At 48.6% G+C, this 55,293-nt stretch carries 62 protein-coding genes and 1 tRNA gene (1 of these 63 cut by a window edge); 48 read left to right on the top strand and 15 right to left on the bottom strand.

Annotation, left to right across the window (positions count from 1 at the left end):
* Positions 1–293 precede the first annotated feature (293 nt).
* The 3 genes from ACJJIY_RS18180 (at position 294) to ACJJIY_RS18170 (ending at position 1,794) form a co-directional block, all read left to right on the top strand.
* Positions 294–650, top strand: a complete 357-nt coding sequence (locus tag ACJJIY_RS18180; RefSeq protein ID WP_444896929.1) for an energy transducer TonB — start codon at positions 294–296, stop codon at positions 648–650.
* 158 nt (positions 651–808) lie between these two features.
* Positions 809–1,063: a hypothetical protein gene (locus ACJJIY_RS18175; RefSeq protein WP_444896930.1), complete on the top strand. Its 255-nt coding sequence runs from the start codon at positions 809–811 to the stop codon at positions 1,061–1,063.
* A 485-nt stretch (positions 1,064–1,548) separates the two neighbouring features.
* The gene (locus ACJJIY_RS18170) at positions 1,549–1,794 is read left to right on the top strand and encodes a hypothetical protein (RefSeq protein ID WP_445358541.1); all 246 of its coding nucleotides are present in this window, start codon (positions 1,549–1,551) and stop codon (positions 1,792–1,794) included.
* A 384-nt stretch (positions 1,795–2,178) separates the two neighbouring features.
* Here the strand turns inward: ACJJIY_RS18170 and ACJJIY_RS18165 are convergent, their stop codons facing one another.
* Complete coding sequence (locus tag ACJJIY_RS18165; protein WP_444894991.1) at positions 2,179–3,120, bottom strand: IS110 family RNA-guided transposase; 942 nt, start codon at positions 3,118–3,120, stop codon at positions 2,179–2,181.
* Positions 3,121–3,798: 678 nt separating this feature from the next.
* Here ACJJIY_RS18165 and ACJJIY_RS18160 point away from each other — a divergent pair.
* From ACJJIY_RS18160 to ACJJIY_RS18110, 11 genes are all read left to right on the top strand, one after another.
* Positions 3,799–4,218, top strand: a complete 420-nt coding sequence (locus ACJJIY_RS18160) for a hypothetical protein (RefSeq protein WP_444896942.1) — start codon at positions 3,799–3,801, stop codon at positions 4,216–4,218.
* A 145-nt stretch (positions 4,219–4,363) separates the two neighbouring features.
* Positions 4,364–4,894 carry a hypothetical protein gene (locus tag ACJJIY_RS18155; RefSeq protein WP_444896943.1) on the top strand — a complete coding sequence of 177 codons (531 nt, stop codon included), beginning with the start codon at positions 4,364–4,366 and terminating at the stop codon, positions 4,892–4,894.
* A 156-nt stretch (positions 4,895–5,050) separates the two neighbouring features.
* Positions 5,051–5,800: a hypothetical protein gene (locus ACJJIY_RS18150; RefSeq protein WP_445356228.1), complete on the top strand. Its 750-nt coding sequence runs from the start codon at positions 5,051–5,053 to the stop codon at positions 5,798–5,800.
* Positions 5,801–5,940: 140 nt separating this feature from the next.
* Positions 5,941–6,366, top strand: a complete 426-nt coding sequence (locus ACJJIY_RS18145) for a hypothetical protein (RefSeq protein ID WP_444896945.1) — start codon at positions 5,941–5,943, stop codon at positions 6,364–6,366.
* 81 nt (positions 6,367–6,447) lie between these two features.
* Positions 6,448–6,867: a hypothetical protein gene (locus tag ACJJIY_RS18140; RefSeq protein ID WP_444896946.1), complete on the top strand. Its 420-nt coding sequence runs from the start codon at positions 6,448–6,450 to the stop codon at positions 6,865–6,867.
* A 137-nt stretch (positions 6,868–7,004) separates the two neighbouring features.
* Positions 7,005–7,982, top strand: a complete 978-nt coding sequence (locus ACJJIY_RS18135; protein WP_444896947.1) for a hypothetical protein — start codon at positions 7,005–7,007, stop codon at positions 7,980–7,982.
* A 144-nt stretch (positions 7,983–8,126) separates the two neighbouring features.
* Positions 8,127–8,435, top strand: a complete 309-nt coding sequence (locus ACJJIY_RS18130) for a transposase (protein ID WP_444895975.1) — start codon at positions 8,127–8,129, stop codon at positions 8,433–8,435.
* Positions 8,436–8,563: 128 nt separating this feature from the next.
* Positions 8,564–9,289, top strand: coding sequence for an IS3 family transposase (locus ACJJIY_RS18125; RefSeq protein ID WP_445359681.1), 726 nt, complete (start codon positions 8,564–8,566; stop codon positions 9,287–9,289).
* 143 nt (positions 9,290–9,432) lie between these two features.
* Positions 9,433–9,783, top strand: a complete 351-nt coding sequence (locus tag ACJJIY_RS18120; RefSeq protein ID WP_444896948.1) for a hypothetical protein — start codon at positions 9,433–9,435, stop codon at positions 9,781–9,783.
* 106 nt (positions 9,784–9,889) lie between these two features.
* A complete protein-coding gene (locus tag ACJJIY_RS18115; protein ID WP_444896949.1) occupies positions 9,890–10,459 on the top strand; it encodes an HNH endonuclease in 570 nt (189 codons plus the stop codon).
* Positions 10,460–10,589: 130 nt separating this feature from the next.
* On the top strand, positions 10,590–10,973 hold the full coding sequence (locus tag ACJJIY_RS18110; RefSeq protein WP_445358540.1) for a hypothetical protein: 384 nt from the start codon (positions 10,590–10,592) through the stop codon (positions 10,971–10,973).
* 107 nt (positions 10,974–11,080) lie between these two features.
* On the opposite strand, the gene ACJJIY_RS18105 is transcribed toward ACJJIY_RS18110, so the two are convergent.
* A complete protein-coding gene (locus tag ACJJIY_RS18105; protein WP_445358539.1) occupies positions 11,081–11,302 on the bottom strand; it encodes a hypothetical protein in 222 nt (73 codons plus the stop codon).
* 42 nt (positions 11,303–11,344) lie between these two features.
* Positions 11,345–12,352 (bottom strand): group II intron reverse transcriptase/maturase, encoded by a 1,008-nt coding sequence (ltrA, locus tag ACJJIY_RS18100; protein WP_445358538.1) that lies wholly within the window; start codon positions 12,350–12,352, stop codon positions 11,345–11,347.
* Positions 12,353–13,100: 748 nt separating this feature from the next.
* Here ltrA and ACJJIY_RS18095 point away from each other — a divergent pair.
* The 6 genes from ACJJIY_RS18095 to ACJJIY_RS18070 all read left to right on the top strand — a co-directional run bounded on the left by ACJJIY_RS18095 (position 13,101) and on the right by ACJJIY_RS18070 (position 18,438).
* A complete protein-coding gene (locus ACJJIY_RS18095; RefSeq protein WP_444896910.1) occupies positions 13,101–14,465 on the top strand; it encodes an IS4 family transposase in 1,365 nt (454 codons plus the stop codon).
* Positions 14,466–14,577: 112 nt separating this feature from the next.
* Positions 14,578–14,925 carry a hypothetical protein gene (locus tag ACJJIY_RS18090; protein ID WP_444896950.1) on the top strand — a complete coding sequence of 116 codons (348 nt, stop codon included), beginning with the start codon at positions 14,578–14,580 and terminating at the stop codon, positions 14,923–14,925.
* A gap of 184 nt (positions 14,926–15,109) precedes the next feature.
* Positions 15,110–16,465 carry an IS4 family transposase gene (locus ACJJIY_RS18085; protein ID WP_444896951.1) on the top strand — a complete coding sequence of 452 codons (1,356 nt, stop codon included), beginning with the start codon at positions 15,110–15,112 and terminating at the stop codon, positions 16,463–16,465.
* Positions 16,466–16,511: 46 nt separating this feature from the next.
* Entirely contained in the window at positions 16,512–17,012 is a 501-nt protein-coding gene (locus tag ACJJIY_RS18080) for a hypothetical protein (protein WP_445356232.1), read from the top strand.
* Between the two features lie 780 nt (positions 17,013–17,792).
* The gene (locus ACJJIY_RS18075) at positions 17,793–18,041 is read left to right on the top strand and encodes a hypothetical protein (protein WP_444896954.1); all 249 of its coding nucleotides are present in this window, start codon (positions 17,793–17,795) and stop codon (positions 18,039–18,041) included.
* Between the two features lie 166 nt (positions 18,042–18,207).
* Positions 18,208–18,438 (top strand): hypothetical protein, encoded by a 231-nt coding sequence (locus ACJJIY_RS18070; protein ID WP_444896955.1) that lies wholly within the window; start codon positions 18,208–18,210, stop codon positions 18,436–18,438.
* 105 nt (positions 18,439–18,543) lie between these two features.
* On the opposite strand, the gene ACJJIY_RS18065 is transcribed toward ACJJIY_RS18070, so the two are convergent.
* Positions 18,544–18,828: a helix-turn-helix domain-containing protein gene (locus ACJJIY_RS18065; protein WP_445358537.1), complete on the bottom strand. Its 285-nt coding sequence runs from the start codon at positions 18,826–18,828 to the stop codon at positions 18,544–18,546.
* A gap of 156 nt (positions 18,829–18,984) precedes the next feature.
* Here ACJJIY_RS18065 and ACJJIY_RS18060 point away from each other — a divergent pair, with 156 nt between their 5' ends.
* The 3 genes from ACJJIY_RS18060 (at position 18,985) to ACJJIY_RS18050 (ending at position 20,925) form a co-directional block, all read left to right on the top strand.
* The gene (locus ACJJIY_RS18060; protein WP_445358536.1) at positions 18,985–19,182 is read left to right on the top strand and encodes a hypothetical protein; all 198 of its coding nucleotides are present in this window, start codon (positions 18,985–18,987) and stop codon (positions 19,180–19,182) included.
* A gap of 100 nt (positions 19,183–19,282) precedes the next feature.
* Entirely contained in the window at positions 19,283–19,672 is a 390-nt protein-coding gene (locus tag ACJJIY_RS18055) for a LexA family protein (RefSeq protein WP_444908054.1), read from the top strand.
* A complete protein-coding gene (locus ACJJIY_RS18050) occupies positions 19,672–20,925 on the top strand; it encodes a Y-family DNA polymerase (RefSeq protein WP_445358535.1) in 1,254 nt (417 codons plus the stop codon). Before ACJJIY_RS18055 ends, ACJJIY_RS18050 begins: the two co-directional genes overlap by 1 nt.
* Positions 20,926–21,694: 769 nt before the next feature.
* On the opposite strand, the gene ACJJIY_RS18045 is transcribed toward ACJJIY_RS18050, so the two are convergent.
* The 8 genes from ACJJIY_RS18045 to rne all read right to left on the bottom strand — a co-directional run bounded on the left by ACJJIY_RS18045 (position 21,695) and on the right by rne (position 29,180).
* A complete protein-coding gene (locus tag ACJJIY_RS18045; protein ID WP_444913268.1) occupies positions 21,695–21,910 on the bottom strand; it encodes a hypothetical protein in 216 nt (71 codons plus the stop codon).
* A gap of 97 nt (positions 21,911–22,007) precedes the next feature.
* Positions 22,008–23,225 carry a DUF2971 domain-containing protein gene (locus tag ACJJIY_RS18040; RefSeq protein WP_445358534.1) on the bottom strand — a complete coding sequence of 406 codons (1,218 nt, stop codon included), beginning with the start codon at positions 23,223–23,225 and terminating at the stop codon, positions 22,008–22,010.
* A gap of 535 nt (positions 23,226–23,760) precedes the next feature.
* Positions 23,761–24,048 carry a hypothetical protein gene (locus ACJJIY_RS18035; RefSeq protein WP_445358533.1) on the bottom strand — a complete coding sequence of 96 codons (288 nt, stop codon included), beginning with the start codon at positions 24,046–24,048 and terminating at the stop codon, positions 23,761–23,763.
* A 64-nt stretch (positions 24,049–24,112) separates the two neighbouring features.
* A complete protein-coding gene (locus ACJJIY_RS18030) occupies positions 24,113–24,559 on the bottom strand; it encodes a hypothetical protein (protein WP_444913265.1) in 447 nt (148 codons plus the stop codon).
* Between the two features lie 457 nt (positions 24,560–25,016).
* On the bottom strand, positions 25,017–25,232 hold the full coding sequence (locus tag ACJJIY_RS18025; protein ID WP_282950757.1) for a hypothetical protein: 216 nt from the start codon (positions 25,230–25,232) through the stop codon (positions 25,017–25,019).
* Positions 25,232–25,750 (bottom strand): hypothetical protein, encoded by a 519-nt coding sequence (locus ACJJIY_RS18020; protein ID WP_444913264.1) that lies wholly within the window; start codon positions 25,748–25,750, stop codon positions 25,232–25,234. The genes ACJJIY_RS18025 and ACJJIY_RS18020 overlap by 1 nt, the downstream gene beginning before the upstream one ends.
* Positions 25,751–25,960: 210 nt before the next feature.
* Positions 25,961–26,048 (bottom strand) — tRNA-Ser (locus ACJJIY_RS18015).
* 165 nt (positions 26,049–26,213) lie between these two features.
* Positions 26,214–29,180 (bottom strand): ribonuclease E, encoded by a 2,967-nt coding sequence (gene rne / locus ACJJIY_RS18010; RefSeq protein WP_445358532.1) that lies wholly within the window; start codon positions 29,178–29,180, stop codon positions 26,214–26,216.
* Positions 29,181–29,964: 784 nt separating this feature from the next.
* On the opposite strand from rne, the gene rluC reads away from it, so the two are divergent.
* Together rluC and ACJJIY_RS18000 are read left to right on the top strand one after the other, a co-directional pair.
* The gene (gene rluC, locus ACJJIY_RS18005) at positions 29,965–30,960 is read left to right on the top strand and encodes a 23S rRNA pseudouridine(955/2504/2580) synthase RluC (protein ID WP_445358531.1); all 996 of its coding nucleotides are present in this window, start codon (positions 29,965–29,967) and stop codon (positions 30,958–30,960) included.
* A gap of 14 nt (positions 30,961–30,974) precedes the next feature.
* Positions 30,975–31,616 carry an HAD-IA family hydrolase gene (locus tag ACJJIY_RS18000; RefSeq protein ID WP_445358530.1) on the top strand — a complete coding sequence of 214 codons (642 nt, stop codon included), beginning with the start codon at positions 30,975–30,977 and terminating at the stop codon, positions 31,614–31,616.
* Here the strand turns inward: ACJJIY_RS18000 and ACJJIY_RS17995 are convergent.
* Positions 31,613–32,209, bottom strand: coding sequence for a Maf family protein (locus tag ACJJIY_RS17995; RefSeq protein WP_444914007.1), 597 nt, complete (start codon positions 32,207–32,209; stop codon positions 31,613–31,615). The two genes, ACJJIY_RS18000 and ACJJIY_RS17995, sit on opposite strands and share 4 nt — an antisense overlap.
* Positions 32,210–32,315: 106 nt before the next feature.
* Here ACJJIY_RS17995 and ACJJIY_RS17990 point away from each other — a divergent pair, with 106 nt between their 5' ends.
* The 22 genes from ACJJIY_RS17990 (at position 32,316) to ACJJIY_RS17885 (ending at position 50,633) form a co-directional block, all read left to right on the top strand.
* The gene (locus tag ACJJIY_RS17990; RefSeq protein ID WP_108733565.1) at positions 32,316–32,858 is read left to right on the top strand and encodes a YceD family protein; all 543 of its coding nucleotides are present in this window, start codon (positions 32,316–32,318) and stop codon (positions 32,856–32,858) included.
* A gap of 73 nt (positions 32,859–32,931) precedes the next feature.
* Positions 32,932–33,126, top strand: a complete 195-nt coding sequence (gene rpmF / locus ACJJIY_RS17985; protein WP_108733564.1) for a 50S ribosomal protein L32 — start codon at positions 32,932–32,934, stop codon at positions 33,124–33,126.
* A 3-nt stretch (positions 33,127–33,129) separates the two neighbouring features.
* Positions 33,130–34,188 carry a phosphate acyltransferase PlsX gene (gene plsX, locus ACJJIY_RS17980; protein WP_445356235.1) on the top strand — a complete coding sequence of 353 codons (1,059 nt, stop codon included), beginning with the start codon at positions 33,130–33,132 and terminating at the stop codon, positions 34,186–34,188.
* 50 nt (positions 34,189–34,238) lie between these two features.
* The gene (gene fabD / locus ACJJIY_RS17975) at positions 34,239–35,183 is read left to right on the top strand and encodes an ACP S-malonyltransferase (protein WP_445358529.1); all 945 of its coding nucleotides are present in this window, start codon (positions 34,239–34,241) and stop codon (positions 35,181–35,183) included.
* Positions 35,184–35,239: 56 nt separating this feature from the next.
* Positions 35,240–35,983 carry a 3-oxoacyl-ACP reductase FabG gene (fabG, locus tag ACJJIY_RS17970; RefSeq protein ID WP_282934677.1) on the top strand — a complete coding sequence of 248 codons (744 nt, stop codon included), beginning with the start codon at positions 35,240–35,242 and terminating at the stop codon, positions 35,981–35,983.
* Between the two features lie 225 nt (positions 35,984–36,208).
* The gene (gene acpP / locus ACJJIY_RS17965; protein WP_020415205.1) at positions 36,209–36,445 is read left to right on the top strand and encodes an acyl carrier protein; all 237 of its coding nucleotides are present in this window, start codon (positions 36,209–36,211) and stop codon (positions 36,443–36,445) included.
* Between the two features lie 191 nt (positions 36,446–36,636).
* Positions 36,637–37,878 carry a beta-ketoacyl-ACP synthase II gene (fabF, locus tag ACJJIY_RS17960; protein WP_413662282.1) on the top strand — a complete coding sequence of 414 codons (1,242 nt, stop codon included), beginning with the start codon at positions 36,637–36,639 and terminating at the stop codon, positions 37,876–37,878.
* Between the two features lie 45 nt (positions 37,879–37,923).
* Entirely contained in the window at positions 37,924–38,694 is a 771-nt protein-coding gene (locus tag ACJJIY_RS17955; RefSeq protein ID WP_445358528.1) for an aminotransferase class IV, read from the top strand.
* Between the two features lie 29 nt (positions 38,695–38,723).
* The gene (gene mltG / locus ACJJIY_RS17950; protein ID WP_444928226.1) at positions 38,724–39,755 is read left to right on the top strand and encodes an endolytic transglycosylase MltG; all 1,032 of its coding nucleotides are present in this window, start codon (positions 38,724–38,726) and stop codon (positions 39,753–39,755) included.
* The gene (gene tmk, locus ACJJIY_RS17945; protein WP_282932477.1) at positions 39,755–40,375 is read left to right on the top strand and encodes a dTMP kinase; all 621 of its coding nucleotides are present in this window, start codon (positions 39,755–39,757) and stop codon (positions 40,373–40,375) included. The genes mltG and tmk overlap by 1 nt, the downstream gene beginning before the upstream one ends.
* A 47-nt stretch (positions 40,376–40,422) precedes the next feature.
* A complete protein-coding gene (locus ACJJIY_RS17940; protein WP_445358527.1) occupies positions 40,423–41,448 on the top strand; it encodes a DNA polymerase III subunit delta' in 1,026 nt (341 codons plus the stop codon).
* A gap of 104 nt (positions 41,449–41,552) precedes the next feature.
* Entirely contained in the window at positions 41,553–41,906 is a 354-nt protein-coding gene (locus tag ACJJIY_RS17935; protein ID WP_413662279.1) for a PilZ domain-containing protein, read from the top strand.
* Positions 41,907–41,913: 7 nt separating this feature from the next.
* Positions 41,914–42,690 (top strand): TatD family hydrolase, encoded by a 777-nt coding sequence (locus ACJJIY_RS17930; RefSeq protein WP_444913256.1) that lies wholly within the window; start codon positions 41,914–41,916, stop codon positions 42,688–42,690.
* A 27-nt stretch (positions 42,691–42,717) separates the two neighbouring features.
* Positions 42,718–43,341, top strand: a complete 624-nt coding sequence (locus ACJJIY_RS17925; RefSeq protein WP_445359680.1) for a dUTP diphosphatase — start codon at positions 42,718–42,720, stop codon at positions 43,339–43,341.
* A gap of 133 nt (positions 43,342–43,474) precedes the next feature.
* A complete protein-coding gene (locus ACJJIY_RS17920; RefSeq protein ID WP_282932481.1) occupies positions 43,475–44,455 on the top strand; it encodes a malate dehydrogenase in 981 nt (326 codons plus the stop codon).
* Positions 44,456–44,527: 72 nt separating this feature from the next.
* A complete protein-coding gene (locus tag ACJJIY_RS17915; protein WP_413662277.1) occupies positions 44,528–45,166 on the top strand; it encodes a DUF2244 domain-containing protein in 639 nt (212 codons plus the stop codon).
* Positions 45,167–45,249: 83 nt separating this feature from the next.
* Positions 45,250–45,726, top strand: coding sequence for a thioredoxin-dependent thiol peroxidase (gene bcp / locus ACJJIY_RS17910; RefSeq protein WP_445358526.1), 477 nt, complete (start codon positions 45,250–45,252; stop codon positions 45,724–45,726).
* 416 nt (positions 45,727–46,142) lie between these two features.
* A complete protein-coding gene (locus ACJJIY_RS17905) occupies positions 46,143–46,589 on the top strand; it encodes a helix-turn-helix domain-containing protein (protein ID WP_020415217.1) in 447 nt (148 codons plus the stop codon).
* 111 nt (positions 46,590–46,700) lie between these two features.
* Positions 46,701–47,033 (top strand): preprotein translocase subunit YajC, encoded by a 333-nt coding sequence (yajC, locus tag ACJJIY_RS17900; protein WP_282932486.1) that lies wholly within the window; start codon positions 46,701–46,703, stop codon positions 47,031–47,033.
* A 137-nt stretch (positions 47,034–47,170) separates the two neighbouring features.
* Positions 47,171–47,764 carry an OsmC-related (seleno)protein gene (locus ACJJIY_RS17895; protein WP_444896979.1) on the top strand — a complete coding sequence of 198 codons (594 nt, stop codon included), beginning with the start codon at positions 47,171–47,173 and terminating at the stop codon, positions 47,762–47,764.
* A gap of 63 nt (positions 47,765–47,827) precedes the next feature.
* Positions 47,828–48,865, top strand: coding sequence for a D-cysteine desulfhydrase family protein (locus tag ACJJIY_RS17890; RefSeq protein WP_445358525.1), 1,038 nt, complete (start codon positions 47,828–47,830; stop codon positions 48,863–48,865).
* A gap of 109 nt (positions 48,866–48,974) precedes the next feature.
* Positions 48,975–50,633 carry an alanine/glycine:cation symporter family protein gene (locus ACJJIY_RS17885; protein WP_444896981.1) on the top strand — a complete coding sequence of 553 codons (1,659 nt, stop codon included), beginning with the start codon at positions 48,975–48,977 and terminating at the stop codon, positions 50,631–50,633.
* A 126-nt stretch (positions 50,634–50,759) separates the two neighbouring features.
* Here ACJJIY_RS17885 and ACJJIY_RS17880 read toward each other — a convergent pair whose 3' ends face one another.
* Together ACJJIY_RS17880 and ACJJIY_RS17875 are read right to left on the bottom strand one after the other, a co-directional pair.
* Positions 50,760–52,922, bottom strand: coding sequence for a M4 family metallopeptidase (locus tag ACJJIY_RS17880; protein ID WP_444896982.1), 2,163 nt, complete (start codon positions 52,920–52,922; stop codon positions 50,760–50,762).
* A 421-nt stretch (positions 52,923–53,343) separates the two neighbouring features.
* Entirely contained in the window at positions 53,344–54,678 is a 1,335-nt protein-coding gene (locus ACJJIY_RS17875) for a glutamine synthetase family protein (protein WP_282932490.1), read from the bottom strand.
* Between the two features lie 168 nt (positions 54,679–54,846).
* On the opposite strand from ACJJIY_RS17875, the gene ACJJIY_RS17870 reads away from it, so the two are divergent.
* Positions 54,847–55,293: the 5' portion of an NAD(P)/FAD-dependent oxidoreductase gene (locus tag ACJJIY_RS17870; RefSeq protein WP_444898228.1), read on the top strand. The gene runs 843 nt beyond the window's last position; only the first 447 of its 1,290 coding nucleotides appear in the window; the start codon lies at positions 54,847–54,849; the stop codon falls past the right edge of the window.

Here is a 55,293-nt window from a genome sequence, read left to right as displayed (position 1 = left end):
CGGTTGTTACTGGGCCGTTTTGGCTTATGGGTTTTTCTACAGTTTCACTAATTGCAGGTTGCATTGCCATTAGCAAAGGCCAAGCAGCCAAAAACAACTCTATCGCTCAAAAATATGGCTGGGGTTTAGCGGGCGTGGCGCCTATAGCATTTATATTTACAACCTTAATTGTTGCGGCGCTATTATGAGAGCTGAAACGTTTAACAAGGCGCTGTTGTCACAGCCTTCGGCTGCTGGGACGGCCTGCTGCGCAGTCCGCCCCAAAGCTTAGCGTTAAATTTCTAGGAGTTGCAATGAGATATTTAGTATTTTTCCTATTTGTTATGGTTTTGGCTGGTTGCAAGTCCAATCCTATTATTCCTGCGCCTATTGCGGCTCCGAATCAACAAATTACTCATAAGCCGTTAATTAAAGTCAATCCATACTACCCTAAGGACCTTCTCAGCCGTGGTGTGGAAGGGTGGGTTCTAATGGAAGTAACAGTCTCTGATCAAGGAAAGGTGATTTCATCAAAAGTAATAGATGCGAGTCCCGAATCTGGATTCAATCAAGCTGCACTAAGTGCCGTAAATAAATGGGTATACAAGCCTGGCTCTCTGACCCCAGATAATAAAACCAAAGCTCTAATTGAGTTTTGGATCTCCAGGTAGTCCGAAATTTAACAAAGCCAGGCAGGATGCTCCGGGCCTTTGGGCCCTCTGCGGGACAGCTTACCTTGTGCACTTTTTGCGCAGGTCGCTGCGCTCCCATTTTTGCGCAAAACGCGCACAAGGTAAGCTGCCCCTGCTGGCGGCGTTATGTGTAATCCATGAAAAAGATCTCTAAGTGGTGTGTATGGTTTGGTTGGATATTTATTGCATATCCAGGGTTGGCTTTTATGATCAATTTCTTGCCGGTAGATTTTTGGATAACAATAAGTAATTTCTTTACCGGCGAGGACAGTCACACTTACTATAAAGTTGTGGCTACAGAGGGTGGCCAAAACTATGTATTGTCTACATTAATTTTAGGGACTGGCTTAGTTGTTTTAGGTAAGGTTATTGCCGCTAAATCAAACACATAACAAGCAGTAGCACGAACGCCCGGCAAAAAAGGCCGGGCTGGACGGCCTACACGCCGCTTCGCTCTGTTTCGGCCGCCCGTGTGCTGGGCGTTATTGTGGCGGTCGGTTTTATTGATTTTCCGTGGTAACTGAAGGTTTAGTGCTACTAAATAGCATCCGGTGTTGAGCAATTTTACTGATTGCTATTCAAGCAGTTTCGCTCCTAGAGTGTTCGCTCGGGTGTTGTAAAAAGAGGCAGTCCGGTGCAATTTAGTGGAGTGCCTGTAAGATAGGAATTGGTTGGGGAAAGTGCGGTATTCTTTCCTCGTAAATATTGGGCAGCGGCCAGCCAAACAATGGCTGGCAAAGTGCTAGTAGTCGGTCCCGAGCGCGCCAACCATAACCAGGCTAGGCAAGCTCGCCCACCCCCTACGGGACTGGGCTGGACAGCCTACGCGTTGCTTCGGCTGCCCTTGCTAGCGGCGTTATGTTACTAAGGAGAATCAATGAAAAGTGCCGTCAAAGAGTTTGAAAAGCGTGAGTCAGATGTAGAGCGCAAAGTTGTATTGTTTGGTGTTGCTTTATTGTTAATTTTATTTGCAATAGGGCTGGGTGTGCTAGTTAATCTATTTTTATTAACTCCATCTACAGGTCTTGCGGTCAAGCTGCTAAGTTCTATTGCGGTTCCCACCTGTGTATCCGCCTATGTTTTACATTATTGCTATAGGAATTATTTTGTAGGTTTAAAGTAACCTAGCAAACAAAATCAAAATTGCCCACAAGTGGGCTTGGACATAAATAGCTTGGCTGGCGCTTCGCGCAGTATAGTCAATCTATTTATGCTATTTATTTTAAACGTTATGGCCCTAAAGAATAAATATCTATGAGTGACGATAAAGGATATCAATGCTTTCTATGTGGTGAGCACATCGATAATCAAGGAGGTCTAGATCCATGTGCAGTCGATCTTATCGCTAACATTGATCAACCCACGGACAAGCTAGATCTCCAGCGTTTCTTCTGTCACATTAAGTGCTTCAAAAAAATCAACAAACACGCCCGCATATACAAGCCAAGGTTCGAGGATGCTTCTAGCTAAAAGCCATAACAAGTGACTATGGTTACTCGTCAAGTTTTTAAGCCATACTTTCATCCCAGTAGGTGTTGTTTTTCACCATTGTATTCAGGATCGTAATCTGCTTTCTCATGCAGGCAACCAGAGCAACCTTTTTAGGTTTGCCAGCGTCGACTAATCGCTTATACATGGGCTTTAGTTTGGGATGATGTTGTATGGCCGACATGATGGAAACAAAAAGAACCGTGCGTACGCGATGCCTTCCACCTCGAATATATCGTTTGCCCTGGAAGTTGCCGCTATCACGGTTCATCGGGGCGATACCGACAAGTGCAGCGATTTCTTTACGGTTCAATTGTCCTAGCTCAGGAAGTTCACTCATTAACGTATAGGCCAATACATTTCCGACCCCTTTGGCACTCAACAATAGGTCACGCCTTTGCCGCCACTCGGACACACTGTTAACCAGTTTTTCCAGTTGCTTGTCGATACCTTGTAACTCTTTCTTGATGGTGTTTAGAATGGTCTGGATAGGTTTGTGTACTGATTTCGGCATCCTCTGAAGCCGATTCTTTTGCATTGTACTCATCTCTAAACACTGACTTCTTACAGCCAGTAAGTCACTGATCGCCCTAAGCTTTTCTGGTTTTAGCACCGACAGCCCTGGCTTCATGGCCTCACCAAAATGTGCAATATCCATTGCATCTAGCTTGTCAGTTTTGGCGAGGCGCCCTGCAGATTTAGCGAAGCTCCTTATCTGCGAAGGATTGCAAACAACAATAGGTAATCCGGCTTTGTCGGCGGCGCAAACAAACTCTAACTCGAGCCTTCCCGTAGACTCTATTAATACTCTTTGAGGTTTAAGAGGTTGTAGTTGTTTAATGGCATCTTTAATGCCATTTTTATCATTGGCAACACTAAAGAACTGGCCAGTAGGTCTCACATAAATATCGAGTTGTTTACTGCTGGTATCGATACCGACATTGATCTCTTGAGGTTCCATAAGATAAGCTATCTCCGCCTTGCTATTCGGGCTCGAGGCCCACATGACTATCCGAGTTATGCCTAGTGAGTGCTTATCACGTTCATACTTGTTATCGGTCTTTTACGAACCAGCCAAGCAGCGAACTGTGATAAACAAGGCCTTCGGTGGCCGCCGAAGGTGGGTCTCAATTTACCCGTTAACGAAAAGGATTTTCAACATCAGAATCGGGCAAGAACAACCATACAAGCCGCAGCAATCGCTCCCGTTGGTCGCTGGGACAGCCAAAACGCTGCGCTTATTTGTCTGCCCCTATGCGGGGCGTTATTGTGGCGGTCAATATTTAGATGTTTTGTAGCTGCTGCAAGCATCAATCTCTATCTGAGCACACTTTTCCTGAGAGTTTTCCTGCAAGTTGGTACCGCAGCTCCATTCCAGTGCCTTCGCTTTCAGTCAGTAAGCCCTACAAGCCTGCTAGGCCATCGTTGAGTGCCAATCGGATAGTTATCCGGAGGGGAAAGTATGGTATTTTCTCCTGTAAATTTATCGGGCAGTGGCCAGCCAAAGTTGGCTGGCAGAGAGCAAGTAGGTCGTTCAGTGCGCGCCAGCTATAACTAGGCCAGGCAAGATCGCCCAGCCGGAGGCTGGGCTGGACAGCCTACGCTCCGCTTCGGCTGCCCTTGCTGGCAACGTTAAATTATGAAGCCAAAATTCGCATTTATCGCTGGCATTTTTATGCTTTCTGGCTGTGTGACCACAGTAACCTGGGATGGATTTACTCCCTCAAAGAGCTACCAAATTACTTTTAAAGATCAAGATGCAAATCCTGTTCCCGGAGTAAGTGCTAGTTGCAACGGAAATGGAGTATGGCCAAGTGAGAAAATTGCCCGGGAAATAAATGAAGCCTACGAAAAATCCGACCCAACTGGATTGCTAAAGTTATCGCATAGTGGGTACGAGATGGGTGGGACCTATAAAGAATTCGGGCCACTCACCTGGGGTGGCAATGAGCACTGGAAGGTATATTGCAAATTCATACATCGCGGTTCAATTATCGAGTCCGGAGAGTTGGCCAAGTTCAATCAGCCAGTAGAGGTCAAGGTGCCAAAACTAATTTAACAAAGCTATGCAGCCGACGTCTTACTTTGTGTGCTTTTTGCACGGTCGCTGCGCTCCCATTTTCGTGCAAAAAGTACACAAAGTAAGCCGCATTTGATTGCGGCGTTAGGCAGCAAGATTGAGAAGCTCTAGGAATCAGGAATATATGACGGATCTAAAAATAGGAGATTGGGTTAGAACCATTAAGGCTGGATTATGGCAGATCTATCGTATTGATGAATTCAACTGCATCAACCCAATGACCGAGAAAGTTGAAGACAAGACGCTAGTCTTTATTAAGAGATTTATTAACGACTCAGGTAAGAGATCATTCACTCAAGATGTATACTCACCAGAAGTAATATTCCAGCTGAGCTCTGAAGAACTGAATGAACTCGAAGAGTTTATATCTGAACACCAAGATATATATGACAAGTTCACTTCATTTCAACCAAAGCCCATAAATAGTGTTTATTCAAGAGGTATCAAGATTCCAGAGGATAGAACCTCAGATGAAATCGCCAACTTGATTCCTAAAGACGAATATTTCACGCAAACTGAAATTGTGGATATCGTAGATAATTTAGGTTACGACACCAAATCCTATCCACAATGGACAATTCAGTTTCTATCTGAGGGCACCCAGCTGGTAGATGGATACGTTAGATATAGATTCAACAAGGTATTCGAGTTCTAATGCCTAACAAGTTGCAGCACAACCGCACGCAAGCGTGCTCGGACTGCCAAAACGCTGCGCGTTTCGTCAGCCCGTGTGCAAGGCGTTATAGGGCTTCGGACGTTCCGATTTAACTCTGTAATTGATTTTTCATGATTCTTCAAAGAGATCATAGGTATGAAGGTATATTTGATAGCTTTAATCGCGCTTTTATCCGCGCCATTTACTTTTGCTAGCTCCACGCGCATCACTCTACATGAATCTGCGGACTTGGTATTTGAGAAGCCTTTTGTCGTGACAGTCGAGACTGATGTGCCGCTACATATTGGTTTTACGTCCAAAGAGCTTGACTGTGATGATGCTTGTATTGAGATGGGGCAAGTCGTCGAAGGGGGAATGGATTCACGTGTCGGAACCCAACACGGCATGAATGCACGCTTCGAACCGATTAACGGAAAGATCGTTGTCGCTTTTCATTACTTGAAACCAGGTAAAAAAGCTGTGTCAATATACCGAGAAGAACAAGTTTGTGATTCTCAAGCTTGTTCGCTGTTAAAGCGGCATAACATTGCTTACCCATACGAATTCGATAAAGTGGACCTTAAATGGAAGCAGGTAACTATCAAAACAATATCAAGTATAGAGCCATCCACTGATGGATCTTATACCCGCGTGATAGGGGAGACTGTGTTTGGTGGAAAATTTGATATTAACTTGATCGCTTGGCTGATAGATCACAATAGATTCAGTGGGTCATGTGCTCGTTACATTGAAAAAAGGAAAAACGCCTTTACTGAAACTGGTAAAGGGTATTCTTTTAGTGGTTCGTTTTTATCCCATTCGGCTACTGGTGAAACAACACCAATAATGGTCGATGTTGGGTGTGGTAATTGGGATTACGACGAGAAGAAAGAAAATTTCCTGTAGGAGCTGGGTTTTCGGTGCAATGGTTAACCTTGTATAAAGATCAGTTGCCCTATAACAAGGTTGGGCATGCTCGCCTTCGGCTGGACCTCCAAACCGCTACGCGGTTTTCCGGCCCATGCCAATGGCGTTAAGGGGCAAGAATGCTGCATCCAGACTTCCCAATAGTTGAAGGTCATTATCAAATGACTAGAGAGTGGTCATTGATGCTGCCTGATCAATTTAATCGCAGGGTAGAGGATGACGACCTTATCATTTGGAGGCCGGGTTTTACGATATATGTGGCAGTTTGGGGCAATGATCACAACGTGTCAGCCCAAGATTTATTCGAAGAGCTAAAGGCGGATATCTCTCCGTCGTCATATGACCTTACATCAGAATCAAATAACGATGTATTGTATTTCTCATATCGGCTGGCAGAAGAATCTAATGACGAAAGAGTGGCAGCTTTCTATTGTTACGCGGTGAATGATAATGGTTATGTTCAGATGGCTGTCTATTTTGATACAGAGAAGGACGCTGAAAGTGCCAAGGAAATTTGGAGATCATTGCGTGCTAAAGCCCCTTAACCAGTGCCAGCACGGGACAAAGTTTCCGCTGTCGCTCCAACTTCGCCCATGCGGCAGGAGTTAAGTGTCTAAGGAAGGAAAGTGCAATTCTTCAAGAATTTATTTAAGAAGAAAGAGCCAGCAGAAGCCTTGATTCATATACAAGGGCTGGGGACGCTTGAATGGGACAAGGAGTCAGAATATTGGCTGGGTAAGCAAAGTGGGTACAAATTTAGCGTCTCGTATGATGGTCTCTCTAAGCCTACCGATGAACTTGTCAAATCAGTAATGAGCGCCTTTGCAGAACCAAGCTATATTGATGACACAGTTGTCAAAATTAAGAATTTGGCTAAAGAGAAGTATCCTATAGATAGGCACAAAGAAATTGACTCTTTAGTAGCCAAAGATATCGTATTTCAAAACCAAAACTTCATCCTCATTCAATTCTTTGAGTCCGACGATGAACCTTTTTGGTTTGCCGAAGTGCATGGGGCTGAAATATATGTTGGCTGTGACACATAAAACACTTAACAAACGGCTCAATCCGACCTCCACGGCGTTGCTCGTTTTGTGCTTTAACGCTACGCTAGCACAAAACAATCAACTCCGTTCCGGCGGCTTAGCCGGGCGTTATGCCCCTTTCAAATATCGGAGAAAAAATGGCAAGAGGTGACTACAACACGATCATAAAAAACAAAATCTACATTGAATCAGAAAAAGAGTGGAATATTGAACTCCAGCAATCTGATATGGTTTGGTATGACCTAGTTGTTAATTCTCATGAAATTTTCCCTCTCAAAGAGCTATTCATAGAAAGGTTTAAAAAGCTAAACAAACAGGTAAAAGACAATTTAGAAAAGAGATTTGTCTATTTTATATGCAGCCGAAAGAAAGTTAGGTTCAGCCCTTCAAAAAAACCTAGATACTCGATTACAGGTAAAAAACTCTACTTATACTTAGAGGTTGGAAGAGATAAAAAGCCAGTTAAAATCACCTTGCCAGCCCCAAAGAAAAAATCTGACAAACCTAAAGTTGAAGTAACTGATAAATTTATCACCTTTACAGACAATATTGGTGAAAAATACACCACACCCCTACATGATTTTTTACTTAACAACCAAATAGACATAGGTATAGAGACCATTGTTCATTATGTAGGAAAAACAAAATTGCCTGAGAAAAGACCTCTAAATGGCTCACATACTGGCCTCAACAACATTCTTCACAATATCTCGAATGAAGAAAATGATATTTTTATTTTCTACAATCTGTTCAAGATCATGGTTTCTGCGAATAACAATGAATTCAAAGCAAACTTCATTGTTCCTAACTCAATGACAGATGAAATAAACGTAGAAAAAGAAGGTGACATATTAGAGAAGTCTTTAATTCTTCACTTTGCATCAGAAAACCAACTCAATAACCTAAATAAAGAGCTAGGTGAGCTAAGAAACAATCTTTCTCAAATAGCAAAAGAAAACAACATCAACAAAATAACAATGCGGTATGAAGTAGATGACACCAGTGAATATTATAAATTTGGCTCATCTGCAATAACACCTAAGCACAATCATACGTTCTCCTTCTCCACCATCAACGGAGTCTTGAAAAAGGAAAATCATGACAGTTCATACTAAAGACATAACAAATCAATCAACTACGCACCTTCGGTGCCGGACGCAGCAAAGCTGCGCCGGTTATTGAGGCGTTATGCATAAGACTTACCCACGTTTAGTAGACACCCTGTATAGTTAGGTTTAGGCCTAACACGGAGGTGTATCATGGGTAAGAAAAGAACTCAGGCGTATACGGAGGAGTTCCGCAGAGAAGCAGTTAAGAGAGCGGAAAAGCCTGGAGCAACAACGGCTTCTGTGGCGCGAGAGCTAGGCGTCAGCGCACAGCAGATCTACAACTGGCGTCGTCAATTTAATCGACTGTCTGATAAGCAGTTCAATAGTTTAGACGGTGTCGACTATTCCAAACAGGAAAGCGCTGAAGTTCGCAAACTCAAGAAGGAGCTGCATGAAGCTCGTCAGGAGGTTGAGTTTCTAAAAAAGGCAGCTGCGTACTTTGCGAACCACCAAGAGTAAAGTACGCATTGATACAAGAGCATGTAGGGTCATTCCCGGTTAGCTTGATGTGTCGGTGTTTAGAAGTCTCAAGATCGGGTTATTATCGATGGCGGGGGCGATTGCCATCTGCTCGCACGATTAGATAGATACGAACAATCGAGAAAATCCGAGAGACGTTTGCTGAGTTTAAAGGTCGTTATGGCGCGCCTAGAATTGCTTGCGAGCTTCAAGAGTTAGGTGAGCCATGCTCGCGGAACTACGTCGCTAAGCTTATGCAACAGGAACATATTAAAGCGAGAAACGGCAAAGGCTTTCGATATAGTCAGCCCGTGGAGGGGAGCATTAACGTCTCCGCCAACTTACTTAAGCGTTGCTTTGATGTGGATCGACCAAATTGCCGCTGGACCAGTGACATTACGTATATCTGGGTTCTGGATAGGTGGCTATACCTCGCGGTAGTTATGGATCTGTACTCTCGACGTATTGTAGGTTGGGCATTCGACTCCCAGATGACCGATGAATTGACACGTCGAGCATTGAAAATGGCCCTAGAGCGACGACCAATAAAGCCTGGACTGCTAGTTCACTCTGACAGGGGTGTGCAATATCGATCGCAGAAATACCAGGATCTCTTGTCCGAAAGCAAGTGCAAGCCGAGCATGAGTCGCCAGGCTAACTGTTGGGATAATGCGGCAATGGAATCATTCTTTAGCAGGCTAAAAGTCGAGCTGGTCTATGCCAGAACATTCGAAAGCGAAGAGCAAGCAAAATCTGAGGTGTTTGAATACATTGAGATTTTCTACAGTAGGGTTCGTAGGCACTCTGCATTGGGCTATGTAAGTCCAGCAGAGTATGAGCGAAAATACGTATAGTTAGAGTGTCTACTTTTTGTGGGCAAGACCAATGTAATACTTAAATCATGATACTAAACAACATTTTTAAATTAATTATTATTTCTTTCTGTATCTTATTTTTTCGTGGTTGCGAAAACGATAGCACTTCAAAAAGTATAGACATGTCTGAAGTTGAAGCTCTTAACAAGGGATATCCTAAATTATTTGATCTGGGCGATACCGAAGTATTTGTACATCGTCTGAAGGATGATGATTCAGAGGTTTTTGGGGGAACTATTGTAGTTTTAAACGCTATCGCTGAATTCAGCGATCCCAAAGCGGAGGAATGCAATACCATCGCCCAGCCAGGGAGCGTAAAAGAGGAGTTTTTTTATTTTTGGAACAAATGTAATGCAATCCTGTATGGCTACGCTGGCCAAATAGTCCACAATGATGGCTACAAGGGTGCCCAGCCGCTTATAGTGCTCCCACATAAAATCCAGGGCGGAAAGTTAATAATTGAAAACATTTAACAAACAAAGCCACCCGAAACTGCGGGCAATGGCCTAGAAAAACAGGCCATTAAAGCGCCCGGAATTCGGGTGCTTTGGGCGTTAGATTTTCTTATCGGAGAACATAATGAACCAGTCCGCGCTTGAGTGCCTGCATTGTAGCGGCGAAATGCCACCTTTTGTAAAGCCACGGCTGTACTGCTCGCTTGCCTGTGAGCAAGAAGCAGAGCTGATTCGCTATGTTAGAAGATGCACTTTGGATGGACGTATCGAGCAGCCTGATGTCCAGGAAGCAGTTAAAATTAGATTGGCTCACATTATGTCCGGGGGATATGACAAGAAATCTCGCGAAATTTCGCGTGAAGTCAGGGTTAAAGTGCTTCAAAGATCAAAAGGTAAATGTGAGCAGTGTGGCAAAGACGGCCGCGATATCGATCACATTGAGGGCTCCATCGGCGACCTCTCAAACCTTCAGCTCCTATGCAAAGATTGCCATAATCAGAAAACCCAGTTGAGTATCACCCCAGTCGAACCTGGAACAGAACAGTTCGAATACGTTAAAGCTCGTACAGAGAGTTTTTGGCGTTTCGTTCAATCTGAAAAACCTGTGCGAGTTTGTCACGATCACGAAAATTGGAAATCCTGTTGGCGCCAGTATCAGAAAGAGCGTAAAGCATTCACGTTGGCTCTTTCATAAAATCTAACAAACAGCGGCAGAGGGACAGCCAACGCTACGCACCTTTTGTGTTACTCGCTGGCGCTCAAACATTAACACAAAATGTGCTCCGCGCTGGCTGCGCCTGCGCTGGGCGTTAAGTGAATAGAATATGAGACAATTGATACTTCTAATACTAATTTTTACCTCTAATGCGGTTATCGCAGAAACGTTCAAGGAAAAAGCGCTTTGGAAAATGTCTACTTATTACTGTAATGGCAATCCAAATTTCCTTCGATGCGTCAAGCCAGAAGTGCTTGCAGACTTACAAGGTTGTGTTACTTACGTTGTCCAAAACAGTACCGACTGTTCAGCAAAATACTTGAGCAATAATGAAGGTCTTTCCGACAAAGAGCAGATGAAAATCGCAATAGAGTTTACTCAGTGCGCTCTACTGGAAATAATGAAATCTGAGAACGTTAAAGAGTCAGAATTTGAAGAGTGCTTTCAGAAGAGGTATGACGAATCTATACGAAGCCCAATCCTTAAGAAATAGCTCGTATTCTTTTTCGCTCATACTAAATCACTTAAATCGGGTAGCCGGTAGTTTCTAGCTACCGGCCCCCACACCACCCATCGTGCGGGTCCGCAATGGGCGGTTCCCTATCCGTAATGAATCTCTACCCAGCGGTCACGTAAAGAAATCAAGCCCATCTTTTGGAAAAGCTCATTGTTGAGTGCAATATGAATACCTTCGGTCTTTGCATTTCGCCAGTAACTCTTACCGGACGATCCACAAGTGACAGCCAGTGATTCACTCACACCCATGCATAGTAAGTTTCGGACTTTCGTTCTCACTTTACGCCAGTTTTTCCAGTAGTTCATTCTCAATCTTCGTCGTATCCAGCAGTCAAGATCGATACATTTTTAATAGCCTTGCGCTATACCAAAATAATTGATCCAACCACGGAGGAACATGGTAAGTTCTTTCAATTTCTTTTCCATAGAAATACCACGGGATCGCCCTGTAATCTGGCGGATGCGGTATTTAAATTGGAGCAGGGACTTATCATGCCAGACGAGCCTTGCACCGCGAAAAGAGAATCCCAAAAACTTACAGCGGCTGACAGGAACTACTTGGCTTTTAGTATCGTTAACTTTGAGCTTAAGCTTGCGTTCAACAAAGCGTTTAATACTCGCCATAACCCGTTCACCCGCGCGCTTAGAAGCAGCAACAATCACAAAATCATCCGCATAGCGAACAAAATCATGTCGGCGTTTTTCCAGCTCTTTATCGAGCAGGTCGAGTACAATGTTGGAGAGTAGCGGCGATAAAGGGCCCCCTTGTGGCACCCCCTCATGACAGGCTTTCCAGCATCCATTTTCTACACTTCCTGCACGCAAGTAACTTGCGATCAACTTGAGTAAACGCTTATCGCTGATTCTTTGGCCAAGTAAACTCATGAGGAAGTCATGGTTGACCCGGTCGAAGAACTTAGATAAATCGACATCTACGGCTATTCGCTTCCCGCCTTCGATATACTTCTGTAGCTTTTTCACCGCATGATGCTGTGATCGCTTTGGGCGGAATCCATAGCTGAACTCCGAAAAGGTTTTATCGAAACTGGGACCGATGATTTGGGCGATAGCCTGCTGAATAACACGATCAAAGATCGTAGGTATCCCGAGACCACGCCGGCCACCATCTGGCTTGCGAATGTAGACGCGCCTGACGGGAAGCGGCTGGTAATGACCCTGTCGAATAGTCTCGATGAGGTCGTCGCCAACTGCCTTGAAGTGCTGCACAAAATTATCGACAGTAATCCCGTCAATGCCTGCGGCACCTTTGTTGCTTCGCACGTGTTTCCATGCAGCATTAAGATTTTCTTTGCTGAGGATGATTTCAAGCAGATTTTCATTTGAGTTGAGTGTCATGGCAGTGCGCTACGTCAATTTTATATCCGGCTGGCAACACATCGGTAGGCTAGCCCTGTCTTTTAACTCGTGGATTTTGGGTTCAGGCCTTCACCGTATCCAAGGTATTAATCTTGGCATTAGGTTACTATGCCGTCGGCTGACTTCTGTTCAATCACCTTGGCCATTACTGGCTGAGGCGCTGCTGTGTTCCATCAATTTTGGTTACCCCCGCGATGGTGGCTAGCGGGCTGGGCCTACTTATGAGTCAGCGGCCACGCTGACAGCTTTACAGCAGCAGGTTGAACAGATCTCCCCAGATAAGAGCGTGAACTTTCACTACACAACTGCATCATTTACTCTACCCGTTAGACCACATGGCTTCGGTATCCTTGGCTACCTCGCCTCCAGGCTAAGCCTTATATGATGTTTCTGTTCGTCAGCTCGTAGCTTTGCTAGCGGCTTCCTCCCCACAAGACCTCACGGTCTTGCAGTTGCCATTTGCTAGTAGTTAGCATTTAATGGAGACCATTAAACGGTGATCCTCCTACAGGGGACTTTCACCCCATTAGTTCACGCCCATGCTGGGCGTACCAAGTTGATGCTGTTCGCTCTGGCCCTGCGGGCCTCCACCGGACAGTCCACGCTTCACGTGGTCTGCCGCAGATCAAGGCGCTAAGTTTTATACACAAGTTTTTTTAAGTTTTATTATGTAAATCAATAAGTTACAGTTTAGCCCAGTAAGAACTACAGATTTGGCTGGATTATTATGCAGGACTGGGTCATGGACGAAGTAAAAAATCAGGTTATGGGTGATACACGCTTGAATAAGCGCTTGTCTAATATTCTCAGTAATTTAAGTTCAGACCCAAACAATAGCATTCCTTGTGCAAACAAAACTTGGGCAGAAACGTTTGCAGCTTATCGCTTTATAGAAAATGATAAAGTCAACTTTGACTCTATTATGAGCGGTCATAAATCGGCAACTCTTGAGAGAATCAAAGCGCAGCCTGTTGTTCTTATCCCACAAGATACTACCTTTCTAAATTTTGCCACTGACCTAGAAAGTAAAGAGATGGGAACTCTTAGGCGTAAAGAGACCAACCAACAACTCTTGCACACCTCCATCGCGATAACACCATCCAGAGTTAATTTGGGTGTTGTTGAAGGTAGTATGTGGCAGAGAGATAAGGAATCAAGTTCTAATTCCCGCTATACCAAGTCGATAAAGGATAAGGAGAGTCGACGCTGGCTAGACCATTACGAAACGGCTTGTCAGATACAAGAGCACTGCCCTGAAAGCACAATTGTGAGTATTGCTGATAGAGAGGGTGATATTCATGAGTGGTTTCAGCTGGCTGAAGAGCAAAGTGAACAGCGGCGGGCGAGCTATATCGTTCGAGCTAAGGCCAATCGCACTTTAGAGCTCGATGGAGAAGAAACGGTTTTGCTTTGGGATCATATGAACGAGCAGAAATCTATTGGTCTATACGCGGTAGACATTCCCAAACGGAATGGGGAACCTGGAAGAAAAGCCAAAGTCAGCGTATCCACTACTGAGATACGGCTACTTGGAAAAGGAAAATCTAAACGACCACTTTCTCTCTATGCTGTATTGGCTAAGGAATTAAACCCACCAGAGGGTGAAAAAGGCATTGAGTGGATGCTGTTAACTGATCTTCCAGTTGAAGACTATAAGCAGGCGAGAGTCATCATTGAGTGGTATCGAAGCCGGTGGGAAATTGAAACCTATTTTCGGGTGGTAAAAGGCGGATGCCAGATAGAAAGTAATCGTTTTAGAACAGAGCAGCGAATGTTGAACTGTATTGCGATCTATATGATTATTGGATGGCGACTACATTCGATAACTACACAAGCAAAAAGTCTTCCTGATGAACCATGTACGAGTGCTTACTCTGAAAAAGAATGGCGCATGGTATGGATGATGCGAGATAAAAGTTCCCCACCGAATATACCTCCAAGCATGAGAGATATAACGCGTATGCTGGCAGGTCTAGGAGGATTTCTAGGGCGTAAAGGCGATGGCGAGCCAGGGGTTAAAACTGTTTGGCAAGGATATGCTAAGTTGCTCCATTATGTTGAAGCAGCAGAGGTTTTAAATGGACTTAAATAATGTGTATAAAACACAGTCAAGGCGTTATGGGTGCACGATGCTTAGAGTAACTTTATTAGTACTAGCCTTAGCTTTCTCTACGGTAGGGCGGGCTGAGCTAAATGCGAGCTGTGTGAAAGAAATAGGTAGTTTGTATAAAAACTATCTAATGGACGCAAGAATGGAAGTAGACACAGCTAGATACTGGGATATAAAGGGCCATGCATACCTAATGGAAAGCAATGGTGTCCCTAGGTCAGAAGTTCCAGATAGATTGAGAGCATATATTTATTCGGTAGCGCAGCTACATAAAGAAGTAAAGGTTAAGCAAATTCTATTTTCAAAGTGCAGTCAGCAAGGTATGCATGCATACTTTGAAATTGAGCCTGTGAGTCGTGGTCCATATGTATCGGTTCGCCTTAATAATCGAAAAAGAATTATGAACTTGAGCTTTGAAGAGAGTGTACCGAGTGGAAACTGAAGTCCATAACAAGTTACTCAAGTACACTCCGGGCCTTCGGCCCTCCGTGGGGCAGCCTGCACTGCGTTTCGGCTGCCCCTTAGTAAAGCGCTAAGTTTTATACACAAGTTTTTTCAGTTTTATTATAAAAATCAATGAGTTACAGTTTGTGCGTTATAGGGGCTACAAATTTGGCTGGATAATTATGCAGGACTGGGTCAGGGACGAAGTGAAAAATCAGGTTATGGGTGATACACGATTGAATAAGCGCTTGTCCAATATTCTCAGTAATTTAAGTTCCGACCCAAAGGGTAGCATTCCCTGTGCAAATAAGTCTTGGGCAGAAACCTTTGCTGCCTATCGATTTATCGAAAATGATAAAGTCAGCTTTGACTCCATTATGAGTGGCCATAAATCGGCCACTCTTGAAAGAATCAAGGTTCAGCCAGTTGTTCTTATCCCTCAGGATACCACTTTCCTAAATTTTGCTACCGATTTAGAAAGCAAAGAAATGGGAACACTCCGACGCAAAGAGACTAATCAGCAGCTCCTACATACGTCTATCGCTATAACACCATCCAGAGATAATCTGGGCATTATTGAGGGTAGCATGTGGCAGCGAGATAAAGGATCTAGTGCTAATTCTCGCTATACCAAGTCGATACAAGATAAAGAGAGTCGACGCTGGTTAGACCATTATGAATCAGCTTGTGAGATACAAGAGCGCTGCCCTGAAACCACGATTGTGAGCATCGCGGATAGAGAGGGGGATATTTATGAGTGGTTTCAATTAGCTGAAGATCAAAATGAACAGCGGCGTGCAAGCTATATTGTTCGAGCCAAAGCTAATCGTAGTTTAGAGATCGAAGGAGAAGATACGACTTTACTTTGGGACTATATGACCAAGCAGAAGTCCATCGGGAAATACTCAGTAGGTATCCCCAGACAGCCAGAAAGGGAAGCTAAGGTCAGTGTATCCATTGCAGAAGTAAGATTGCAGGGAAAAGGAAAATCAAAGCGACCTCTTTCTCTCTACGCAGTCTTTGCTAAGGAATTAAGCCCACCAGAAGGGGAAAAAGGTATTGAATGGATGCTGCTGACCGATCTTGCAGTTGAGGACTTTAAGCAAGCGAGGATCATTATTGAGTGGTATCGAAGTCGATGGGAAATTGAAACCTATTTCCGAGTGATGAAAGGCGGATGCCAGATAGAAAGTAATCGCTTTAGAACCGAGCAGCGAATGTTGAACTGTATTGCAATCTATATGATTATTGGGTGGCGTCTACACTCCATGACAACACGAGCACGAACGCTTCCTGATACGTCGTGTACGAAATTCTACTCTGAAAAAGAGTGGCGTATGATATGGATAATGCAAGCTAAAACCTCCCCACCAAATGAAGCTCCAAGTATGAGAGATATAACTCGTATGTTGGCAGGACTTGGAGGCTTTCTGGGACGGAATGGCGATGGTGAGCCCGGAGTTAAAACTGTTTGGCAGGGGTACACTAAACTGCTCCATTATATGGAGGCAGCGGAGGCTTTAAATGGACTTAAATGATGTGTATAAAACACAGGCGCGGCGTTAAGCGCAAAGAATCTGATATATGAGCGAGAAAGATCTAATTGCAAACCTTCCAGTTCCTGATGAGTATTTAATTGAACTTGGGAAAATAACAGTCATGTATGGTGCTCTAGAATTCTCGATTGATAGAGCTATTAGTAAATTGGCAGGCTATGAGTCTATGTTAGATTGGCGCGTCTCTGTAATGACGGCTCATTTGACCTTTCAGCAACGTGTAAATGCTCTAGGTACGCTTTTTGAGCAAGTGTCGGAATCTTATCCAAACCTAAGTGGATACGCGAAAGTAATAGAAAGAATAAAGGGCGTTCAAAAGCAAAGAAACAAATTCGTTCACTCCATGTACACGAATGGGGATAAGAGTGAAGTAGGCATATGGTCATTATCAGCAAGGGGCTCTCTAACCATCAAGTCTCAAGATGTCTACATTCAAGAGGTTCGTAACGTTTCAGTAGAAATCGACAAGGTCCGTGTGCAATTAGAAAAACTAATAACAGCATCCGAGTCCTATGAAAAAAGCGCTTAACAAGGCAATCCAGTGCATTCCTGCCGCTGCAAATCGCGGCCCCCATGGGACGGCTACGCTAACGCTTCGGCCGCCCCTGCTGTGGGCGTTATTGTGGCGGTTGGTTTTATTGGTTTTCGTGGCAACTGAAGGTTTAGTGTCACTAAATAGCACCCAGTATTGAGTAATTTTTACTGGTTCATATTCGAGCAGTTTCGTTCCAAGAGTATCCGCTCAGGTACTGCGGAGTTAGGTAGTCCGCTGCAATTTTGCGGAGTGCCATTAAGATAGGAGTGGCGAGGAAGTGTGCAGTTTTATTGATTTGATTATTAAACAATCATTTGGCGGTTTCAATATAGTGTGATACAAAATTTAACTAGTCAAAACATTTGAACTTGGTAAAACTGTTCCCTTTTTTGCTTCAAAAAGGCCGCCAACTTTACCAAGGCGGTTAATTTTTAGGTGGTTTGTAGTTGCTGCAAGTTCCTTTCTTTTCCTGATCACAATTCTCCTTTAAACCTGCATCACGGCTTCGTTCAAGTGTTTTCGTTTTAAGTCAGTAAGCTAGCAGCTACATTACGGAGTGCCAATCAAATAGTTAATTCGTGGGGGAAGTATGGTATTTTTCTCTGTGAATTTATTGGACTGTGGCCATTCAGAGTTGGCTGGCAAATTGCAAGTAGATCGTTCGGTGTGCGCCAGCTATTGCAGGCCAGGCAAGATCGCCTAGTCGGGATCTGGGTTGGACAGCCTACGCTCCGCTTGCTGGTAACATATGTACATATACAGGGTTTTACGGATATGCTTAAAGAATTGAAGAAAAAGAATAGTCAATATTCACAGAAGGAGAGAGTTTGCTACGCACTATTGTCCACTGTTTTGATTTTTATATTTTCATATCTAGTAGCGGGTAGTTTAACGGAGTCAGTTATTCTTCAATACATTGCAGCCTTTCTTGTTGGTATTTTCGGGGGGCTGCTGGGCTTTAGGTGTCCAAAGGCTGTTTATATTTTTGTTCTTGCGTTGCCTCTTTCTTTAGTTGGTAATTAAAACTTAATTTAAACCAGATATATATACGCAAAATTGTATAACAAGCGAAATCACAAAATTAGCACGTCCGTCCCGGTTCTGAGGGTATCCACTAGACAGCCTACGCTTCGCTCGACCTGCCAAAGATCAATACGTTATGGATGTTGAGTATCACGAAGGAAGCTGTATGAATGTTGAAAAATGGGAGGCTACAAGAGAAAAAGGTAAGGCTCGCTTTATTTGGGGAATTGGTTTTTGCTTTTGGGGGCTGCTGACTGCTCTCATGTGGTCCATCACCATGGAAATTGCTGACCCATCAGCCCCAATATGGCTGCGACCTTTGATTGCCTTTATTGGCTTTCCGCTTGGCGGGTTAGGAGTTGCTTATTTTATGTGGGAAACATGCGAGGCAAAGTAGAAGAAAATTAAAAGTTTATCAGATTCATAACATGTGCCTGCAAGACGACCATCAATATACTTGCTTGAAAAACAGTAAACACATTGATGACGCCTGAGGCGGTCGTTATCGCCGACTCTTCCAGAGCTGATAGTCGCTCTCAATTACCCGGTGAATATGCTTGCGAAAACTCTCCGGTAGATGCGAATAAAGTCGAGCAGTAAAAGGGGGAAATGGAATCTGTGCAAAGTGGTGCAGGTTCTCTACCCCGTACACCTCCGCCAAAGTAATCCCAATCGCCTCACACGATACCGGCAGCAGGTCCGCCGGAATTCTTTGTATGCCCGTTTCCATTTTCAAAATTTGAGATGACACAAGCCCCTGCTGCCTTGCCAGCTGTGCAATCGTCACCCTCTCCCGTTTCCGCGCGTTGTGCAGGTGATCGGCTAGTGATCCGGCCTCAAATATCGAGGTGCGTTTGGTGGCTTATCGTCATAAGGCAATAAAGGTAGCCGGTGTTAGATGACACAAGATTGAGATAGGGCTAGTAGTTACAAGGCGTTGAGCATGCCTATGAAAGCGCAAATGGATCAATTACAGAGGGTCGTAAGTCTGTGTGTGGCCCTGGAGTGGGCTACAGGTTGCCCCGATTTAGCGGGAAGGGATGCCGTATTAAAGCTGATGGGTGAGGAAGTGAGCACCACTATCCAAGGTGTTATCTATTCGGCTGAGTCAAAAGGAGGTGGCGGCGCCGAGATGGCTTGAGTACAAAATACCTGTGAGGCCCTGGAGTCACACTGGCTACTTGTCTTTATTGGGTGCTCGCCACTACACTGTATAAAAATACAGTACATTGCTAGAGCACATGAAACTTTCCCCTCTATACGGCAGTGGTGTTAGCTGCGGCTTTCCCTCGCCAGCGGATGACCACAAAGAAGCAGCGCTGAGCCTGGATCAACACTTGATAACCAGCCCGGCGGCGACATTCCTCGCCCGCGCTAACGGCGACTCTATGCAGAACCTCGGCATCTTTGACCGGGATCTGCTGGTAGTCGACCGATCATTAACGCCAATACACGGTGATGTGGTGGTGGTTGCCCTCGATGGGCAGTTAACGTGCAAGGTGCTCGACCGCCAACAGGGCCGCCTGCTATCAGCCAATGATAAATACGCACCGATTCCCATTTGGGAGGGGCAGGAATTGATTGTTGAGGGAGTGGTCAAGGCTTCCGTGCGGTACCACCGGTCCTGCTGATGTTGGCACTGGTTGATTGCAACAGCTGCTATGCCAGCTGCGAACAGATATTCCGCCCCGACCTGCGCGGGCTCCCGGTGGTAGTCCTTTCCAATAATGATGGTTGCGTGGTGGCTCGCTCGAAAGAGGCCAAGGTATTAGGTATTCCTGATTTGCAGCCGTTCTTCAAGATCGAGCATCTGTTGCGAAAGCACGGGGTAAAGATCTTCTCGAGTAATTACGCCCTGTACGGCGATATTTCCCACCGGGTAATGATAACGCTGAAGCAGTACAGTCCAGAGGTTGAAGTCTATAGCATCGATGAGATGTTTCTGGATCTGCATGGGTTGCAAGAGTGTCTGCTGGATTACGGCCAGCAAATAAGGCAAACCCTTTGGCGGGATGTTCGCATGCCGGTGGGCGTTGGCATTGCTCCCAGTAAAACCCTGGCCAAGCTGGCAAATAGAGTCGCCAAGAAGATCCCCAAGTGTCAGGGCGTCTGCGTCTTGGACTCCCCCGCAAAGTGGCAATGGCTGCAGCGGCGCACTGAAGTAGGTGATGTGTGGGGTGTAGGCAGGCGCCTATCAAAGCGACTTGGGCACCTGGGTATCAAGACAGCCTATGACCTAGCACAAGCCAACCCGAAAATTCTACGCAGCCATACGAATGTAAATATTGAGCGCACGATAGAAGAGCTAAATGGCATTAGTTGCTTAAGCCTGGAAGAGCAGCCACCGGCCAAGAAACAGATCTATTGCACACGCTCATTCGGCGAAAAGCTCACCGATCTGCAGCCGATACTGCAGGCCGTCACCTTGTACGCAAGCAGGGCAGCGGAGAAGCTGCGCACTCAGGATTCCCTGGTGAAGTCCGTCCATGTATTCCTGCATACCTCACCCCATGAGCCGCACTACTACAGCCGCAGCACCGTAGTGCAAACCCCTTACCCCACCGATGACACTCGGCTGATAGTGCAGCTGGTAAAGCGTGCGATTACAGAGCTGTTCCTGCAGGGGCATAGATTCCTGAAAGCGGGGGTGGGGCTGGTAGAGCTTATCCCCCGATCACTGGGCCAAGGCGACATGTTCACCACGGGCCAGCCAATACGATCAGGTGAGACCATGCAGGCTATCGATCAGATCAACCAGAGGTTTGGCCGGGGTACCTTGTTTCTGGGAGCTGAAGGTATCGACAAGAAGTGGAAGATGCGACAGGAGCATCGATCGCCAGCCTATACGACTCAGTGGGACCAGCTACCGGAGATTACGGTCTAGCTGCTGCGTAAGCGTATGAGGTCTTTGTAAGGTTAATGGGCGGGCTCTCGTGGAGCCTGCAAAAGAGCTAAATCGACCTAATGTTCGCGGAAAGGGGTAGATGATAAAGACGTTGGTGCGCTGCCGCAGTTGGCGCGTATCGTATAGAGTTTGCGTCATCTGAAACGTTACGGGTTAGCAAAAGATAAGTGGGGGGACTGAGTGGGGGACCACAAAAGGCAGAAACAAAAAAGCCCTGAAAAATCAGGGCGTTCTGTATGAGTAATGGCGGTGGGGCAGGGATTCGAACCCTGGGACCTGTTACAGTCAACGGTTTTTAAGACATCTGTTTAACTTTCCATTGGTACTCAAAATGCCACTAAATGGCGTTATCTTGCGTGAAATCTCCCTTTATTACCCTGTAACCTTCAGTTGTGTTGAGATATTCAGGGCAATGTTTTAGGGGCGATTTTCAGTATTTTTGAGCACAGGCCGCATAGGCCATACTCATTCAAATCCAGAGGCTCATTTAGCTTCTCCAGCTCTCTTTTGATGATGCTTCTCTCTGTATCTTCCGAAAACCCTGGATCAAGAATACTGGGCTTAAGGCCGGTGGTTTGACACTGTTTACATGAAACAATAAAACGCTTTCCACGCCCCAGTCATGTATCAAGGGGGTATGATTTTCCGCGTTTTAAATGTTTGCTATGAGACATATCAAAATGATTATTGTGCCCTTAGATTTTAGTGGATAGCCCTTATGTCAATTGTGTCTGGCAGCAAAGGTGAGTCACTTAACTGTAAAGGTGGCCTGGTCATTAGTGCGGAATAGCTCAAGAGCAAACGGTTGGGCCAGCGTATATACATCTAAAATGTTGTAATCTTTACCTGGCGTAGCTCCGGACTGGATGAGGGCATCCTCAACATTACGAGCTGCAATCATAAGCATGTCTGTTAAGTCTGTTTGATCTACTTCTTCAAATCTTTGAATCAGTGGCTTTGGCATTTTATATCCTCATTTAGCACTATCGTAGTCGGTGGATGCGAGTAACAAATAGTTTTTGCTATCCTGCTTTCGGATAGCGCAGTCGGCTCAACTATAATTATTTAGACTCAAGCCATTTGCCATTATCTAGCGGTTCCTCCATTCCATAGTAATCTTCCAGAAATCCTCTGATCGTAGTGTCTACCATATAGGGGGATATGTTGATTTTCTTTATCATTGCATCTCTGATTAAGTCCCCCATCCAGTTCAGAACAGAGCAGCCAAATTGCTTAGTGTCCAAGTTAATATTTTCACCTTCTTTGTGTAAAAAAGCAGGTAATAAATCAATGTAGGATTTTGGGACTTTGTGGTATTCCAATGCTTTAATTAAAGAACCTTGATCGTTTTTATATACTGCTGCATTGAGACATTTAATCTTATTTGTTCGGTCCCAGTTGTTGGGGTCATGAACGGCAGTAAATAGTGATCTGGTATTCTTTGGAGGAGTCCATTTGTCTTGTTCTATGAAATCTAATTTGAACTCCTCATTATGCATTTGAGCGAAATTTATAGTTACATTTTCATAGTGAGGGTGATTTTTCTTTGCATCGTTAAATTCGTCAATGATTTCTTGGTGGATATTATTTTGATTTCCATTATCTTTGTTTTCGCCATAAGTTCTACATCCTAAATAGACTCCTTTTATGGCTTCAACTGGTAGAGGAAACAAAAATATTGATTTTCTATCATTGGGGTCCTTTTCGACGTTTCTAGTCACAGCAATAGGAATATTATGATCCCCATTGAAGTCAAGAATCATTCGGTACTCTTCCTCATATCTCCAGTCAGTGCTTTTTACAAAAAAACGATCATAAGCTGATTCCATAGTTGAGGCGGATTCGTGTCTATCAGTTCTGTACTGGACTTTCCATGGCTTACCTTTATGGCGGCATAAAGATGAATTTTTTCGAGACATGGGGATATCTTGTTTGAAAAACTTATGTTCCATGTCGAATTCTAAAACTATCCCTTGGTGTTCATTCGCATAATGGGACCACATGAGCAAGTTGTCATTCCTTGCAGTAAGACATAATATACCTATGTCGATATACTTAAATTGTAAGTCCTTCAGATTCCAATTTTCGATAATGCTAGAAGAAACTCCATTGCCATGAATTTTTTGCTTGATAGATGAGAGTTGAGGAAATCCTTCGAATGGGTCGTTGAAGGTTTCAGGTTGAGAAAAACGTAACATTGGTGAATTGAAAAAATTGTTACCAGGTCTCCAGGGCATATACTTGAATAGTGATTTCTCACTAGGTGGTGTTAATATCATCTACCGGAATCCATCTTGCTAGTTTCTAAGAAAAAATTAATTATTTAATGGCAACTTAGAATATCACTTATAGCTTCATTCCCTAAAGTGAATTCTTTCAATGGCGCTCTAGCGAGCTAAGCGCACTCCTCTCCACCATATCCTCCGGCGACAAATGCGCATAGCGCATAGTCATCTCTATAGTGGAATGGTCCAAAATCTTATTTAGAGTGAGAAAATGAAATTTCTTCATTTTTGGAATGTTCTCTGTGGTAACGGTTGACTTCCTCTTCTGGGGTGGATTCCTTTAGTGGGAAATCAGGAAAGTATTTTTTAAGAAGTTTATCCGTAATTCATGGCTGATACCATCTGTATTGAATTTGGCATAGCCTTCAAAGGGGTCATTGAGGCTTGTAAAATCAGCAAACCATATGTAATTTTTATGTAAGGCATAAAAGTCTCTTTCGGTCCCGAATCTAAATTTAAACGTTCTAATACTCATTCACTGCACCCTTAGATACATAGATGTTTTACGACAGTGGGGGATTCATGGTGTTTATGCATGACTTCCCTGATTTGATCTGTGAATAATGTAGGTTTCATGTCTGATCTTTATTTCTTTGTATCCATATATGAAATTGACCAAAGGAGTTCCATAGCCAATCAGTATGGTTGCCACTTTCATTCCAGGATTAGGAGAGGATGTAAATATAAGCTCCATCCCTCCAAAGAAAGTGAGCCATGTAACGCTAGCTAATATTAAAGTTATAGATAGATAGTTTTTAACTAGTGTTGCCTTGAAAAACTCTTTTTTCTTAATTAATTTGAAAAATAATTTTCTCATGGGGTGGTGCTCTTTTTTTATTTTCGAGTTGGGTTGGTCAGCGTGCTAGCTGATGCGCTGGCTTTTACAAAGGTTTGGGTGGGGGAAGAGGCGTCGTCATCGCCAAATACTTTCCGGCGGAGGGGTTATATAGTTGGATATCTATTATTATTCTATCGGTAACACTAGCCGTGGTTACAGTGTGATGCTCTCTTGACTGTATATATTTTTCGCTACCCCATAGACAGGTTGCTTGTATGCCCTCTTCATTAATTAAAGAAGTAACTGCGATTTTTTGTCCAAGGTTTGCTCCAGGTATTAATATTTCACACTTGCGAGAAGGGGATTCACCAACCAAAATCAGGATGCCATTATCACTGTTCCTCGCTTCCATAATACTGAGTTGGTCTGGATCAATTTCTATTAGGTTATCTGCTGTTGGATAGATTTCATTTCCTTTCATTGCATCCTGGCAGCCAGATAAGGCAAGCAAGCAGGTACCAACCTTCAACAAACCCATAAAAATTCGCATAACCAGCTCCCTCTGATTTTCTATGGTTATTAATTGTGCAGAAAAAAGTGGCGCCAGTCACTCCTCCCCACGCCTGCCGATTTTGGGCGCTCTTTTAGTTGATGGAATGGCACATGAGGCTAGGGCCTGAGCTGGTGCAGGGTCTACAGCCAATGGGGATTTCACAAAATGAAAGGTTTTGAAGCGCTTTGAACAGATTTTTCACTGATCAGAACCTCAGAATACTGGTACGGGCTACAAGGGAAGAGGGCGACAGGAGCATCTTTGTAGCTAGGGCTGGCGCGCTCTGACTTGATTTGTAATGGCGGCGTTGGTAGGCGGTTATCTTGTGCCTGTCCCTTTCTTGACCTCAGCTAATGCCTTTGAGATCGCTTTCTTTGCCTTTGTATACGAACTCTTAGGGTCTGCTTCATTGGGTAGAACAGTGAACTGTTTTTCTTTGTCGGTTAGCGGCTTGTTACTCATCGTCATGGTCCTTATCGAGATCAATGATCATTTTTCCGTCTTTGTCACTTTTGCCGGATGCCAAGCCTTCAGGCTCTTTGATCTTGCCTTTCTCTGCTCTCATTTGTTGAGCCAGCTTCTTTAGCCCAGCTTTTGCTCGCTCCTCTTTGGAAAGCCCTTTGAGCTTTTCATCATGAGCAGTATTGAAGTCTTTGATTTTGTCGTTCATCAAATAATTCTCCGGGTACAGCTGTCGCTTTTGGGGTCGTACTGGAACCCTTTGTGTTCATAGTAATCTCGGACATCACTATTTATGGGGTGCATGATTTTCACATGCGTAGCGCCGAGAAGAGTGGCATAGGCGTATAGGGCCAAATAGGTTAGGTCTAAATGTGGTTCCCCAGCTTCTGGTGATTTCTCGATGTAGTCCAGCCTTAGCCCTGTAGCGTGATAGGTTGGGCGCCCCATAGCGAAGCCTACTAGACGGTTCCCAGCCCAAGTAGCAGATTCAAATCGTTTAGGGAACTTGAGTTTCCAGCTTATCCAGGAAGAAGGCCAGTCCCAATCAACCTTCCGATTGGGGTGATTCTCCCAATGCCGGAAAGCCGCGTAGGAGGCGCTATCGACAAGTGCAAGGCGGGTATCCGGTAGATCCAGTGCCTCATTGGCCATTTGGATCGATTGCCGTCTGAGTTCGGTATACCTGCGCTCTAGTTCCTCGCGCATGCTCAGCTTATAGGCTGCCATATAAACTCCTTTTCAAATGGCTTTCTGCTTTTTTCTTTCAGCTTGGAGAAGGGTATCGGCGCCATGAAGACATGCACTTCCCGCCTCCCTGGCAGTAAGAGATATTTTTGTGTTGAGACTTTGTTGAGACGTGAACGAAAAAGGGCGGTACCAAGGAAATTGGTACCGCCCTTCTGATGCTTGTAAGTCTATGATTTACAAGACTTTATATGGCGGTGGGGCAGGGATTCGAACCCTGGGACCTGTTACAGTCAACGGTTTTCAAGACCGCCGCTTTCGACCACTCAGCCACCCCACCAAATTGTGCTGCGCATTATACATAGCTTCTCGGGATGTACAAGCGCCATTTTGATTTTTTTTATATAGTTCAATAAGTTAGGTGATTTATTGACCAGCTCAAGGCTTGCTGTCAGGTTGATAAGGCCGCCCCGGCCATTGGCCGGGGCGGCTTGGCAGCTACCGCTTAGCTCGCTTCTGCAGAGTCGCGATCGATATCTGCGTTGGCATCAACTTCTACGGCCTTGCGGCTGATACGCGGGTCGTTGGCCGGGCGGGCGAGGGCGCGTGGATTGTGCTCAATCGCTGCCGGCTGCGCGGTATCCAGAGGCTGCTGGGAGCCCACTTCACGGCGCTCAGTAACAATTGAGAATTCACCCAGTGGTTTGGGGTTGATGCGCGGATCATTTACTGCGCGTCCCTGGCTGGGTGCGGTCGGTTCCTCTTCGGAAGCTGCCTGCTCGGCGGCAACAATTTCTTCCTGAACTTCCGGCTCGCTGGTGCCTGCCTGTTCCTGCAAAGCTTCAGCTGCAGCTTGTGCTTCTTCAAGCACGATTTCTTCTGCTGCTTCTACTTCTGGCTTGGCAGGAGTGGTTTCAGCTTTGGGGGCAGCCGGAACTTCTGTCGTGGTGGCTTTTTGTTCTGGCGCTTGCTCTACAGGCTTGGCCGGCTCGGCAGCTGGCGCAGCTGCTTTTTCTACCGGGGTAGCTTTGGGCTTGGGCTGAGTAGGCTGCTGTTGCTGCTCGGAGGCGGCTGCTTTGGCTGCCTGCGGGGCGCTTTGTGGTTGGGCTGCAGGCTTCTGGGTCTCTCGTGCTTCAGATTTTTCCTCGTGAGCAGTTCGCACCGGCATTGTGATGGCGGGCTGAGCTGCTTGCTTGGGGGCTCTCTGAGGCTTGTGAGAGTCTTTCGCCTTTGGCTTGGGCGCCTCGGTACGAGCCTCTTTTACGACTTCCTTGGTCTTGCGGGCTTCGCTTTCAGCTTCGTCGATGGCTTCGTGAACTTCGCGATTCAGCTCTTCCTGGCTGTGAGCTACCGCGGTTGCTGCGGTGTTCTCACTGCGGCGTCCGCCGCGACGGCGCGCCTGAGGGCGGCCGCGCACATTGCTCGGGCGGCGAGCTGGACGCTGCTGATCGGAAGTGTCTCCAGTCTGTTCGTTGGTATCAACGGTATTTTGGACTTCAGCAGTTTGAGTGCGGTTGTCGCTGCGGCGGTTGTCGTTGCGGCGACGGCGACGTCTGCGCTGACCTTCACCTTGGCGATCGGAGGCGCTGTCATGCTCGTCCAGCTTGGCGCTGCGCTTATCTTCGCGCTGGTCGTCGCGCTTATTGTCTTCGCGGCGATCATCCTTGCGGCGCGCGGGGCGGCCGCTGCGGTTGTTGCGATTTCCGCGCTGGTTGCGATTGCGGTTGCGCTGCTGGTAGTCCTTGCCACGGCCTTTGGACTTTTGATGCTTCTTCGGCTCTTCCTCTTCTGCGGTGAAGAAGGAGGCGATAGCGCTAATCAATCGGCTGAAGAGTCCAGGCTCTTCCTTTTTCTCCGGAGTGGGTGCTGGAGCGGTGTGGGCAATTTGCTGCACGGCCGCTTGTACTGGAGCTGGACGCTGTGGCTTTTCCTCTTTCTTGGTCACTGTTTCTTCGGCAGTGCCAGAAATCTTGTAGGAAGTTTCCAGGGTGGCAGTGTCATCGTCACGGAGGCGCTGAACTTCAAAGTGCGGCGTTTCCATTTCCGCGCTGGGTACAACTACTACGCGAGTGGAATTGCGGGACTCGATCTGGGAGATCGTTTTGCGCTTTTCGTTCAGCAGGTAGGTTGCGACATTCACCGGAGTGATTGCACGGATCTCGGCGCTGCGCTCTTTCTTCGCTTCCTCTTCTACCAAGCGGAGAATGGAGAGGGCCAGAGACTTGGTGCCGCGAATGGTGCCTTGACCGCTACAGCGGGGGCAAACGCGGAAGGTGGTTTCACCCAGGGATGGGCGCAGGCGCTGGCGGGACATTTCCAAAAGTCCGAAGCGGGAGATGCGGCCAACCTGAACGCGGGCGCGGTCCATGCTGAGGGCCTTCTCCATGCGCTTTTCAACTTCGCGCTGGTTGGACTTGCTCTGCATGTCGATAAAGTCGATTACAACCAGTCCGCCCATGTCGCGCAGGCGCAGCTGGCGAGCGATTTCGTCGGCGGCTTCCAGATTGATATTGCGCGCGGTCTCTTCGATATCGCCGCCCTTGGTTGCGCGGGAGGAGTTGATATCGATAGATACCAAGGCCTCGGTCACATCGATAACGATGGAGCCACCGGAGGGGAGCTTTACTTCGCGCTCGAACGCTGTCTCAATCTGGCTTTCAATTTGATAACGATTGAACAGCGGAATGGCGTCTTCGTAGTACTTCACCTTATTGGCGTAGTGGGGCATTACCTGGCGGGCAAACTCTGCGGCCAGCTCAAAGGCGCCTTTGTCGTCGACAATAACTTCGCCGATATCATCGCGCATGTAGTCGCGGATGGCGCGGATAATGACGTTGCTTTCCTGGAACAGGAAGTGGGGCGCTTTGGAGGTATCAGCTTCTTCCTTGATGGCATTCCAAAGTTGCAGCAGGTAGTTGAGGTCCCATTGCAGTTCGTCACCGCTGCGGCCAACGCCGGCGGTACGCACGATGATGCCCATGCCTGAGGGGACATCTACACTGGCCAATGCATCGCGGAGTTCGGAGCGCTCATCACCTTCAATGCGGCGGGAGATACCGCCGGCACGAGGATTGTTGGGCATTAACACCAAGTAGCGGCCGGCGAGGCTAACAAAGGTGGTGAGGGCAGCGCCTTTGTTGCCGCGCTCTTCTTTGTCCACCTGGACAATAACTTCCATGCCTTCTTTGACAACATCTTTGATTTTGATGCGGCCTTCGATGTCTTTGGGCTGCTTGAGGAAGTACTCGCGAGAGATTTCTTTCAGGGGGAGGAACCCGTGGCGCTCTTCGCCGTAGTCGACGAATGCAGCTTCGAGGGAGGGTTCTACACGGGTAATCTTACCTTTGTAGATGTTCGCTTTTTTCTGCTGGCGGGTTCGGTTCTCAATATCTAAATCATAGAGCCACTGGCCGTCGACCAGGGCAACACGCAACTCTTCAGGTTGGGTTGCGTTGATTAGCATTCTTTTCATGCGTGTCGTTTTCCTTGCGTTGCGCAAAGGTGTGACACCGCTACTCACAGGCTTGCTTGTTGGCTGTCCGGTGGAGAGGACCACCAGGCAGGGCAGGGAAAATAAGGTATGCCAGCTCTACCGCGCCATGGATCTATGCGGCTTGTTGAGACTGGCATTTGCCTATTATTCGCTCTGCAAAAACTCCGGATACGCGCTGTTATTGTGCTATCCGTTGGTACCTTTAATACCTTTTGTTAGTACTGCCCTGTACCGGTGCTGCAGGCTTCTGCAGCAGGGTTGGGCGCCGCCCCTTGGTTTGTTTCATGCTGGGCGGCAAGGTTTGCGTCAATCATCAGAGGTTCTGCAGTTCAGCTTTTGGCTGATACCCATTCTTCTTAATTTTTTTACCAGGCTTGCGGAAGCTGTGCTGCCCTGGTTGCCAGTTCGGTTGCTGGCTCGTCGTATTCTGCAAAACCGGACGCAAGTTTGAGTCGTCCTTTCAAGCGCTGCGGGTCACGGCCCGTCTTACCTTCGCGATAATTACCCGCATAACCGCGGGCTGTTGTTGCCGGTGAGCTCCCCTCTGGTTCTGGTAATTGGGGGACATCTCAACGGCTAAGTTTTATCAATGACGCGGCATCCCCGCGCACCGACCGAATGGGGTATTTTCGTTGGGGTCACGGCTATCTCTTCATGTGGGAAGTCGCCTTTGACCGAAAATACGCCGAATTCAGGCCGGCCGAATATAGCATGGGCAGGGAGGTGCTTCAATTGTATCCCTGGCAACGCTATGATGCGCGTCATGCGAAGTATACCCCACCCTAAGAAGGCTCCGGCCGAGACCCCATCAAAGACCTCGAATCCATCTGGCGGCGTGCAGCTTTTAACTGTACCTGAAGAGCTGGCGGGACAGAGGATCGACAATTTCCTCCAGGCGCGCCTCAAGGGTGTGCCGCGTTCACGTATATACCGAATCCTGCGTAAGGGTGAGGTAAGAGTAAATAAAGGACGAATAAAGGCTGAATACAAGTTAAAGGCGGGCGATGTGGTGCGAGTGCCGCCAATTCGTGTTGCCGAGCAGGCTGAGGCCCCTCTCGCTGGTGAATCTCTGCGCCAGCTGATCCAAGAGTCCATACTTTACGACAAGCACGGGCTTATGGTGATCAATAAACCGTCGGGCCTTGCAGTCCATGGCGGCAGTGGTGTCAGATTGGGCCTGATTGAAGTTTTGCGTCAGATGTTTCCGCAAAGCCCGTTTATTGAGTTGGTGCACCGCTTGGACCGGGATACCAGTGGCGCCATCATGGTGGCCCGCAAGCGCGCGGTATTGCAGCATGTTCAGTCGGAGTTGCGGGCGGGAAAGATCGGTAAATCGTATCAGGCATTGGCAGTGGGCAAGTGGCCCCGAAGTCGCCGCATTGTTGAGGCACCTTTGCGCAAGAACACTTTGAAAAGCGGCGAGAGAATGGTGACAGTGCACCCTGAGGGCAAGCCTTCAGAGACTCGCTTTAAGTTGATTGAGAGATTTAAGGCAGCGACTCTGCTTTCCGCAGAGCCGGTCACCGGGCGAACACACCAAATTCGAGTTCATGCTCAGTTTGTTGGTTGTCCTCTGGCGGGCGACAACAAGTACACCTCGGACGAAGTCAATCGTGAATTTCGCGGTCGCGGTCTGAAGCGTCTCTTTTTGCACTCGGCTTCAGTGCGCTGCTCTTTGCCAGATGGCTCCAAGGTTGAGGTGGAGGCTCCACTCCCTGCGGAGCTGAGTGCAGTGCTGAATAGATTAAGGGAAGAGTAGGGCGTTCTTTTGTTATGTTGGTAATCCTCGATTGGGACGGGACGGTTTGTAATTCTGAGGCGCGTATCGTCGATTGTATGTTGCGGGCAGCAGATAGAGCCGGTTTGCCGGTGCTTGCCCCGGAAGCGGTTAGCAACATCATCGGGCTTGGTCTGCCGGAGGCGATATCCTCTCTGTTTCCGGAGGCTGCCAGTGAGGAAAAACTCACGTTGCGCCAACTTTACTTTGATGAGTGGATGGCGGCCCGGGTTGAACCCTTGCCGTTATTTGAGGGGGTCCTGGATACCCTGGACCAGTTGCTGTGCGGTGGTCACCAGTTGGCGGTAGCGACTGGGAAGAGTCGGCAGGGGCTCAATCGGGAATTTGAGGAGCACGGCCTCGGCCACTTGTTTGCCGCCAGTCGTTGTGCGGATGAGACCGCTTCCAAGCCTGACCCGCTGATGCTGAATGAGTTGCTACATGAGACCGGAACCGGTCCGGAGCAGGCGGTAATGGTAGGGGATACCGTATACGACCTGGAAATGGCGGCGGCGATCGGCATGCCCTCTATCGGGGTGAGCTATGGCGCTCATTGCCCAACCCGACTGCAGGGGTGTGGCCCCAAGGTTGTTATCGATCGCTTCTCTGAGCTGCTCCGCTGCCCGCCACTCTTTTAGGTGGCCTGCGGGCCCAATGGATCTATGCCAAAGTGGTTCAGCATATCGGTAAGGCGGATTAGTGGCAGCCCAACCAGGGTGTTGAGATCTGCCCCTTCAAGCCTCTCAAACAGGGCGATACCTAGCCCTTCCACCTTAAAAGAGCCGGCGCAATCGTAAGGTTGTTCCAGCTCTACATATCGTTCAATTTGCTCTGTGCTCAACTGCCGAAAGTAGACGGTGAAGGTTTCCGTATCGCCCAACTGCTCTCCGCTTGCGCTATTCAGCAGGCTCAAGCCGGTGTGGAATATCACTTTTTTGCCGTTGCAGGCTTGCAGCTGGGCGATGGCGCGCTCCCTACTGCCTGGCTTGCCAAGTATTTGACCGTCGCAAGAGGCAACTTGATCTGAACCGATAATCAGTGATTTCGGGTGGCGGCCAGCCAGGGCGCGCGCTTTCTCTGTGGCGAGGCGCAGGGCGAGTGCAGCTGGCGCTTCCCCCGCCTGTGGTGCTTCATCTATATGGGGCGAATCCTGCTGAAAGGGGATGCCAAGCTGTTGTAGTAGGGTTCTGCGGTAAGGAGAGCTGGAGGCTAGTATCAGAGGGTGGGGCATTCTGGTGGATTTTCCGCTGGGTCGAATAGTGGTTTGTGACCGGGCGATACTGCAATGCCTGATTTGTTTTGACAAGGCTAAGGTGAGTCCATAGAATTGCGCGCTTATGTCGATAGCCCCCTCTAAATCAGTATTGCCAAAGAGCATTGATGCTCGGAAATTGGTACAGCGAGAGCAGTTGCTCGATGGTGTTTTGCCGTTGGAGTCCCTGCCTCGGGTTGGTAGCGCAGTTGAGTCTGTCCACGGAGAGATTTCTGCTGAATTGCAGTTTGAGCGAGACTTGCAAGGTCACCAAACGGTGAGCGGCAAGGTTCAACTTGCAGTTGACCTCTTGTGTCAGCGCTGTTTGTCACCGGTCCATGAGCAGATCGAGGCACAGTTTAGCTGGGGTATCGTATGGACTGAGGAGCAGGGTAAGGCCCTGCCCAAAGATCTGGACCCGGTGATCCAGGACGGCGATGAGCTGGACTTGCACCAGATCCTTGAAGATGAAATTTTGCTCAATTTGCCAATGGTGGCTTATCACCAGGAAGAATGTGTCTCCAAGGAGAGCTTTCATTTTGGTGGCGAGGTTGCCGAGGCGGATGAGCAACAGGCAAACCCCTTTAAAGTGCTGGAGCAGTTGAAGGGTTCGTCGGGTAAATCCTAGGTTTCCCGATGAGTTTGGGCTCGCCGGTAGGCGCCCCGGTTCCAGCGAAATTTGTTTATTTTAGGAGCTAGCAATGGCTGTTCAACAAAACAAGAAGACTCGTTCCCGTCGCGGTATGCGCCGTTCCCACGATGCGCTGGGCGCAGGTGCTACCCTTTCCGTCGATCCGACTACCGGTGAAAAGCACCGTCGTCACCACGTGACCAAAGACGGTTTCTACCGTGGTCGCAAAGTGATCGAAGTTAGCGGCGGCTCTGAAGAAGAGTAAGCTTTGTCCAGCCAATTGCGATTGGCCGTGGATGCAATGGGCGGGGACTTAGGTCCCCGCTCTGTCGTTCCGGCATGTATTAGATTTCTTCAAAACTTCCCTGAAGCGCAGCTAAAGCTATTTGGCCCGCGCGCAGAGCTTCAAGCTCTGGTTCATCAAGAGTTGCAGCGCCATCGCCGCCGCGTTACCCGCCGTCTCGAAATTATCCATTGCGGGCAAGTCATCACTCAAGAGTGCAATCCGTTGCAGGCTGTTCGCCATAAGCGCGATTCAACCATGGCGATGGCCCTGAAGAGTGTTGCATCGGGAGATGTGCAAGCTGCAGTTACCTCCGGCAATACCGGCGCTTTGTTGGCGTTGAGTCGCAGTATTCTCGGTAATATCCAAGGTGTTAGGAAGCCGGCGCTCGGTAAGTCTGTACCTTCAGGTATGGGTTCCTGCTATCTTTTGGACCTTGGTGCCAATGTGGATTGCAGTGCTGAGGATTTGCTTCAGTTCGCCCGTATGGGGATAGAGGCTCAGCGGATTCATACTGCCCGCAAGAGTGTGAAGGATATAAAGGTGGCGCTGCTCAATATTGGGGCGGAAGCACATAAGGGTAGCGCCGAAATACGCCGTGCAGCGGAGCTGCTCGATGCGGACCCCGGGGTCAATTATGTTGGCTTTGTTGAGGGGCATGATATTTTTACCGGCTCGGTAGATGTGGTTGTTTGCGACGGCCTGATGGGTAATGTCGCGATGAAATCTGCCGAGGGTGTGATTCGACTAATGGGTCAAAAAGCGTTCACAATCGAGAAAAGAGGGTGTTTCAAGCGTTTTTTTGGCCAATTGGCCATAAAGCTGTTGCGAAAATGGCGTACACAGGTGGAACCTGCTCGCTATAATGGCGCCAGCTTTGTAGGGGTAAAGGGCAACGTGATCAAGAGTCACGGCGGTGCCAGCAGCGAAGCTTTTTATCGGGCGATGGTTACGGCGAAGGAGTGTGCCGATGCTGACCTGGCAGCCAGGGTCGATGCCGCTATGGCACAATCCGGCGAAAGACGCTCCATGGATGAAGGGTAAAAAGCAGTTTCCCTTACTGAAATCAGCCACATTTAGGTTAAGGATATCTTATGACCAATGCCGCACTCGCATTTGTCTTTCCGGGGCAGGGTTCCCAGAAAATAGGTATGCTCTCTGAGATTGCCCAAGAGGCGCCTGAAATTCAGGCCACTTTTGCCGAAGCATCCAATGTGCTCGGCTATGACCTCTGGGACCTGTGCCAGAATGGCGAGCAGGAAGCCATTAATCTCACCCAGCGTACCCAGCCTCTCTTACTGACTTCCAGTGTTGCCCTTTATCGCATGTGGCGCTCTCGCGGCGGTGCCCAGCCTGCATTCATGGCCGGTCACAGTTTGGGCGAGTGGTCAGCACTGGTGTGCTCTGGCGTTCTGGCGTTTAAAGATGCGGTTCATTTGGTTCGCGAGCGCGGCCGCTTGATGCAAGAGGCGGTTCCTGTAGGGGAGGGCGCTATGGCTGCGATCATCGGTCTTGATGATGCAGCTGTCGAAGAAGCTTGTGCTGCTTCTGCTGAGGATGAAATAGTCGCTGCGGTGAATTACAACTCTCCCGGCCAGATTGTTATTGCGGGAAGTAGCGCGGCGGTGCAGCGCGCCATCGAAGCCTGTAAAGCTGCCGGTTCAAAGAAGGCTATGCCTCTTCCGGTCAGTGCTCCATTCCACACTGAGCTGATGCGTCCCGCGGCGGAAAAGCTGACCCCTCAAATAGAGGCGACAGAATTTAACGCGCCGGAAATACCCATTGTGCACAATGTCCACGCTGAGCTTGAATCGGATCCGGAAAAAATTAAGACCCTGATGATCGAGCAGATTTACCGCCCGGTTCGCTGGACTGCCTGTGCACAAAAAATTATTGGCTCCGGAGTGGAGCAAATGGTTGAGTGTGGTCCGGGTAAGGTTTTATCTGGCCTGATTAAACGTGTCGACCGAAGTGTTTCCTGTCACGCAATCGATAGCCCCAGTAACTTTAATGAAGCTCTGCGAGCTACAGCGGTATAAATCGCTCAAAAAGTAGTCCAGTAGTCGAATAAGGATAAGTGAGAATGACCTTACAGATGTCCCTTGAGGGTAAAGTTGCCTTAGTGACAGGTGCAAGTCGCGGTATTGGTGCGGCAATTGCAGATATGCTCGGTGGAATGGGTGCCACAGTTATTGGTACTGCCACCAGCGAATCCGGTGCTGAAAAAATAAGCGCCCGCTTCGCAGAAGCCGGTATCGCAGGTGCCGGTAAAGTTCTGGATGTGGGCAATGCGGAAAGTATTTCCGAGCTTCATGCAGCGATAAAAAATGAGTTTGGTGCTCCTGCGATATTGGTTAATAATGCTGGCATCACCAAGGACAACTTGTTGATGCGCATGAAGGATGACGAGTGGGATTCAGTCGTCAATACGAATTTGACCGCGGTCTATCGCATGAGTAAGGCTTGCCTGCGCGATATGACCAAGGCGCGATGGGGGCGGATTATTAATATCAGCTCCGTCGTAGGTAGTATGGGTAATGCCGGTCAGAGTAATTATGCGGCGACCAAAGCTGGTGTGGGAGGGTTTGCCCGCTCCCTGGCTTCAGAGGTGGGCTCCAGAGGAATCACGGTTAATACCGTAGCCCCCGGCTTTATTGATACTGATATGACAAAAGTCTTGCCTGAAGCGCAACGCGAGTTGCTTCTGGGTAAGATTCCTCTCGCGAGGCTCGGGAAGCCGGAAGAAATTGCTTCGGTGGTTTCCTTCCTGGCGAGTGATGCGGGAGGCTATGTCACCGGCGAGACAATTCATGTCAATGGCGGTATGTACATGGCGTAGTTTGTGTTTCAAAATGTCTCTTTAACTTATTGATTTTAGAGATATTTATGTTTTTGCTGATGGTGTTGAGGGGCCGCACATTACATCCCGAAAAACTTGGGGTACAATGGCCTCTGAATTATCCAAAAGCTGTGTGAGCCGGTCGTTATCACCAACAACATTGGATACGGTGAAAAACAATAGCGACTAAAACAGATTTTTACCCACTAGGAGTTAAATTGAATCATGAGCAGCATTGAAGAGCGCGTTAAAAAGATCGTTGCTGAACAACTGGGCGTTAAGGAAGAAGACGTTAAGCCTGAAGCCTCTTTTGTTGAAGATCTGGGCGCTGACTCACTCGACACAGTTGAGCTGGTTATGGCTTTGGAAGAGGAATTCGAAACTGAAATTCCCGATGAAGAAGCTGAAAAAATCACTACTGTTCAGCTGGCAATGGATTACATCAAGGATAACCTTGGTTAATTCCTGCTGGGTAGTTTAGGCACGGGCAGCTCAATATGCTGTACCTAGCCGAGCGATTCTGAAAGCCGTTCTATGTTTCATAGCGCGGCTTTCTTGTTATTGGTACTACGGAATTGTGACTGCTGACCGGATGTTGTTCTTTTAACTACATTGGTGAAGGACGGTAGCAGAAAATTTCAGGGGGGAGCGCAGTGTCGCAAAGAAGAGTTGTTGTAACCGGAATGGGAGTCGTTAGCCCGTTAGGTAACACCCTAGAGGATACTTGGTCTGGGGTACTACAGGGAGCTAATGGTGCTGCTCCGATTGAGACATTTGATGTCTCGGCTTTTTCAACCCGCTTCGCCGCTACTGTAAAGGATTTTGATCCCACGCCATACATGCCCGCAAAAGAAGCGCGCAAGATGGATACTTTCTTGCAGTACGGACTGGTTGCCGGTATTCAGGCTATGCAAGATAGCGGCCTGGAGGTAACCGAAGAGCTGGGTCCGCGCGTGGGTACCTGTATTGGCTCTGGTATGGGCGGTATCCTGGCTATCGAAGATAATTCATTGCTGATTGCCGAAAAAGGCCCTCGCCGTGTATCACCTTTCTTTGTACCTGGCGCCATCATTAATATGGTTGCGGGTAACCTCTCGATTAAATATGGCCTCAAAGGCCCCAATCTGGCAGTGACAACAGCCTGTACCACAGGAACCCATGCGATTGGTCTCGGCGTTCGTGCAATTCAGCACGGTGATGCCGATGTGATGGTATGTGGTGGTGCAGAAATGGTTACCACCCCGGTAGGGCTAGGCGGTTTCTGTGCGGCAAGGGCGCTGTCCACCCGCAATGATGATCCGCAATCAGCAAGCCGCCCCTGGGATAAAGACCGTGATGGTTTTGTACTGGGTGAAGGGTCTGCGGTACTCGTTTTGGAAGAGTACGAAAATGCAATCGCTCGCGGAGCCAAGATTTATGCAGAAGTAGCTGGCTTTGGTATGAGCGGTGATGCCCACCACATGACCTCTCCTCCGGAAGATGGCGCTGGCGCTGCTCTCTCAATGGAAAATGCCCTGAGAGATTCCGGTATGAGCCCAAGTGATATCCAGTATATCAATGCTCATGGTACTTCTACTCTGCTGGGAGACACAGCTGAGATCCTGGCGGTTAAAAAAGTATTCGCGGGGGTGACGGACTCCCTCGCTGTGAGTTCTACCAAGTCGATGACCGGTCACCTGCTGGGGGCTGCCGGTGCTATTGAAGCCGTTTTCTCGGTATTGTCATTGCGCGACCAGGTTGCGCCCCCCACTATCAATCTCTTCTCCCCGGATGAGGCCTGTGCCGGTATCAACCTGGTGCCCCAAGAGGCCCAGCCGATGGCAATCAATGCAGTCCTATCCAATTCCTTTGGTTTCGGTGGCACCAATGGGTCACTGATATTCAAGCGAGTCTGATTCCCGTGCCCACCGCGAGGTGGGCACACCTGCCTTGGGAGCTCCATGTACCAGTTACCTCAAATGTACTTTCGGGGGCTGGCCGTTGATCAGTTGCCAGATGATGCTGATTACTCGGGTGGAATCCTCGAAACAATGCGCTGTCACAACAAAGGTCTACCGCTTTGGTCTTTCCACCGCGCTCGCCTGGAGCGTTCGGGAGTGTTGGATGAGGCCTGTCTGGGAGAAATTGAGCAGTCGACGTTAAAATTGACAGCCGGCTGTCGCTGGCCTGAGGCGATTGCGCGCCTGCGTGTTGGCAGTGTGCGCGGGCAGCAATGTTGGGATTTGGTGCTGCAGCCGCTGATTGAAACTGCTGAGGGGCAGGTGGGCACTAGCCTTTTTCCTTGTTCGACGAGCTTGCCGATCGGTAGTAATTCGAACCAGGGCTGCAAAACTTTACTCCGTAACCGATATAATGCGGCAAAAGCAGAGCTGCCGGTGGGTCAATTTCTCGATGGATTGATGCTGGATTCGGCGGGAAGGGTCATCGAAACCCTGCGCTGTAATATCCTGGCCCGATTTGGTGGGAAGTGGATGACTCCATCCCTGCACCGGTGTGGTGTTCATGGTGTGATGCGGCAGTGGCTCTCGAGCCATATCCACTGGCAAGAGGAAGACATGGAGCTTTCCGAGCTCTGTGAGGCCGATGAGCTGGCTCTCTGTAACAGTGTTCGAGGTGTATTACCGGTAGTAGAGGTAATCGGTTACAAAAATTGGCCTGTGGGTGTCGAGACCCGCAAGCTACAGAAGCTGATATTGGATAAATTGTGGTGAAGAAAAAGCAAGCGAGTTTCGCTTGGAGAGTGTTGAAGCTGTTATTTGGCGGGCTGGTATTAGCCTGCTTGGTAGCAGTTGCCTCTCTATACGTGGCAAAGGAAGCCTTGGAATCCCCCCTGCCGATTGCACAAGATGGGCTTACGCTTCAGGTGGAAAAGGGCGGAAGTTTGTCCCGGACGCTGCGAAGCCTGCAGGGCGAAGGGGTAATCCAGTGGCCGCAAATACTTCTCGCCTATGCCTATTGGGAGGGCACAACAGAAATCCATTCCGGCGAGTATTTAGTTCCCTTTGGCAGTAACGCGCGGGACTTGATTGCGCGCCTGAATCGCGGTGAAGTTACCCGCTATCGCATTACGCTATTAGAGGGCTGGACCTTTCGCCAGGCCCTGCGACAAATCCGCTCCGGTGAAAGAATCGTTCAGTCCGAAGAGGGGAGCAATGTCAGTGCCGCTGCCCGGGCCCTGGGTCTAAAGGAAGATGAGGTTGAGGGTTGGATTTTCCCGGATACTTACGTCTACCGGTCCGGTACCACAGATATTGAACTGCTGCGTCAGGCCTATGATCGGATGCAGAAGGTACTGGATGAGGAGTGGCAATCAAAAGGGGATGATCTGCCCTACAAGTCGCCCTATGAAGCCTTAATCATGGCTTCGATTATCGAGAAAGAGACAGGGCAGCCATCTGAGCGCAGTGAAATAGCCGGTGTTTTTGTACGCCGGCTCAATAAAGGTATGCGCTTGCAGACCGACCCCACCGTAATTTATGGCTTGGGTGAGGACTTTGACGGAAATCTGACCCGTACACACCTGCGCCAGGCAACACCTTATAATACTTATGTTATCAATGGCCTTCCCCCTACGCCGATTGCCCTACCTGGCCGAGCGGCAATTCGGGCCGCTTTAAATCCAAAGCCCGGCAAGAGCTTGTATTTTGTTGGCAAAGGGGATGGATCTCATCATTTCTCAGCGACTCTGACAGAGCACAACCGTGCGGTGCGGGAGTATCAGCTGAAAAGGCGCGCGGATTACCGCTCGAGTCCGGCAAAAGGAAAGAATTAGTGTCGCACGGCAAGTTCATCACCCTCGAGGGTGTAGAGGGGGTGGGGAAATCTACCAATTTACTCTTCATCACCGAGTGGCTCAAAAAGCACAATATTAACTTTATCCAAACCCGGGAGCCGGGAGGCACCCCATTGGCAGAACAGCTGCGCGAGCTGTTATTGGCCAAACGGGATGAATCCGTTGATCCCACGGCGGAATTATTGATGGTGTTTGCCGCCCGCGCGCAACATCTGTCTCAGGTTATACTGCCCGCCTTAAAACGTGGGGATTGGGTGATCTGTGATCGCTTCACCGATGCTACCTATGCCTACCAAGGCGGTGGTCGCAGACTGGATCGACAGTTGATCGAGCAGTTGGAGCAGACAGTTCAAGGGGATTTGCGTCCAGATAAAGTGCTTTTATTGGATCTCGACCCAGAAGTGGGGCTACAGCGAGCTGCACGCACTGGGGAAGCGGATCGGTTTGAGAGTGAGCACCTGGAGTTCTTCCAGCGGGTGCGTGCGGCTTATCGCGATCGAGCTGAAGCTGCGCCTGCCCGTTACGCGGTTGTGGATGCCGGCCAATCTCTGGAACAGGTGCAGATGGATCTAGCCAAGCAATTGGAGCTGTTGCTTTAAGCTATCTTGCCCCAGAATCTATTTTTAAATGATAAGAATTGTGGCTGATGTCTGTGCCTGAAACTTTTGAGTATAAATCGATACCGGTACCTCTTCCCTGGCACTCCGAGCAATGGCAGCGGTTGGGGTTGCAGTTGCAGGCGGGTCGCTGCCCGCACGCTTTGCTGTTGACTGGCCCGGAGGGGTTGGGAAAGCGACAATTCGCAGCTGCTTTTACCGCGTTGGCCCTATGTGAACAGCCGAGGGCAGGTCAGGCCTGTGGGGAGTGTAAGGATTGTCGGTTGTGGATGGCTGGCTCGCATCCTGATTTCCTACAAGTTGAACCCGAAAAGCCCGGTGGCCCGCTGAAAGTGGAACAGATCCGTCAGCTGGGCAACTTTGTTTCCCGCACCAGTGGGCGGGGCGGGGCGCGTCTGGTTTGTTTGTCGCCGGCGGAGGCGATGAATGTCAACGCAGCCAATGCCCTGTTGAAAAACCTGGAAGAGCCGGCACCCTCCGTTATCTTTGTGTTGATCACCGATGCCCCCACAGGCCTTTTGCCAACCATTCGAAGTCGCTGTCAATCTATAGCTTTTCCGCCCCCAACTGTAGAGGTGGCGCTACAGTGGCTATACAGCAATGGGCTGGAAGAGCCGCTGGCACAGCGTGTCTTAACTCTGGCAGGCGGGGCACCATTATTGGCGGCGGAGCTGGCCGAGCCCAAGTCGAGAGAAGTACGCGAGCAGTTTTTTAAAGATTTGGTTGCTGTAGCTCAGGGTACGGCAAGTTCAGTCTCTACTGCGGGCCGTTGGGAAACACCGGCCGAGGGTGTTGAATTGGTTCAGCTACTGCATTTCTGGCAGCACTGGTTAACCCAGATGGTGCAGATTCGCAGTTGTGATCTCAGTGGAGATGCCCAGCTAATGGTTCTTTTGCAGAGGTTGCCGGGGTCGAGTGAGCAAAACTTGCAGCCAGTATTTGCGTTCTACGATCATTTGCTTCAGGCGCGGAAAGGGTTACTGGGCACAGCTAACCCCAATCGTCGTTTGCTGCTGGAAGAATTATTTATTCGTTGGGCGAAGCTTTTTGCTTAGGCGTCTTGCACAAGTCGGGTAGGGTAATTGACGTTGCCTGGACACAGGCAACGGGCTTAGATAAGTTAGCGCATCATTTAGAAATATAAACATTGAGGTTGTCCATGAAAGCCATGGGAGGCGGTGCCCGCAACGGCATCCTGTCACTGAAAATCCAGGATAAATCTGTGCTCTATGCGGCCTATATGCCCTTCGTAAAGAATGGTGGCTTGTTTATCAGTACGGATAAATCGTACAACCTTGGCGATGAGGTTTTTCTGCTTCTGAGCTTAATGGATGAGCCGGAAAAGATTCCGGTTGCCGGTAAAGTGATCTGGATTACCCCCAATGGTGCTCAAGGCAACCGCACTCCCGGAATCGGAGTTCAATTTGGCGATAAGGACAATATCGCGCAAAACAAGATTGAAACCCACTTGGCGGGAACCTTAGAATCCAGCCGCCCAACCCATACGTTGTAACTCTCTAATGCTTGTTGATTCTCACTGTCACCTGGACAGACTTAAGCTCGATAAATTTGATGGCGATCTGGATGCTGTATTGGACCTGGCCCGCAGTCGCGGTGTTGGCAAGTTCCTCTGTGTCGGTATCAGTTTGGAAAACGCCGATGCGGTTGTTGAAATCGCATCCCGCTACGAGGACGTAGTCTGTTCCGTTGGTGTGCACCCGCTGGATGTCGACTCTGGCATGGCGGATGTTGAGCGACTGGTAGAAATGGCTAACCAGCCCAATGTTGTTGCATTGGGGGAGACAGGCCTGGATTACTACTACAGCACTGACACCCAGGAAATCCAGCAGCAGAGCTTTATTGCACACCTGAAAGCGGCAGGGCAGGCAGAGCTTCCGGTGATTGTGCATACGAGAGATGCGCGGGAAGATACTATCGCTCTCATTAAAGAGCACGGTAATACCAATACCGCAGGTGTTCTGCACTGTTTTACCGAGAGCTGGGATATGGCCAAGGCTGCCCTGGATCTCAATTATTATATTTCTTTGTCCGGCATCGTGACCTTTAAAAATGCCGAGGAGCTGCGGGATGTCGCCCGCAAGTTGCCTTTGGATCGGTTACTCGTTGAGACCGACTCCCCTTATTTGGCCCCAGTGCCCTATCGGGGTAAGCCCAATATTCCGGCCTATGTGCGTGAAGTGGCGGAATTTATCGCTGATTTACGCGGTATTCCCTACGAAGAGCTGGCCGAAATCACCTCAGAAAACTTTTTCAGATTATTCCCCCGGGCAGTTTGATCCGGGTCTATTGGATGTTCCCCTATGATGAAGCAGCAGTTGCAAGTCATGCTGACTCTGCAAGACCAGATTAATACAGTAGTAAATGAAAACTGGCGTGAGCAAAACTTTGCCTGGTACCGCGCTATTTGGGTAGAAAGTGCAGAGTTGTTAGATCATTACGGTTGGAAGTGGTGGAAGAAGCAACTTCCAGAAATGGATCAGGTGAAGCTTGAATTGGTGGATATCTGGCATTTCGGTTTGAGCCTTGAATTGCAAAAAGGCTCTCCTCAGGAAGTGGCTGAGATCATGCTGAAGGAGTTTGCCGGTTCCGAGCGTACGGCGGGTGATTTCCGTGAAAACCTCGAGTCTTTCACCTTGAACACCCTGGCCACCAAACAGTTTGATGTTGCTGGCTTTGCTCAACTATTGGCCGATGCAGAAATGTCTTTTGCTGAGTTGTACCAGCGATATGTTGGTAAAAATGTACTCAACCGATTCCGTCAGGATAACGGCTACAAAGATGGCAGCTATGTAAAAAACTGGGCGGGCCGTGAAGACAATGAACATCTAGCGGAAATTGCCGGACTTTTGGACTCATCTGCTGCTGATTACAGTGATCAGGTTTACGAGGCACTGCAGGCGCGTTACCGGGAATTGGCGCTGACATAAACACTCGCAAAGAGTGTCCAATACAATCTGAGAGGTTTTGTCATACAAATTGAGCCGCTATTTCGCTTGTGTAAGATGAAATTTACTCGCGAGGCCCTATAATGCGGCCGCTTACAAACGAGGGAGAACTATCGTGAAAGCACCTGTACGTGTTGCTGTTACCGGCGCTGCCGGTCAGATTAGCTATTCGTTGCTGTTCCGCATCGCCTCTGGCGAAATGCTGGGCAAAGATCAGCCGGTTATTCTGCAATTGCTGGAAATCACTCCGGCATTGGAAGCGCTGAAAGGCGTTGCTATGGAGCTTGAAGACTGCGCTTTCCCGCTGCTCGCGGGTATCGTTCAGTCCGATGATGCTACTGTTGCGTTCAAAGATGCAGATTACGCTTTGCTGGTAGGCGCGCGTCCCCGTGGACCGGGTATGGAGCGTAAGGACCTGCTGGAAGCTAACGCTGCTATCTTCTCTGCACAGGGTAAAGCCCTGAACGACGTTGCTTCTCGTAACGTAAAAGTACTGGTTGTTGGCAACCCGGCTAACACCAATGCCCTGATCGCTCAGCGCAATGCGCCAGACCTGGATCCGCGTAACTTCACCGCGATGACCCGTCTGGATCACAACCGCGCTCTGTCTCAGCTGGCAAACAAAACTGATTCCAGTGTTAACGACATCACCCATATGACCATTTGGGGCAACCACTCTTCCACTCAGTACCCAGACCTGCACCAAGTGAAGGTTTCCGGTGCTGCAGCCATGGATAAAGTGGAGCAGGAATGGTACGAAAACGACTTCATCCCGACTGTTCAACAGCGCGGTGCAGCTATCATCAAGGCGCGCGGTGCTTCCTCTGCGGCTTCCGCTGCCAACGCTGCCATCGACCATATGCGCGATTGGGCTCTGGGCACCGCTGAAGGTGACTGGACCAGCATGGCTGTATTCAGCGATGGTTCTTACGGTATTCAGGAAGGCCTGATTTACTCTTTCCCTTGCACTTGCAAAGACGGCGACTGGGAAATTGTTCAAGGCGTTGACATCAACGACTTCTCCCGCGAGAAAATGTCTGCTACCGAGCAGGAGCTGGCGGAAGAGCGTGATGCAGTAGCACACCTGCTGCCGTAATAGGGAGTGACAGGTCCCAGGCCTTGGCCGCAGACCTCTCCCAAAAACCCACACTGAGGTGTGGGTTTTTTTATGCCTGAATTCTGTAAACCCCGGCCCGGACCAGGAAACTTTCCCGGTCAGTATCTTCGTGTGAGCTGCCGCCATCGGCACTACACTGATTTTATATATCTGCCGGATGTCCCTGCTATGGTCACTGAAGTTGGCCGCAACACCGCCCGTTGCGCCTGTATCCTGCTGCAGCCTAACCAGTCCCTGTCCCTCTCCGGCAATCTGTGGGTGTTTTTCTCCCTGGTTGGGGTATCCCTTGGAATCAGCCTCGCTTTTGCGATGGCGGGAGCCTGGATGATTCTTCCCTTTGCCGGGCTTGAAATGATCCTGCTGGGCATCCTGTTTACCTACGTGTACCTCGAAGGGACCCGCAGAGAAGTAATACGCATCAATGAGGAGTTGGTAATTCTGGATTGCTGTAAGGGGTTCAGGCAGCAAACGGTGTATCACCGGGAGTTCGCCCGCGATAAGTTGGCAGTACTCGTAAGGATGGGGAGCAGTGCTACCGAAATGGCTTCGGTAAACTTTAGTGGTCCTGAGGGGTGCCTTGAAGTCGGGGAGTTCCTCACCGAAGCTGAAAAGGCGGAGCTGGTGCAGAAGTTAGGTCGTTTTGGCATTTGTGCCAGGAAAGAGAAAGAGTTTCGTCTGCAGCAGTTCTGATTTCTCTATAGAACTGGCGTCTCGTTTGTTTCTTTTCGCTATAATCCCCGCTTTACTCTTAACTGTTCCACAGGGGATATCAGATGGCTTTTCCGAAGATCGGTAATTTGGCTCCGGCTTTTACGCTGACCAACCAAAGTGGCGAGAAAGTGTCACTTAAGGATTTTCGTGACAAAAGTAATGTCGTCCTCTACTTTTACCCGAAAGCACTTACCCCCGGTTGTACCACTCAGGCATGTGGGATTCGCGATAGTGCGGCTGAATTTAAAAAAGCCAATACTGTTGTGTTGGGGGTGAGCCCGGATCCAGAAGCAAAGTTGCAGCGTTTTATCGACAAGCACGAACTGAATTTTGATTTGCTGTCTGATGAAGAACACAAGATTGCTGATAAATATGGCTGCTGGGGCTTGAAGAAATTTATGGGCAAGGAGTACATGGGGCTTCTGCGAACAACTTTTATTATCGATAAGAGTGGGCGCCTTCGCCATATTATCGACACAGTTAAAACCAAGACCCATGACACTGATGTTTTGAATTGGATTGGCGAGAACCTGGATTAATTGCCAGACTCTGAGGGGCGGGGCTGGACTGGTGCTTGGTCTGCTGTAGCCCCTACCTTTCGGACTCAAAGGCGACACGTGGGTACCGAAAGTAAGTATTTTTGGCCCTTGGTACACAATAAGATGAAAAAAAGCACTGTCGCCCCTTGCTTTCTTAATTCTTGGTCTATACTGGCAGTTGTAAAGGAAAGGTGCGCCGGCTAGAGAGAGTCTCTCTGCGGGAATTGCCGGAGCGGTTAGTTTAAAAATTGTACATCTCTGTGAAGGATTCGATGTCTGTTTTTTGGTGCATCCCGCATCACGTAGTCGTCCGCCGAAGTTGATGTTGTGTTGGTGTGGGCAGGGGCAACCGGGATTCGCTGGATGCGGACATAGAAAAATAACTGCGGCTCACGGAACTCAATAGGAGCAGCTCGATGAACCATACTCAGCCCGACCAGACTTCGCTCTCTGAAGACAAATCACTTCAGCAGGCCAGAATATCCGGAGACCCGAATATTCTCGACCAGCTGCTGGCCCCCCCCGAAGCAACCAGTTTTGGTATTGCCGCACGGGTAATAGATGTGCTGGAGCAGCGTATCGGTAAGGCCTCTCTCGCTATTCGCCCGGTAGCGTCCGACCTAAGTATGTCCACCCGGACTCTGCAACGCCGGTTGCAGGAACACAACCTCAGTTTTGCATCTTTACGTGACCATGTTCGTTTTCGTCACGCGGTGCATTTCCTCAAAGATACTGCGCTGAGCGTTGATGGAATCTCACGAATTCTCGATTTCTCTGATCGAACCAGTTTTACCAGCGCGTTCAAACGCTGGACCGGGATGTCTCCCACTGGCTACCGCCGGCAGGTCCGCCAGAGGTTCTGAGTGTGGATTGGTTTGGCCGGTCTCTACGGGATCGGCCCAATCCGTTGCCTCGGCGGGGCAAACCCGTTAGAGTTGGCGGCAATTTAATAGGCTGACTCTTTGAGGTTTTGCATGAGCTTTTTTATCCCCTCCGCCATGGCACAGGAAGCGGCGCCGGCAGCACAGGGTAATCCGATGATAACCCTGCTGATGTTTGCGGGTTTGTTTGCATTCATGTGGTTTTTTATTATTCGCCCACAGCGCAAGCGCCAGAAAGAGCACCAAGAGCTGGTTGGCGCTCTGAAAAAGGGTGACGAAGTTGTGATGAGCAGCGGAATGCTGGGCCGCGTCGACAAGGTCGATGAGGACTACATCGTATTGGAAGTTGCAGACAGCATGTCTTTGAAGTTCCAAAAAGTAGCTGTGCACGCAGTATTACCCAAAGGTACGATTAAAAAGATCTAATCCTTTTCAGGGTTTATCTTTGAATGTCGTCACTAAAAAAGCCTGGCAGTTGCCGGGCTTTTTTATTGCTGCCAGTTTTATGTTTTGAGGGCTTGGTCTAATTTTACCTTGTTGATAGATAGTCTCAGGTGAGTGCTATGTCGTTTACGGGTGAAAAAGAAGAAAAAATCAGTATTGTTAGAAAAGTCCGATCATTGCCCACTTTACAGGAAGTCCAGGTAGAGGAGCCGCAGAAGGGTGATGGAAGCTTCTATTTTCAGGTAAATCTTTCCGCTAAAACTTCTGTTGGAGATGGGTTTCTGAAAACAGGGGTTGTTCAGGCTAGTGTGCCAGGTTGTAGTGCGTTTGAATTACGATGTGACGAGGGCAGTATTATAGGTGGTGCGGATAGTGCTCCAGCTCCGCTAGACTATTTGTCAGCAGGAATTGCATTTTGCTTTCTCAGTCATATTTCTATATACATTAATTCAGTCAAGCTCAAGGTTGATAGTGTGCGCCTGGAGCAGCAGATGCGCTTTAAAGCTGAAATTTACAACTTGCAAAACTCCACGGATGACCAGCCTCATAAGGGGCTTTGCGAGGGTATAGATATCTTTGTGTTTGTGGAATCAGAAGAGCCTAGGCAGTCTATTGAGAGGATGGTGGCCGCCTGTCGGACTGCCTGTATGGGGCTGCAAACGGCAATAAACTCAGTTCCGGCTGAAGTATCCTTGATTTATAACGACCCTTGACCCCCCAGCTGTACACCTATGTTGGTGCCAGCTTTCAGTTGCTCGCATTTTTAGATTGCTAACATGGTGCTCAAATTGCCGAAGAGTTTGCCTATCAAGCTGCCCGATCGCGTACGCCTTGCAAATCTGCCAACGCCACTACAGCCGCTGGACCGTATCACTGAGCGTTATTCCTTGCCTTATGATGGGCCGAGAATCTGGATAAAAAGAGACGATCTTACCGAATCCGCAATGTCCGGAAATAAGCTGCGCAAGCTCGAATTTGTTTCAGCAAAGGCGCGGGCTGTGGGAGCGGAGGTCTTGATAACCTGCGGAGGAATTCAATCCAATCATTGCCGTACCACTGCTTTGGTGGGGGCTCGATTGGGGTTTAAGGTTCAGTTGATTTTACGTGGCGAGCGCACTGCAAATCCCGATGGCAACCTTTTACTGGATGAGTTGGCAGGTGCTGAAATTGCGGTTTACTCACCGGAGGAATACTCCCGGAATTTACAGGGCCTCTTTGACAGCTGGGCTGCTGAGTATCTGTCCAGAGGGCAGAAGTCTTTCTGTATCCCCACTGGTGCCAGCGACGGTTTAGGCATCTGGGGTTATATCTCGGCCTCTCAGGAATTATTGGCAGACTGTGCAGATAGGGGCTTCTCGCCTGATCATATTTTATGCGCTACTGGCAGCGGTGGGACCCAAGCGGGTTTGACCTTGGGGTGCCATTTGCTGGAAGCCGGTGTGAAAGTTACGGGTTTCGCCGTTTGCGACAGTGCTAATTATTTCCAAGTGAAAGTGCGTGAAGATATTTCGCAGTGGATGGCACAGTCTGGTGTATCGCTTGATTTTGAGTCCCTCAAGATTTTGGTTAATGCCGACTATAAAGGTCCCGCTTACGGGGTGGCGGAGCCAGAGGTTTACCAGACTATTAAAGAGCTGGCTTGTCTGGAGGGGATTCTTTTCGATCCTGTCTACACCGGCAAAGCATTTCATGGTCTGCTACAGGAGTTAAAAAAAGGAAATTACCAGGGCTCAGACAACCTGGTTTTTATTCATACCGGAGGGCAATTTGGCCTTTTCCCCCACCGAACTCACTTCTTCCCAGTGGCCGAATAATACGACATTACTGTTCTCGTGCCGCGTAAGCTGCTAACCTGCGCAACAAATTACAGTTGTATCTGTATATAAAACAAACAGAAATAAGTCAGAGTAGTGGGGGGTTAGTTTGGATTCCTTTAACAATCTGCTGTTGTTAATAGACGGCATGCTCGGCTCAGCACCTTGGTTCCCCTGGGTGTTACTTGGAGTCGGTTTCTTTTTCACCATTTATCTTGGTTTTCCGCAGCTTCGTTATTTTGGGCATGCGATCAAGATTGTACGCGGTAAGTACGATAAGCCCGGAGACCCGGGTGATACCTCCCACTTCCAGGCATTGGCCACAGCACTGTCGGGTACCGTAGGTACCGGTAATATCGGTGGCGTTGGCTTGGCTATTTTCCTCGGTGGTCCGGCTGCGCTGTTTTGGATGTGGATGACCGCATTCCTGGGTATGACCACAAAGTTTGTGGAAGTGACCCTGTCACACAAATACCGTATTAAAGCAGCGGATGGTTACTACGCAGGTGGCCCCATGTTTTACATGGAGCGCCGTTTGAATATGAAATGGCTTGCGGTGCTCTTTGCAATCGCGACCGTTATCTGTTCATTCGGTACCGGCAGCTTGCCCCAGGTCAACAACATTGCCCAGGCAATGCACGATTCTTTTGGTGTTGAGAAGGCTCTGACGGGGGGCATCCTGGCGATTTTGCTGGGCATGGTGATTATTGGCGGTATTACCCGAATCGCTAAAGTGACCTCCACCATTGTTCCCACCATGGCAGTTATCTACGTAATAGGTGCCTTGGGCGTTATCATCTACAACTACGAAAATATTCTGCCGTCCTTTGGGGCTGTTTTCCGCGATGCCTTCACCGGTAGTGCGGCCGTAGGTGGATTCCTGGGTGCGAGCTTTGCCTATGCCTTTAACCGTGGTGTGAACCGCGGCCTCTTCTCGAACGAAGCGGGTCAGGGCTCTGCACCTATTGCTCACGCCGCCGCTCGCGCGGACGAGCCGGTTTCTGAAGGTATGGTTTCCCTGCTGGAACCCTTTATCGACACCATTATCATTTGTACCTTAACCGGACTTGTGATTCTTTCTTCTGGTGTCTGGACTGAGAAACACGAGAACCTGTTTGAAGGTGCAGATACTTACGTTGTAGCGGGTAGCTACGATGAGAAGAATACCCAGGATGTTGAGCAGCTGTTCAAGTATTTGAGCGGTCAGGAGAGTGATGTTAAGGCCTATAACGGCTCCATTGTTGTGACTAACGGCCACCCGCTGAACAGCCAGGACTTTACCCTCATCCACGCCCGTTCTATTGCTGAAGACCTGGATTTCCGTGAGGATGATGACAGCTACAGCGGTGTTCTGGATGTAAAAGATGGTAAGTTTGCTAATGAAAATGTGGATATTTGGGGTAAGTCCCTGGTGCACTCTGTGGCTCTGACCAATCTTGCCTTCCAACGCGGTTACTTTGGTGAATACGGTGGTCTGATTGTTACTCTGGGCATTCTGCTGTTTGCTTTCTCTACAGCAATTGCCTGGTCATACTACGGCGACCGCTCAATGATTTACCTTTTCGGCCCCAAGGCAGTAATGCCTTACCGAATAGTTTACGTTATTGCATTCTTCTGGGCTGCGATTGCGGACACCACAGTTATTTGGAACCTCTCTGCAGTAGCCATTGTGATAATGACCTTGCCCAACCTGTTTGGTATTACTGTGTTAGCCAAGGAGATGAAAGATACCGTGAAGGACTACTGGAAAGACCCAAGCCATAAATAATTTGTCTGGGTTTGATTAAAAAAGGCGGCCAATATGGCCGCCTTTTTTGTTTGTGCACCACCGATCCTTTGATCGGTCTAGAGCTTGCCCACCCAGCAGAGACCTGCTGGGTGGAAATCAGCTCAATTACTCAGTGCTTGCACTCAGGGTAACGCCAGAGTAGGCAGAGTAAGCGCGGATACTGATATACCAGGTTCCAGCATCCGGATTACTGATGGTGCAGCTTTCGTCATTGCCCCACTGGTAGGGGCGGCAGTCGTACGCTGTACGGGTAGGCTCTTGGCTGTGGCGGACATAGAGATCTGCATCTCCGCTGCCACCTTCCATTACGGCGCTCAGGGTAGAAGCTCCAGCATCAACCTCAATGGTGAAGTGCTGCCAGCTGTTGCGGGAACCAGAAAGGTTGGTTTCTTCCCAGCTGTCGCTACCACCACCGCCACCACCACCACCGGTGTAACTGCCTACCAGGGTGACATCGGAGAAGGAGGAGTAGCCGCGCACCATGACGTAATAGGTTCCGCCCTGTAGGTCAGCGTCAGCGATATCACAAGTTTCATTGTTGCCTGAAGTGTACGGACGGCAATCATAAGTGCTGGTGGTTGGAGCATTGCCGAAGCGAACATAGAGGTCGGCATCACCGCTTCCGCCTGACATTGCAAAAGACAGGCCTGTGGCATCTGCGGGTACATCCAGGGTGAAGTGAACTTCATCACCACTGCTGCCCTCAATATCGGTCTCGGTAACCCCGTTTTCGAGTTCTCCGCCTTCATTACCACCACCGCCACCACCACCGCCGCCACCGCAGCTGCTGGTGGAAACGCCTACCGTGGAGAATGCGGCAACAACGTCATCAGTGTCGTAGCCTAAATCTGATGCTGCAGAGAAAACACCACAGGCACCATCTTCAAAATCAGTATTGGCACTCCAATACATCTGGTTGGCAAGAACAAAGGGGTCGAATGCTGTGCGGGTATTCCAGCCGCTAGTATTCGCCAGTAGGTAGAAGGCCCGGTTAAAGACGCCGGAGCTGTAGTGCACGTCCATGCCGTTGTAGTAATCATCGGCATGACCGATGGAGCTGCCATCGTCAGTTGGATCTTCAAAGTAGCGGAGTGCTCCGCTGGACTTAAAGATTTCGGCCCCTACCAACCAGTCATTGCTGCCGCGCATATAATACTCGGCAGCTTCACCGGCAATATCAGAGAAGGCTTCATTGATACCGCCGGACTGATTGTAGTAATTCAAGTCCGAATTTTGCTCGGTAAAGCCGTGGCTGACTTCGTGAGCGGAAACATCGAGGCTAACCAGTGGATAGAAGTAGCTCTGGCCATCACCAAATGTCATCTGGCTGCCATCCCAGAAGGCATTCTCGTAGTTGTTGCTGTAGTGCACCCGCATTCTCAGTTTTTGTGTGAGAGGGGATGTGTTGTACCAGTCGCTATAGAGATCAAAGACCACACCGCCAAAGAAGTGTGCGTCATTGAGTGGTGAGTAAGCGCCGTTGATTGACTTATAGTCATTGTCCGGGCAAGTGAACGAGTGGATGCTACCGCCATTCGTGCTGTGGTTCATATCAACGGTTTCTACATTGTCCGTATCCATGGCACAGCTGTCGTCAACAATCATGTGGGGGTAGTCAGTACCGTACTCGTAGCGCCCGGTCTTTGAATTGCCCCCTGGGCCTGTCGCATTTTGTGCAAAGTTCAAGCCGTCCCAATGCTTGAGAACTTCGCCAGTCATTGCATCGATAAAGTAGAAGGGGCGTGTGGGTTCATCGCCGTACTCAACCCAGTTGACCAGGTAAGCCAAGCGGGCATTGTCTTGCTCATCGATATAGACGTAGAGTTTCTTTTTGGGGTTATGTGCTTCCAGCTTCAAAGCCTGAACTGACAAAGCTCCCTGGATAACGCCCTGCTGCGTGCGCCAGTTGATCTGGTGGTCCATTGCCCGCTCAATAGCATTATCTTCATTGATAAATGCTTTGATATTGGGTACTTCCAGTTCCAGCCCAGTGATGACATTGCCGCGAACCTCAGTAATCAGACCCTGCCCGGAGCTGGTTACTGTTTGGCCGTAGACAGGAATGCCTTTGTGAGTCTGTTGGTAGCGGGCTACGGTTTTGCCGTTGACGAGAGTGCGCTCACGAACTTTTTCGAGCGCCATATCCGATCCGCCGGTGGCAGCTAAAGTTTGTGGTGAGAGCATGTCCGCCGTGGCGGGGACGCGCTCAACAGCATGTGCACTAATAGCCAAGGCTAAAGTGCAGCTTAGTCCTACAAAATGCTTCATTGCTAGCTTTCCCTTTTATAGCTTTTTTATATATGAATCCGCCGGTATACAGCCGTATTTCCCTTGTGGGGACCGTATTAAATCTGGTTGGCCAATACAGGCTGGATTTTTATGTGGTAAGACAGCAGAAGATAACCGTCGCCAGGAAGGGGCCGCGGTAGCGGCAGTGGCGTTCGCTTTCTCAAACCGGTTGCCCTAATTAATTGGGCAACTTGAGATTACCCTGCATACGCATCTAGGCAACAAAAAGGTGATGGCAAACTAATATATTTGAATTGTTTTCGATATTTTTGCTCGGATCGTCACAAATTAGGAAGTGATGTTCTGCCTGTAAGGTGGAAAAGATAAGTTGTTTTTTCCGAAAAAATAAATTTGGCGATAACAGTTTATTATTTCTGTTAGCTTTTAGTGGAACGGTTATTTATACATTTAATAATAGAAATTCCCTCTCCCACGAACTGATCACACGATTAAACTCTTCATATTCATTTCTCTTGATTGCGCTCCAGGCTTTTACGAATTTACTGCCAAACATTTCTGTTGCTTCATCACAATCTGATAGGAGTGTCAGGGCATGTTCCTGGGTGCGGGGAAGTGTAATTGACTCTTTGGAGCAGTCGCCCTGATAAGGTGCGCTCGGTGCGACTTTATTGGTCATTCCTAAATACCCGCAGGCAAGAGAAGCTGCTATGGCAAGGTAGGGATTGCAGTCTGCTCCGGGAAAACGATTTTCAAGACGTTTACTTTGTGGCGAGCTGTCGGGAACCCGAAGGCCTGTTGTTCGGTTGTCGTAACCCCAGTGGAGACTGGTGGGTGCGGCCATTTCAGGTGTGAAGCGGCGATAGGAGTTTACATTTGGAGCAAAAAAACTAATAAAACCGGGAGTGTATTTCTGCATGCCGCCAATAAAATGCAAGAAATTATTGCTCTCTTTTCCTGTATTATCGACAAAAATATTTTCACCGGTTTTTCTATCCGCCACACTCTGGTGTAAGTGCAGCGCGCTTCCAGGTTCGTCTTCCATCGGTTTTGCCATGAAGGTTGCATAAATGCCGTGGCGCAGAGCCGTTTCGCGCACTGTGCGTTTAAAGGTAAAGACCTGGTCAGCTAAATGAAGTGGATCTCCATGTAGAAAGTTAATTTCCATCTGGGCAGTGCCTGATTCGTGGATCAGTGTGTCGACATCAAGCCCCTGAGCTTCACAAAAATCATACATGTCTTCAATGATGGGCTCGTATTCATTGGCTGCATCAATGCTATAGGACTGTCGGGTTTTTTCTGTGCGTCCCGATCTTCCCACAGGCGCGGATAGCTTTTCATCCGGATCCAGGTTTCTTTTTACAAGATAAAACTCTACCTCAGGGGCGACAATAGGCTTCCATCCTCTGTCTGCATATTTTTCGAGGACAAATTTTAAAATATTACGGGTGCTGATAGGGTGAGGGTCCCCATCTCGAGAATGGCAGTCATGAATGATTTGTGCTGTCGGATCATTGGCCCAAGGGTTTAGGCGCACTGAGTTGGGGTCAGGGATTAGGAGCATGTCGGTGTCTGCTGGATCAACAAGCTCATTGTGTTCGTCGACATAATCCCCCGTGACAGTTTGCACCAAAATGCTTTCCGGTAAACGGCTGTCTTGAGTTAAGAACTTATCGGTGGGGGTGAACTTTCCTCTGGCGTTACCTGACATGTCGGGAACAAGGCATTCAACTTCTGCAATATTGTGATTTGCCAGCCAGTTTGTAATTTTATCCATTGGATAGCCATTGCTTACTTTTTCTTCCTGAGTGAAATTCTATGATCAGTGCCGGAAAGCGTTGCGCTGAAAATAATTCCTCCTGTGTAAAGGAACTATATACTGCCGATTGGAACAGGGCCGTTTATTTAAATGGCATTGAGGGTATCTGGTAGAAATATGAAGGTGATGAATAGGTTGGATGAGCACACGGAATCCTATTATGCGGCTACAGCTAACGACCTTCAGGAGTATCCATGCCTGGAAGGTAACGTGGAGGCAGATGTCTGCATCATTGGTGGTGGTTATACGGGACTTTCCAGTGCTTTGCACTTGGCAGAGCGCGGCTACCGTGTGGTGCTTCTGGAGGCTAATAGGATTGGTTGGGGCGCATCAGGAAGGAATGGAGGACATGTCGGTGTTGGACAAAGGCGAAGTCAGGGTGATCTGGAAGCCATGTTCGGATTCGACACCGCTAAGCAGCTCTGGGATTTGAGTATCAACGCTGTTCAACTGGTGGAAAGTCTTATAGTCAGGCACCAGATTCAATGTGATTTAAAACGCGGGATCATGCATCTTGCAGCAAAATCCAGTCACGATAAATATCTGCAGGATGAAACTGAAGAACTCAGAGAG

This window comes from Microbulbifer maximicatervae (SeqCode), assembly GCF_052468155.1.
This window is presented reverse-complemented; position numbering and strand designations above follow the sequence as displayed.

What these genes read in the sequence shown, in the direction of transcription:
- ACJJIY_RS18180 (WP_444896929.1), top strand. Translation starts at nt 294, where the DNA reads ATGAGATATTTAGTATTTTTCCTATTTGTTATGGTTTTGGCTGGTTGC.
- ACJJIY_RS18175 (WP_444896930.1), top strand. Translation starts at nt 809, where the DNA reads ATGAAAAAGATCTCTAAGTGGTGTGTATGGTTTGGTTGGATATTTATT.
- ACJJIY_RS18170 (WP_445358541.1), top strand. Translation starts at nt 1,549, where the DNA reads ATGAAAAGTGCCGTCAAAGAGTTTGAAAAGCGTGAGTCAGATGTAGAG.
- ACJJIY_RS18165 (WP_444894991.1), bottom strand. Translation starts at nt 3,120, where the DNA reads ATGGAACCTCAAGAGATCAATGTCGGTATCGATACCAGCAGTAAACAA.
- ACJJIY_RS18160 (WP_444896942.1), top strand. Translation starts at nt 3,799, where the DNA reads ATGAAGCCAAAATTCGCATTTATCGCTGGCATTTTTATGCTTTCTGGC.
- ACJJIY_RS18155 (WP_444896943.1), top strand. Translation starts at nt 4,364, where the DNA reads ATGACGGATCTAAAAATAGGAGATTGGGTTAGAACCATTAAGGCTGGA.
- ACJJIY_RS18150 (WP_445356228.1), top strand. Translation starts at nt 5,051, where the DNA reads ATGAAGGTATATTTGATAGCTTTAATCGCGCTTTTATCCGCGCCATTT.
- ACJJIY_RS18145 (WP_444896945.1), top strand. Translation starts at nt 5,941, where the DNA reads ATGCTGCATCCAGACTTCCCAATAGTTGAAGGTCATTATCAAATGACT.
- ACJJIY_RS18135 (WP_444896947.1), top strand. Translation starts at nt 7,005, where the DNA reads ATGGCAAGAGGTGACTACAACACGATCATAAAAAACAAAATCTACATT.
- ACJJIY_RS18130 (WP_444895975.1), top strand. Translation starts at nt 8,127, where the DNA reads ATGGGTAAGAAAAGAACTCAGGCGTATACGGAGGAGTTCCGCAGAGAA.
- ACJJIY_RS18120 (WP_444896948.1), top strand. Translation starts at nt 9,433, where the DNA reads ATGTCTGAAGTTGAAGCTCTTAACAAGGGATATCCTAAATTATTTGAT.
- ACJJIY_RS18115 (WP_444896949.1), top strand. Translation starts at nt 9,890, where the DNA reads ATGAACCAGTCCGCGCTTGAGTGCCTGCATTGTAGCGGCGAAATGCCA.
- ACJJIY_RS18110 (WP_445358540.1), top strand. Translation starts at nt 10,590, where the DNA reads ATGAGACAATTGATACTTCTAATACTAATTTTTACCTCTAATGCGGTT.
- ACJJIY_RS18105 (WP_445358539.1), bottom strand. Translation starts at nt 11,302, where the DNA reads ATGAACTACTGGAAAAACTGGCGTAAAGTGAGAACGAAAGTCCGAAAC.
- ltrA (WP_445358538.1), bottom strand. Translation starts at nt 12,352, where the DNA reads ATGACACTCAACTCAAATGAAAATCTGCTTGAAATCATCCTCAGCAAA.
- ACJJIY_RS18095 (WP_444896910.1), top strand. Translation starts at nt 13,101, where the DNA reads ATGCAGGACTGGGTCATGGACGAAGTAAAAAATCAGGTTATGGGTGAT.
- ACJJIY_RS18085 (WP_444896951.1), top strand. Translation starts at nt 15,110, where the DNA reads ATGCAGGACTGGGTCAGGGACGAAGTGAAAAATCAGGTTATGGGTGAT.
- ACJJIY_RS18080 (WP_445356232.1), top strand. Translation starts at nt 16,512, where the DNA reads ATGAGCGAGAAAGATCTAATTGCAAACCTTCCAGTTCCTGATGAGTAT.
- ACJJIY_RS18075 (WP_444896954.1), top strand. Translation starts at nt 17,793, where the DNA reads ATGCTTAAAGAATTGAAGAAAAAGAATAGTCAATATTCACAGAAGGAG.
- ACJJIY_RS18070 (WP_444896955.1), top strand. Translation starts at nt 18,208, where the DNA reads ATGAATGTTGAAAAATGGGAGGCTACAAGAGAAAAAGGTAAGGCTCGC.
- ACJJIY_RS18060 (WP_445358536.1), top strand. Translation starts at nt 18,985, where the DNA reads ATGCCTATGAAAGCGCAAATGGATCAATTACAGAGGGTCGTAAGTCTG.
- ACJJIY_RS18055 (WP_444908054.1), top strand. Translation starts at nt 19,283, where the DNA reads ATGAAACTTTCCCCTCTATACGGCAGTGGTGTTAGCTGCGGCTTTCCC.
- ACJJIY_RS18050 (WP_445358535.1), top strand. Translation starts at nt 19,672, where the DNA reads ATGTTGGCACTGGTTGATTGCAACAGCTGCTATGCCAGCTGCGAACAG.
- ACJJIY_RS18045 (WP_444913268.1), bottom strand. Translation starts at nt 21,910, where the DNA reads ATGCCAAAGCCACTGATTCAAAGATTTGAAGAAGTAGATCAAACAGAC.
- ACJJIY_RS18040 (WP_445358534.1), bottom strand. Translation starts at nt 23,225, where the DNA reads ATGATATTAACACCACCTAGTGAGAAATCACTATTCAAGTATATGCCC.
- ACJJIY_RS18035 (WP_445358533.1), bottom strand. Translation starts at nt 24,048, where the DNA reads ATGAGAAAATTATTTTTCAAATTAATTAAGAAAAAAGAGTTTTTCAAG.
- ACJJIY_RS18030 (WP_444913265.1), bottom strand. Translation starts at nt 24,559, where the DNA reads ATGCGAATTTTTATGGGTTTGTTGAAGGTTGGTACCTGCTTGCTTGCC.
- ACJJIY_RS18025 (WP_282950757.1), bottom strand. Translation starts at nt 25,232, where the DNA reads ATGAACGACAAAATCAAAGACTTCAATACTGCTCATGATGAAAAGCTC.
- ACJJIY_RS18020 (WP_444913264.1), bottom strand. Translation starts at nt 25,750, where the DNA reads ATGGCAGCCTATAAGCTGAGCATGCGCGAGGAACTAGAGCGCAGGTAT.
- rne (WP_445358532.1), bottom strand. Translation starts at nt 29,180, where the DNA reads ATGAAAAGAATGCTAATCAACGCAACCCAACCTGAAGAGTTGCGTGTT.
- rluC (WP_445358531.1), top strand. Translation starts at nt 29,965, where the DNA reads ATGCGAAGTATACCCCACCCTAAGAAGGCTCCGGCCGAGACCCCATCA.
- ACJJIY_RS18000 (WP_445358530.1), top strand. Translation starts at nt 30,975, where the DNA reads ATGTTGGTAATCCTCGATTGGGACGGGACGGTTTGTAATTCTGAGGCG.
- ACJJIY_RS17995 (WP_444914007.1), bottom strand. Translation starts at nt 32,209, where the DNA reads ATGCCCCACCCTCTGATACTAGCCTCCAGCTCTCCTTACCGCAGAACC.
- ACJJIY_RS17990 (WP_108733565.1), top strand. Translation starts at nt 32,316, where the DNA reads ATGTCGATAGCCCCCTCTAAATCAGTATTGCCAAAGAGCATTGATGCT.
- rpmF (WP_108733564.1), top strand. Translation starts at nt 32,932, where the DNA reads ATGGCTGTTCAACAAAACAAGAAGACTCGTTCCCGTCGCGGTATGCGC.
- fabD (WP_445358529.1), top strand. Translation starts at nt 34,239, where the DNA reads ATGACCAATGCCGCACTCGCATTTGTCTTTCCGGGGCAGGGTTCCCAG.
- fabG (WP_282934677.1), top strand. Translation starts at nt 35,240, where the DNA reads ATGTCCCTTGAGGGTAAAGTTGCCTTAGTGACAGGTGCAAGTCGCGGT.
- acpP (WP_020415205.1), top strand. Translation starts at nt 36,209, where the DNA reads ATGAGCAGCATTGAAGAGCGCGTTAAAAAGATCGTTGCTGAACAACTG.
- ACJJIY_RS17955 (WP_445358528.1), top strand. Translation starts at nt 37,924, where the DNA reads ATGTACCAGTTACCTCAAATGTACTTTCGGGGGCTGGCCGTTGATCAG.
- ACJJIY_RS17940 (WP_445358527.1), top strand. Translation starts at nt 40,423, where the DNA reads ATGTCTGTGCCTGAAACTTTTGAGTATAAATCGATACCGGTACCTCTT.
- ACJJIY_RS17935 (WP_413662279.1), top strand. Translation starts at nt 41,553, where the DNA reads ATGAAAGCCATGGGAGGCGGTGCCCGCAACGGCATCCTGTCACTGAAA.
- ACJJIY_RS17930 (WP_444913256.1), top strand. Translation starts at nt 41,914, where the DNA reads ATGCTTGTTGATTCTCACTGTCACCTGGACAGACTTAAGCTCGATAAA.
- ACJJIY_RS17925 (WP_445359680.1), top strand. Translation starts at nt 42,718, where the DNA reads ATGAAGCAGCAGTTGCAAGTCATGCTGACTCTGCAAGACCAGATTAAT.
- ACJJIY_RS17915 (WP_413662277.1), top strand. Translation starts at nt 44,528, where the DNA reads ATGCCTGAATTCTGTAAACCCCGGCCCGGACCAGGAAACTTTCCCGGT.
- bcp (WP_445358526.1), top strand. Translation starts at nt 45,250, where the DNA reads ATGGCTTTTCCGAAGATCGGTAATTTGGCTCCGGCTTTTACGCTGACC.
- ACJJIY_RS17905 (WP_020415217.1), top strand. Translation starts at nt 46,143, where the DNA reads ATGAACCATACTCAGCCCGACCAGACTTCGCTCTCTGAAGACAAATCA.
- yajC (WP_282932486.1), top strand. Translation starts at nt 46,701, where the DNA reads ATGAGCTTTTTTATCCCCTCCGCCATGGCACAGGAAGCGGCGCCGGCA.
- ACJJIY_RS17895 (WP_444896979.1), top strand. Translation starts at nt 47,171, where the DNA reads ATGTCGTTTACGGGTGAAAAAGAAGAAAAAATCAGTATTGTTAGAAAA.
- ACJJIY_RS17890 (WP_445358525.1), top strand. Translation starts at nt 47,828, where the DNA reads ATGGTGCTCAAATTGCCGAAGAGTTTGCCTATCAAGCTGCCCGATCGC.
- ACJJIY_RS17880 (WP_444896982.1), bottom strand. Translation starts at nt 52,922, where the DNA reads ATGAAGCATTTTGTAGGACTAAGCTGCACTTTAGCCTTGGCTATTAGT.
- ACJJIY_RS17875 (WP_282932490.1), bottom strand. Translation starts at nt 54,678, where the DNA reads ATGGATAAAATTACAAACTGGCTGGCAAATCACAATATTGCAGAAGTT.